Source organism: Aquabacterium sp. NJ1, assembly GCF_000768065.1.
GTDB lineage: Bacteria > Pseudomonadota > Gammaproteobacteria > Burkholderiales > Burkholderiaceae_C > Aquabacterium.
The window spans coordinates 2871170-2926406 of the sequence record NZ_JRKM01000001.1; the positions used below are offsets into that span (position 1 = coordinate 2871170).

The 55237-nt window shown below is 62.7% G+C and carries 55 protein-coding genes (2 of these 55 cut by a window edge); 33 read left to right on the forward strand and 22 right to left on the reverse strand.

Features of this window, described 5'->3' with window-relative positions:
* Together JY96_RS12245 and JY96_RS12250 are read right to left on the reverse strand one after the other, a co-directional pair.
* Positions 1-630 carry the 5' portion of a hypothetical protein gene (locus tag JY96_RS12245; protein ID WP_035037774.1) on the reverse strand. Its footprint begins 264 nt before the window's first position, so 630 of the gene's 894 nt are visible here — the first part of the coding sequence; its start codon is at positions 628-630; its stop codon lies beyond the left edge, outside the window.
* 84 nt (positions 631-714) lie between these two features.
* Positions 715-1974: a murein transglycosylase A gene (locus JY96_RS12250; RefSeq protein WP_052162461.1), complete on the reverse strand. Its 1260-nt coding sequence runs from the start codon at positions 1972-1974 to the stop codon at positions 715-717.
* Between JY96_RS12250 and JY96_RS23600 the strand changes: the two genes are divergently transcribed.
* Positions 1973-2122 (forward strand): hypothetical protein, encoded by a 150-nt coding sequence (locus tag JY96_RS23600; RefSeq protein WP_161784315.1) that lies wholly within the window; start codon positions 1973-1975, stop codon positions 2120-2122. The genes JY96_RS12250 and JY96_RS23600 overlap by 2 nt on opposite strands.
* Here the strand turns inward: JY96_RS23600 and JY96_RS12255 are convergent.
* Together JY96_RS12255 and apaG are read right to left on the reverse strand one after the other, a co-directional pair.
* The gene (locus tag JY96_RS12255; RefSeq protein WP_081961220.1) at positions 2080-4221 is read right to left on the reverse strand and encodes a site-specific recombinase; all 2142 of its coding nucleotides are present in this window, start codon (positions 4219-4221) and stop codon (positions 2080-2082) included. The genes JY96_RS23600 and JY96_RS12255 overlap by 43 nt on opposite strands.
* Entirely contained in the window at positions 4221-4595 is a 375-nt protein-coding gene (gene apaG / locus JY96_RS12260; protein ID WP_035042571.1) for a Co2+/Mg2+ efflux protein ApaG, read from the reverse strand. Before apaG ends, JY96_RS12255 begins: the two co-directional genes overlap by 1 nt.
* 145 nt (positions 4596-4740) lie before the next feature.
* On the opposite strand from apaG, the gene JY96_RS12265 reads away from it, so the two are divergent.
* The 9 genes from JY96_RS12265 to JY96_RS12295 all read left to right on the forward strand — a co-directional run bounded on the left by JY96_RS12265 (position 4741) and on the right by JY96_RS12295 (position 13056).
* Positions 4741-6501: an alkaline phosphatase gene (locus JY96_RS12265; protein ID WP_035037779.1), complete on the forward strand. Its 1761-nt coding sequence runs from the start codon at positions 4741-4743 to the stop codon at positions 6499-6501.
* A 246-nt stretch (positions 6502-6747) separates the two neighbouring features.
* The gene (locus JY96_RS12270) at positions 6748-7137 is read left to right on the forward strand and encodes a DUF6864 domain-containing function (protein ID WP_035037781.1); all 390 of its coding nucleotides are present in this window, start codon (positions 6748-6750) and stop codon (positions 7135-7137) included.
* The gene (locus JY96_RS23210) at positions 7134-7454 is read left to right on the forward strand and encodes a hypothetical protein (protein WP_152606481.1); all 321 of its coding nucleotides are present in this window, start codon (positions 7134-7136) and stop codon (positions 7452-7454) included. Before JY96_RS12270 ends, JY96_RS23210 begins: the two co-directional genes overlap by 4 nt.
* 151 nt (positions 7455-7605) lie before the next feature.
* A complete protein-coding gene (locus JY96_RS12275; RefSeq protein ID WP_152606482.1) occupies positions 7606-9354 on the forward strand; it encodes a hypothetical protein in 1749 nt (582 codons plus the stop codon).
* A 123-nt stretch (positions 9355-9477) separates the two neighbouring features.
* Positions 9478-10578 (forward strand): DUF262 domain-containing protein, encoded by a 1101-nt coding sequence (locus JY96_RS22855; protein ID WP_035037786.1) that lies wholly within the window; start codon positions 9478-9480, stop codon positions 10576-10578.
* Positions 10575-11234 (forward strand): MAE_28990/MAE_18760 family HEPN-like nuclease, encoded by a 660-nt coding sequence (locus JY96_RS23215; protein ID WP_152606483.1) that lies wholly within the window; start codon positions 10575-10577, stop codon positions 11232-11234. Before JY96_RS22855 ends, JY96_RS23215 begins: the two co-directional genes overlap by 4 nt.
* A 331-nt stretch (positions 11235-11565) precedes the next feature.
* Complete coding sequence (locus JY96_RS12285) at positions 11566-11844, forward strand: PH domain-containing protein (RefSeq protein ID WP_200883498.1); 279 nt, start codon at positions 11566-11568, stop codon at positions 11842-11844.
* A 58-nt stretch (positions 11845-11902) separates the two neighbouring features.
* Positions 11903-12397, forward strand: coding sequence for a hypothetical protein (locus JY96_RS12290; protein WP_035037789.1), 495 nt, complete (start codon positions 11903-11905; stop codon positions 12395-12397).
* Positions 12398-12408: 11 nt separating this feature from the next.
* Positions 12409-13056, forward strand: coding sequence for a hypothetical protein (locus tag JY96_RS12295; protein WP_152606484.1), 648 nt, complete (start codon positions 12409-12411; stop codon positions 13054-13056).
* A gap of 57 nt (positions 13057-13113) precedes the next feature.
* Here the strand turns inward: JY96_RS12295 and JY96_RS12300 are convergent, their stop codons facing one another.
* Together JY96_RS12300 and JY96_RS12305 are read right to left on the reverse strand one after the other, a co-directional pair.
* The gene (locus JY96_RS12300) at positions 13114-13392 is read right to left on the reverse strand and encodes a type II toxin-antitoxin system RelE/ParE family toxin (protein ID WP_035037791.1); all 279 of its coding nucleotides are present in this window, start codon (positions 13390-13392) and stop codon (positions 13114-13116) included.
* On the reverse strand, positions 13389-13658 hold the full coding sequence (locus JY96_RS12305) for a CopG family ribbon-helix-helix protein (RefSeq protein WP_035037792.1): 270 nt from the start codon (positions 13656-13658) through the stop codon (positions 13389-13391). Before JY96_RS12305 ends, JY96_RS12300 begins: the two co-directional genes overlap by 4 nt.
* 416 nt (positions 13659-14074) lie before the next feature.
* Between JY96_RS12305 and JY96_RS12310 the strand changes: the two genes are divergently transcribed.
* From JY96_RS12310 to JY96_RS12320, 3 genes are all read left to right on the forward strand, one after another.
* Positions 14075-14320, forward strand: coding sequence for a GlsB/YeaQ/YmgE family stress response membrane protein (locus JY96_RS12310; RefSeq protein WP_035037796.1), 246 nt, complete (start codon positions 14075-14077; stop codon positions 14318-14320).
* A gap of 95 nt (positions 14321-14415) precedes the next feature.
* On the forward strand, positions 14416-14637 hold the full coding sequence (locus JY96_RS12315) for a hypothetical protein (protein ID WP_035037798.1): 222 nt from the start codon (positions 14416-14418) through the stop codon (positions 14635-14637).
* Positions 14638-14798: 161 nt separating this feature from the next.
* On the forward strand, positions 14799-15536 hold the full coding sequence (locus JY96_RS12320; protein ID WP_035037801.1) for a hypothetical protein: 738 nt from the start codon (positions 14799-14801) through the stop codon (positions 15534-15536).
* Positions 15537-15539: 3 nt separating this feature from the next.
* Here JY96_RS12320 and JY96_RS12325 read toward each other — a convergent pair whose 3' ends face one another.
* On the reverse strand, positions 15540-17135 hold the full coding sequence (locus JY96_RS12325; protein ID WP_081961221.1) for a PAS domain-containing sensor histidine kinase: 1596 nt from the start codon (positions 17133-17135) through the stop codon (positions 15540-15542).
* Positions 17136-17293: 158 nt separating this feature from the next.
* Here JY96_RS12325 and JY96_RS12330 point away from each other — a divergent pair, with 158 nt between their 5' ends.
* The 4 genes from JY96_RS12330 to JY96_RS12345 are packed head-to-tail and all read left to right on the forward strand — an operon-like array spanning position 17294 to position 19558.
* Positions 17294-17635, forward strand: a complete 342-nt coding sequence (locus JY96_RS12330; protein WP_035042577.1) for a hypothetical protein — start codon at positions 17294-17296, stop codon at positions 17633-17635.
* Positions 17636-17647: 12 nt separating this feature from the next.
* Positions 17648-18259 (forward strand): transglutaminase family protein, encoded by a 612-nt coding sequence (locus tag JY96_RS12335; protein ID WP_035037806.1) that lies wholly within the window; start codon positions 17648-17650, stop codon positions 18257-18259.
* Between the two features lie 57 nt (positions 18260-18316).
* Positions 18317-19024 carry a hypothetical protein gene (locus JY96_RS12340; RefSeq protein WP_152606485.1) on the forward strand — a complete coding sequence of 236 codons (708 nt, stop codon included), beginning with the start codon at positions 18317-18319 and terminating at the stop codon, positions 19022-19024.
* A 30-nt stretch (positions 19025-19054) separates the two neighbouring features.
* Positions 19055-19558, forward strand: a complete 504-nt coding sequence (locus JY96_RS12345) for a hypothetical protein (protein WP_035037812.1) — start codon at positions 19055-19057, stop codon at positions 19556-19558.
* 25 nt (positions 19559-19583) lie between these two features.
* On the opposite strand, the gene JY96_RS12350 is transcribed toward JY96_RS12345, so the two are convergent.
* Complete coding sequence (locus JY96_RS12350) at positions 19584-19865, reverse strand: DUF427 domain-containing protein (protein WP_035042581.1); 282 nt, start codon at positions 19863-19865, stop codon at positions 19584-19586.
* Between the two features lie 131 nt (positions 19866-19996).
* Between JY96_RS12350 and JY96_RS12355 the strand changes: the two genes are divergently transcribed.
* Complete coding sequence (locus JY96_RS12355) at positions 19997-21001, forward strand: D-2-hydroxyacid dehydrogenase (RefSeq protein WP_052162944.1); 1005 nt, start codon at positions 19997-19999, stop codon at positions 20999-21001.
* Positions 20998-22299, forward strand: coding sequence for a glycerate kinase (locus JY96_RS12360; RefSeq protein WP_035037814.1), 1302 nt, complete (start codon positions 20998-21000; stop codon positions 22297-22299). Before JY96_RS12355 ends, JY96_RS12360 begins: the two co-directional genes overlap by 4 nt.
* 53 nt (positions 22300-22352) lie before the next feature.
* Here the strand turns inward: JY96_RS12360 and JY96_RS12365 are convergent, their stop codons facing one another.
* Positions 22353-23027, reverse strand: coding sequence for an START domain-containing protein (locus tag JY96_RS12365; RefSeq protein WP_035037817.1), 675 nt, complete (start codon positions 23025-23027; stop codon positions 22353-22355).
* Between the two features lie 278 nt (positions 23028-23305).
* Between JY96_RS12365 and rpe the strand changes: the two genes are divergently transcribed.
* Positions 23306-23989, forward strand: a complete 684-nt coding sequence (gene rpe, locus JY96_RS12370) for a ribulose-phosphate 3-epimerase (protein ID WP_035037820.1) — start codon at positions 23306-23308, stop codon at positions 23987-23989.
* Positions 23990-24045: 56 nt separating this feature from the next.
* Here rpe and JY96_RS12375 read toward each other — a convergent pair whose 3' ends face one another.
* Positions 24046-24693, reverse strand: a complete 648-nt coding sequence (locus JY96_RS12375; protein ID WP_035037823.1) for a PEP-CTERM sorting domain-containing protein — start codon at positions 24691-24693, stop codon at positions 24046-24048.
* 135 nt (positions 24694-24828) lie between these two features.
* Between JY96_RS12375 and JY96_RS12380 the strand changes: the two genes are divergently transcribed.
* The 3 genes from JY96_RS12380 (at position 24829) to JY96_RS12390 (ending at position 28389) form a co-directional block, all read left to right on the forward strand.
* The gene (locus JY96_RS12380; protein ID WP_035037826.1) at positions 24829-25986 is read left to right on the forward strand and encodes a pyridoxal phosphate-dependent aminotransferase; all 1158 of its coding nucleotides are present in this window, start codon (positions 24829-24831) and stop codon (positions 25984-25986) included.
* A 158-nt stretch (positions 25987-26144) separates the two neighbouring features.
* A complete protein-coding gene (locus JY96_RS12385) occupies positions 26145-27197 on the forward strand; it encodes a putative solute-binding protein (RefSeq protein WP_035037829.1) in 1053 nt (350 codons plus the stop codon).
* A gap of 145 nt (positions 27198-27342) precedes the next feature.
* Positions 27343-28389: a putative solute-binding protein gene (locus JY96_RS12390; protein ID WP_035037831.1), complete on the forward strand. Its 1047-nt coding sequence runs from the start codon at positions 27343-27345 to the stop codon at positions 28387-28389.
* Position 28390: 1 nt separating this feature from the next.
* Here the strand turns inward: JY96_RS12390 and JY96_RS12395 are convergent, their stop codons facing one another.
* Positions 28391-30064, reverse strand: coding sequence for a hypothetical protein (locus tag JY96_RS12395; protein WP_235333912.1), 1674 nt, complete (start codon positions 30062-30064; stop codon positions 28391-28393).
* Between the two features lie 365 nt (positions 30065-30429).
* Between JY96_RS12395 and JY96_RS12400 the strand changes: the two genes are divergently transcribed.
* Positions 30430-30651 carry a 2TM domain-containing protein gene (locus tag JY96_RS12400; protein ID WP_035037835.1) on the forward strand — a complete coding sequence of 74 codons (222 nt, stop codon included), beginning with the start codon at positions 30430-30432 and terminating at the stop codon, positions 30649-30651.
* A gap of 85 nt (positions 30652-30736) precedes the next feature.
* Here the strand turns inward: JY96_RS12400 and JY96_RS12405 are convergent, their stop codons facing one another.
* Both JY96_RS12405 and JY96_RS12410 read right to left on the reverse strand, forming a co-directional pair.
* Positions 30737-32077, reverse strand: coding sequence for an Hsp70 family protein (locus JY96_RS12405; RefSeq protein ID WP_035037837.1), 1341 nt, complete (start codon positions 32075-32077; stop codon positions 30737-30739).
* A gap of 67 nt (positions 32078-32144) precedes the next feature.
* Positions 32145-33146, reverse strand: a complete 1002-nt coding sequence (locus JY96_RS12410) for an AraC family transcriptional regulator (protein ID WP_035037838.1) — start codon at positions 33144-33146, stop codon at positions 32145-32147.
* Between the two features lie 178 nt (positions 33147-33324).
* Between JY96_RS12410 and JY96_RS12415 the strand changes: the two genes are divergently transcribed.
* The 3 genes from JY96_RS12415 (at position 33325) to JY96_RS12425 (ending at position 38296) form a co-directional block, all read left to right on the forward strand.
* Positions 33325-34917 (forward strand): NAD(P)/FAD-dependent oxidoreductase, encoded by a 1593-nt coding sequence (locus JY96_RS12415; protein WP_052162464.1) that lies wholly within the window; start codon positions 33325-33327, stop codon positions 34915-34917.
* A gap of 191 nt (positions 34918-35108) precedes the next feature.
* Positions 35109-36695 (forward strand): NAD(P)/FAD-dependent oxidoreductase, encoded by a 1587-nt coding sequence (locus JY96_RS12420; RefSeq protein ID WP_081961224.1) that lies wholly within the window; start codon positions 35109-35111, stop codon positions 36693-36695.
* 158 nt (positions 36696-36853) lie between these two features.
* On the forward strand, positions 36854-38296 hold the full coding sequence (locus JY96_RS12425; protein ID WP_152606486.1) for a carboxypeptidase-like regulatory domain-containing protein: 1443 nt from the start codon (positions 36854-36856) through the stop codon (positions 38294-38296).
* Positions 38297-38368: 72 nt separating this feature from the next.
* Here JY96_RS12425 and alaC read toward each other — a convergent pair whose 3' ends face one another.
* From alaC to JY96_RS12450, 5 genes are all read right to left on the reverse strand, one after another.
* Entirely contained in the window at positions 38369-39580 is a 1212-nt protein-coding gene (gene alaC, locus JY96_RS12430) for an alanine transaminase (RefSeq protein ID WP_035037842.1), read from the reverse strand.
* Between the two features lie 109 nt (positions 39581-39689).
* Positions 39690-40538 (reverse strand): PA4780 family RIO1-like protein kinase, encoded by an 849-nt coding sequence (locus JY96_RS12435; RefSeq protein WP_035037844.1) that lies wholly within the window; start codon positions 40536-40538, stop codon positions 39690-39692.
* A 371-nt stretch (positions 40539-40909) separates the two neighbouring features.
* Positions 40910-41623: a TetR/AcrR family transcriptional regulator gene (locus tag JY96_RS12440; protein ID WP_035037846.1), complete on the reverse strand. Its 714-nt coding sequence runs from the start codon at positions 41621-41623 to the stop codon at positions 40910-40912.
* A gap of 208 nt (positions 41624-41831) precedes the next feature.
* The gene (locus JY96_RS12445; protein ID WP_035037848.1) at positions 41832-42353 is read right to left on the reverse strand and encodes a GNAT family N-acetyltransferase; all 522 of its coding nucleotides are present in this window, start codon (positions 42351-42353) and stop codon (positions 41832-41834) included.
* Between the two features lies 1 nt (position 42354).
* A complete protein-coding gene (locus JY96_RS12450; RefSeq protein WP_035037850.1) occupies positions 42355-43527 on the reverse strand; it encodes a class I SAM-dependent methyltransferase in 1173 nt (390 codons plus the stop codon).
* A gap of 154 nt (positions 43528-43681) precedes the next feature.
* On the opposite strand from JY96_RS12450, the gene gph reads away from it, so the two are divergent.
* Positions 43682-44386 (forward strand): phosphoglycolate phosphatase, encoded by a 705-nt coding sequence (gene gph / locus JY96_RS12455; protein ID WP_235333913.1) that lies wholly within the window; start codon positions 43682-43684, stop codon positions 44384-44386.
* Positions 44387-44427: 41 nt separating this feature from the next.
* On the opposite strand, the gene JY96_RS12460 is transcribed toward gph, so the two are convergent.
* Complete coding sequence (locus JY96_RS12460; protein WP_161784316.1) at positions 44428-45012, reverse strand: chalcone isomerase family protein; 585 nt, start codon at positions 45010-45012, stop codon at positions 44428-44430.
* A gap of 532 nt (positions 45013-45544) precedes the next feature.
* On the opposite strand from JY96_RS12460, the gene trpE reads away from it, so the two are divergent.
* Complete coding sequence (gene trpE, locus JY96_RS12465; protein ID WP_035042592.1) at positions 45545-47023, forward strand: anthranilate synthase component I; 1479 nt, start codon at positions 45545-45547, stop codon at positions 47021-47023.
* A gap of 35 nt (positions 47024-47058) precedes the next feature.
* On the opposite strand, the gene JY96_RS12470 is transcribed toward trpE, so the two are convergent.
* Both JY96_RS12470 and JY96_RS12475 read right to left on the reverse strand, forming a co-directional pair.
* A complete protein-coding gene (locus JY96_RS12470; RefSeq protein ID WP_052162465.1) occupies positions 47059-48162 on the reverse strand; it encodes an acyltransferase in 1104 nt (367 codons plus the stop codon).
* A gap of 61 nt (positions 48163-48223) precedes the next feature.
* Complete coding sequence (locus JY96_RS12475) at positions 48224-49753, reverse strand: hypothetical protein (RefSeq protein ID WP_035037858.1); 1530 nt, start codon at positions 49751-49753, stop codon at positions 48224-48226.
* Positions 49754-50079: 326 nt separating this feature from the next.
* Between JY96_RS12475 and JY96_RS12480 the strand changes: the two genes are divergently transcribed.
* Together JY96_RS12480 and trpD are read left to right on the forward strand one after the other, a co-directional pair.
* Positions 50080-50664 carry an aminodeoxychorismate/anthranilate synthase component II gene (locus JY96_RS12480; protein WP_035042596.1) on the forward strand — a complete coding sequence of 195 codons (585 nt, stop codon included), beginning with the start codon at positions 50080-50082 and terminating at the stop codon, positions 50662-50664.
* A gap of 14 nt (positions 50665-50678) precedes the next feature.
* Positions 50679-51719, forward strand: coding sequence for an anthranilate phosphoribosyltransferase (trpD, locus tag JY96_RS12485; RefSeq protein WP_035037861.1), 1041 nt, complete (start codon positions 50679-50681; stop codon positions 51717-51719).
* On the opposite strand, the gene JY96_RS12490 is transcribed toward trpD, so the two are convergent.
* Positions 51682-53550, reverse strand: a complete 1869-nt coding sequence (locus tag JY96_RS12490; RefSeq protein ID WP_161784317.1) for a diguanylate cyclase — start codon at positions 53548-53550, stop codon at positions 51682-51684. The two genes, trpD and JY96_RS12490, sit on opposite strands and share 38 nt — an antisense overlap.
* Before the next feature lie 182 nt (positions 53551-53732).
* Here JY96_RS12490 and trpC point away from each other — a divergent pair, with 182 nt between their 5' ends.
* Both trpC and JY96_RS12500 read left to right on the forward strand, forming a co-directional pair.
* The gene (gene trpC, locus JY96_RS12495; protein WP_035037865.1) at positions 53733-54533 is read left to right on the forward strand and encodes an indole-3-glycerol phosphate synthase TrpC; all 801 of its coding nucleotides are present in this window, start codon (positions 53733-53735) and stop codon (positions 54531-54533) included.
* Between the two features lie 15 nt (positions 54534-54548).
* A protein-coding gene (locus JY96_RS12500) for a uracil-DNA glycosylase (protein ID WP_081961228.1) crosses the window boundary here: on the forward strand, positions 54549-55237 show its 5' portion. The gene runs 157 nt beyond the window's last position; only the first 689 of its 846 coding nucleotides appear in the window; it begins with the start codon at positions 54549-54551; its stop codon lies off the right edge, out of view.

The window sequence follows — 55237 nt, forward strand, 5'->3', positions numbered from 1 at the left end:
GTCCATGGCGCTGCCCTTGAACACCTTGTACAGCCAGGGGCCCAGCAGCTTGAAGGTGCCCACAAAGCGCGCGGGCGCGTCGCGGGGCGTGGGGTAATCGTAGGTGTGCACGAAGGCCGGGCGGCCCTTGCTCTGGCTGTTGCTGGCATCACGCAGGCCGATGATGGCCGCGTAGCCCTCCTGAATGGATGTGAGCAAGGCCTCCAGCTTCTTGCGGTTGATGTAGGCCTCGGGGTCGCGCTTGGCAGGCTTGTAGCCGCTCACGTCAATCAGGTCCTTGGCGGCATCGATCACATCGTTGCCACCACCACTGAGCAGCAGGGCATCAAACGGGTAGTTGAAGTTGCGCTTGGCCAAGAAGGCTTTGAGGTCCTTGTTGGCGGCCAGATCCGAGATGTGCAGGATGGTGTCGCCCGGGTAGGCCAGGTTCAGCACCCGCGTCCACTTGGCCAGCCGCAACTCGAACAGCAGGTTGGAGGATGGCACCGCGCCGATGGTGAACCACGAGTCCCCCTCGGCCAGAAAGTGCCAGTTGTAATTGGGGTCGGTGGGCGAAGGCGGCGCGTCGCCCTCCTTCAGATTGGCCGGGTAGATGACATCGACGCGCAGGCTGGGCTGGTTGCTGGGCATGGTGGGGTCCCTCTGTTGCGAATGATGAAATCATCTTAGGCAAACAGGTGGGCCGTGTCGATGGCCCGTACGGCCCCCATGTGCTCAGGGGTTGCCGTTCCTTGGCCACAGCACCCACAGCGCCAATTGCTGCTTGGTGCGCCCTGCCTGCGCCAGGGCCTCGTCACCCCAGCCCCAGAAGAAGTCCGCGCGCACCGCACCCAGGATGGCACCACCCGTGTCCTGCGCCATCACCAGGCGTTGCAGGGGTTGCGCCACTACCGGCGTGGCGGACCAGGCCTGCGGCTGCGTGGTGTCCAGCCACACCGGCGTGCCCAGGGGGATGCTGTCGCGGTCCACTGCCACGGAGCGGCCCGGGGTCAGGGGCACACCTTGCGCGCCCAGCGGGCCGGCTTCGGGGTCGGCCAGGGGCTCTTCCTTGAAGAAGACGACGCGGGGGTTGGCGCGCATCATCTCGGGCACGCGGGCCGGGTTGGCCTGCGCCCAGGCGCGGATGGCGGGCCACGAGGCCTGCTCCAGCGTGAAGGCGCCCTGGTCCACCAGCCAGCGCGCCACCGATTGGTAGGGCTGGTCATTGTGGCCCGCAAAGGCCAGGCGCACCACGCGAGGCTGGCCGCGTGCATCCAGCTCATCTTGCAGGCGGATGCGGCCCGAGCCCTGCACCTGGATCAGCAACACATCCAGCGGGTCAGCCAGGTAAACCAGCTCACGCCCGGCCACGGCGGCCTTGCCATCGGGCGAGGTCTCCAGCTCGTTGCGGCTGAAATAAGGCTTGCGCTGGCCCAGGTCCAGCGGCGCGCGGTACAGCGGGTACTGGAAGCGCGCATCCGGCTGGCGGCGGCCATCGAGCAGGGGCTCGAAGTAGCCCGTCATCAAGCCGGTGTTGCCGCCGTCCAGCGTGGTCACGCGCCAGGGCTTGAGCTGGCTTTGCACCCATTGGCGCACAAAGCCGTCGTCCACTTCCTGGCCCCAGCTGGCGCCCAGCTTCTTCACATCGGCGCACACGCTGGCCCAGCCCGTCGCAGGCTTGATGCAGCTCTTCCACAAGGCGGGCCACCACTCGCTGACGCGGTCGTCGTTCCAGCCGGGCAGCTCGCTCCATTGCGCGGGCATCCAGTGGGCCTTGGGCCGCAGCAGGCCGCCGCTGCCATCGGGTTGGGGCGTGATGGTGCCAGGCGCGGGCAGGCGGGCTGCGCTCACAATGGGCGCATTGCCGCCTTGGGTGTGAACCCAGGGCAGCATGCCGCAGGCGCTCAGGCTGCCTACAATGAAACCGGTGATCAGGACACGGGCACTGCGTGCCGCCAGATCGACACGCCAATTCGGAAACGGACAAAAACTCATGTGGCTGATTGTGCTGGAAGCGGTGGCGGCCCTGGCCGTCCTGATCTTCGTGGTGTGGTGGACGATGTTTTCAGGGCGTCGCGGTGGCGAGCTGCCGCCCGAGCTTCAGGATGCAGAGCGGGGCGGCAACAAGAAGCTCAAGGGTTGACGGCGCACACGGCGCCAGATGGCCGCGCGCAAGCGGGCGCGGTCTTTCACACGCACGCTGCGTGAACGCAAGGCCACCAGCAGGGCCAGCCCGAAGCTGACGCCCACATTGAGCAGGCCCGTCACCGGCAGGGCAGCGGCACACCACCAGAACACCGGGTCATGCAAGGCGCCAGGCCCCAGCGTGCCCAGGGCGGCCATCAACTGGCCGGTGGACAAGGTCACGTGGCGCACATCCAGCGGCAGCGCCATGAAGCCGGCGATCACCGGCACCAGGCCCAGCATCAGGCCCAGCGACACATTGGCCGCCAGCCCCGAGATGTTGGCGCGCCACCAGGTGGCCCAGCGCGCCGCACGCGCCACCCCCACCCAGGCGCGGATGTGCGGGTTCCAGCGCATGGCGCTGTCCAGCTTGTGCAGCACGAACCAGTTCTCCACCCAGCCCGCCATCAGGCTGGACACGAACAGCAGCACGCCCGTGAAGGCCGCGTACCAGGCCGTGGGGCCCAGCAGGGTCAAGGTCTCCAGCACATGGTGCGCCGAATGCTCGCCGATCAAGGGCTTGCCCAAGGCCAGCCAGGCCGCACCCTGCATCAACAGCACCAAGGGCGCCACCACCAGCAGGTTGCCCACGATGCCCGCCGTCTGGGATCGGATCAGGTGGGCCACTTCGTCCACAAAGGCTTCAATGGCCGCATCGTCCTTCGTGTTGGACAACTTCGCAGCCATGGCCGGTGCCGTCATGGCGGGCTGCTTGGTGGCCACCGTCCAGTGCAGCAGTTGCACGATCACGAAGCTGATCGCGTAGTTCACGCCCGCGCCCATGCCCGCCCAGAAAGGCGACAGGCCAATGGCCAGCACCACGAACTTCAAGAAGGTGGTGCCGGCCAGCACCGCCCCGCCACCAGCGGCACGCTTGAGCATGTCCACATACTCGGCCTTGCTGCGGGTGATGTAGTGCTCGCCCGTTTCGGCGCTGCGCTCGGCCACTTTGCGCGCCAGCAAGGCGTAATGCTGCGTGAACAAGGCGCGCACACTGCGGCGGCGCTGCCCGGTCTTGACCAGGCCCACCACCAGCTCGCGCATGCCCGGCGTGGCCTGCTCGGCCAGCACCACATCCAGCAACTGCGCGATGCGGTCGCAGCGCTCGCACAACTGGTCGATCTGGAAGACGAGGTCCACCGAGATGCCCTGCACCTCCAGGTGGCCATGCAGGCCGCGTGCGGCTTCGGCGCAATGGTCCAGCAACACGCGCAGGTACTGGGCTTCATGCAGCAAGGGGGCGGGCCAGGGCGCACCCGTGGCCCCACTGCGTGCATGCGCCAGCGCCAGCTCGTGCAGGCGCTCGATCACGCGCGTCAACTGCCTGAAGGCCAGGCGTGCGCTGCCCTTGCCGGCGTCGGCTTCAAGGGGGGCCTCAACCGCCGTGTCATCGGCGGCATCAAAGTCCACATCCACCCGCGTGCCCACGCGTGAGCGGAAGGCCGGCGAAAAGCCCGCTGCGCGCACCTGGGTGGCCAGGTAGTGCATGGCGTCATAAAAAGGCTCGCGCCAGGCCAGGGCCGAATGGTCGGCATGCGCACCATTGCCCGGGGCCTGCAAAGCCAGGGCCTCGGCCCACAAGCTGGCCACCCCTTCCAGCGTGGCGTCATCCAGCGCCTGCAGCCAGGCCGCGTCATCGGGGTCGTCAAACAGCAGGTTGAACAGCGCGGCCAGGTCCGCCGTGTCGGGGCTCATCGGCAAGGCCTGCCGGCGCAGCCGCTCACCAAATTCGTTCAAGAAAGACGAACGCGGCGAGAAGCCAAAGTCAGCCAGCAAGGCGGCCACGTCCATGTCGCGCCAGAAGGCGGCCAGCAAGGCCACCACCTTCGCGCGCCGTGCGGCATCCTGCTGCAACAGGCGCACCACGTTTTGCGTGCCGCTCACCGGCTCGCCGCGCCGTATCCAGTCCAGCAGGCGGATCAGCCAGATGTGCCGCTCCACCAAAGGGGCCTGGTCATCGGCCTGGTCCAGCAGCTCGCTCAGCTCGAAACCATTACCGGGCCGTGGCCACCAGGTCTGCCGCTTGAGCGGATGAAAGCGTCTTGAAATCAATGGCATCAATGCAGCGACTGCGACCTCGCCAAAGTGAAGGCGGGGATCGGGGCCTCAAACCAATGGGCGTCCTCAGTCATGCAGAAGTAAGTGCCTTGCATGATGCCATGCGGTGTGTCCAGCCGCGTCCAGGAGGTGTATTCAAACCTTTCACCCGGTTTCAACATGGGCTGGTTGCCCACCACGCCCAGGCCGCGCACCTCTTCGGTCTTGCCGGTTGCATCGGTGATCACCCAATGGCGGCCAATCAACTGCGCAGGCACCGTGCCCGAGTTGACGATGGTGACGGTGTACGCGAACACGTACTCGTGCCGCGCGGGGTTGCTCTGGTCTTCCAGGTACTGCGGCGCCACGGCGCACGTGAATTGGGCTTGGCTCATGCGGCCCATTCTAGGCAAATGGCGCCAGATAGCCCTTTGCATACCCCAGCAAGTCATGGGGATGTCACCACTTGGCGGCACCATGCGGCGTCCTGTTTACTGACGCATTGCGTCGTCATCAAGTTGCTGTAAGGGAGTTCATTTCATGGATCGTCGTCGTTTCTTGTCGGCACTGGGTGCCATGGGTGGTGGCTTGCTGGTGACCTGGCAAGCCCAGGCCACAGACTGGCTCAACCTGGGCACGGCCCCGCTGGACACATCCGGCATGCGCACCGACTCGGCCCGCGTGTTCGACCTCTCTGTGTCTTCTGCAGACCCGACGCTGACCGGCGTGATCCTGTGGACGCACATCAACCCCGACGCCATCAAAGCCAACGAGCCGCTCTACCTGCAAGTGGCGCTGGATGCCAACTTCCAGACCATGCTGATGCAGGCCCAGATCGCGCCGCAAGACATCACGCCCGAGCGCGACCACACCATCAAGATCGACCTCGATGGGCAATTACCCGCCACCAACTCAGGGGGGCCTTACTTCTACCGCTTCATTTATGACCGCACGCTCAGCCGCACCGGCCGCTGCCGCACGCTGTCATCTGCCGGCAATGGCTTGAAGCACCTGAAGTTCGGCCTGCTGACCTGCCAGGACTACACCAACGGCTACTACGGTGCCCTGAGCCACGTGGCCAAGGACGACAGCCTGGACTTCGTGCTGCACCTGGGTGACTTCATTTATGAATCCGCCGGTGACCCACGCTTCCAGAGCCTGCCCTTTGCCGACCGCATGCTGGTGCTGCCATCAGGTGGCATCGTCGCCATGGACCTGGCCGACTACCGCACCATCTACCGCAAGTACCGCAGCGACCCCAACCTGCAAGCCGCGATGGAGCGCCACACCTTCATCTGCGTGCCCGACGACCACGAAACCGCCAACGACAGCTACTGGGACTACGCCCGCGACACCCTGGGCGCGCCCGACCACCCCTACACCACCGACCCGAAATACGGCAACAGCCCGGCCTTGCTCAAGCAACTCAAGCTGGACTCGCAACGCGCCTGGACCGAATACGTGCCCGCCCGCGTGGCCTACAACCCGCTGGCCACGCACCCGTTCGAGGCCCTCAAGGTGTACCGCCGCTTTGCGTTTGGCAGCTTCCTTGATCTGTTCATGATCGAGAACCGCACCTACCGCAGCCCCCACCCCTGCGGCGAGAAAGACGCTCTGGGCCGTTACCTGCCCATTGGCTGCACCAAGTACAACAGCCCCGAGCAGACCCTGCTGGGCGCCACCCAGCACAACTGGCTGGTGGAGGGGCTGACCCAATCGCGCGCCACCTGGAAGCTCATGGGCAACCAGACCTTCTTCGGCCGCCTGGCCGTGACCTTCCTGGGCGCCGAGCTGGCGCCGCTGGACGTGGACGCCTGGGACGGCTTCAACGCCGAACGCCGCGCCCTGACCGGCGCCCTGCGCGACGCCAAGGTGCGCAACTACCTCGTGGTGACGGGCGACCTGCACACCTTCATGGCCAGCAACACCAAGCACGACTACGGCAACCTCAACCCGCTGGACTTTGACAACTTCGTGGGCGCCGAATTCATGACCCCCTCGGTGACCTCGGCCAACCTGGGCGAAATGATCGGCAGCAAACTCACCGCCCAGCAACGCACCCTGCTGATGCAAGGCCTGGCCGCCCCGGCCGTGCGCCTGAATAACCCGCATATTCAATACTTCAACAGCAACCAGCAGGGTTACTCCACCCTGGAGCTGACCGACAGTTATGCCGAATGGGTGGCCTACGCCGTGGACAAGAGCGTGAACGACCCGGCCGTGGCGCGTAAATGCGTGGCACGGCAGCGCAAGTACATGTCGCTGCCCTGGTTGATGGCGCAGAGTACGAGCGGGTATTGATGGAGGATAAGGAATAAGGACGCGGCGAATAAATTCGTGGCGAGGAGGCAAAGGGCCGGGTTGATCCCCGGCCTTTTTAGTTTTTATTAAGGATTTGTTGATGGTGGGTGGATATGCTTGGGCGTTTATTGGGGTGCGGTTGTGCGTGCTGGCAGATGTGGGAGATACTTTTGGCGTCTAACGGAATTCGCGACATTTGTGCTCTCTAAATTGCAGTTAGGCTTCCAAATCTACTAAGGGAAATTGATGTCCTTCATCCTAAACGGAGGCCCAGCTATTGGGCATCCATATGCGCCCCTTCGCATCAAGACGGGGGGGCGAGATGTAGTTGTATCTGGTACTGCGATCACGGCAGACAACAAGAGCTTAGAGTTCTATTTGGCAGACCTGATTGTCGTTCTCAAATTCGAGACCGACGGCGAATCACCTAGATTCGGCTCAGTTTTTGCGGAAGGATCGTCTCTAACTCTTCCGCTATATAACTTTAACAACTCGCTTGGTTCTGGCACCACGATACCGATTGAAATTGGAACGCTTAACCAAAGAAAGCTGTTCCTGTCGTTCATGATTTACGCCCTTACCCCTCAGAGCTCAAAGGTTGTGCATTACACCTTTATGGTTGGAGATGCGGCATGAACGATCCTATATCTCAGGGAGATGTCGAGGGCGTGATCAAGGTTCCTACAGGGGACATTGGGGACAGATCAATCTCCACAGCCATACCAGGAACACTTACGCAGCAAATTGGATCAGGTGAACATGCCCAAAACTCGATCGTTTACCGCACAATTTTGTGGTCATTCATCGCCGGTGGGGCGCTCTCGGTTGCGGTCGTCGTGATCGCTCTTGCAAAGGGAGGCTCTACTGCTCTTGCAGATATTAAAGATGTTTGGTCCGTCTTCGCGCCAATAATCACCCTTTCTCTCGGCTATCTTTTTGGGAAGAGCAAGTGAAGCATTCTTTTCGAATGCGAGCATGTTTGCGCCAAGTCGTTGCTTCAATTTCCAAAGCCGCGCCTTTGCGCCACAGCCTAACTGTAGGTTCAACGCGGACAAAAATGCGCCGCATTTTTTCAGGTTAACCTGAGCGTTAGACATACAGAAAATGACAATATGCCGCATCAAAGTCGAAAATGTTAAGGGCGCCAAGTGCCATGACATCGTCGCAAACATCATTCCGAATAAACCATCACTGCTGGTTGCGCCTAACGGATTCGGGAAAAGTTCTATTACAGCCGCATTCAGCAGCCTAATTCCTTCAAGGTTAAAGCTGGAGGACGACCACCTACATTGTGGTAGCGCAAACAATCGTCCTAAGTTAACCATTGAATTGCAGAATCCGGCGGGCGGCATCATTACCCTTGTTGCGGATGACGGTAAAAATGAGTTGGCCGGCAAAATTGACGTTTTCGTCATAAACAGCAGACTAGAGGCAAAAGCCATAAAGCGAAATATGGGTCGCTTTACGACAGCCTCTGCCTCATTAAAAATCGGCGAAGTGGTTTTGGTTGAAAAAATACCAAAAACTGCATATTTCAACTACAGAGTCGCGGATTTAAGAAGAACCTTTGGGGTAAACGGAAAGTGCCTAACAAACATCGAATTCATATTCAAGAATTCGGCGGCTCTGGCAGAGCTATTCGAAGAATGTCAGCTGCTGGCTAAAATTTCCGGCGCAAGAATACAAGAAAAGCTCAAAGCAATCATTCATTCAATCAATCAGCAAAACGGCGACGCTGCAGCAATTAAACAATGGATTGAGATAAATTGCCTCGCGGAGCTAAGGCAAATCCAGTGCTTGGAAATAGTGGCCCGCATTTTTCTAGAGCACACCCGGGAAATAAAGTCCCAAGTAGAGGCAGTGCTGTGTGCATATCAAATGTGCGTGCTCTATTCATTGAATCCAGCGGAATTCAAAAGTGCGTGCATATACGCGCAATACAGCGCCGACAAAGAAACGTATAAGCAAGTCATATCCTCTTTCGATACAACATGGAAAGACGTAAAACCCAAAGAGCAAAAGGGGCAACTTGTAGTTGATTTTCCAGGCGCGATGCATATCTCTAACGGGCAGAGAGACTCGCTAACATTTGCCGCAATGACCCAACGCATTAAAGGCAGAGTTGGGAAGCGAGATGCAATTCTTATAATAGATGAGGTCTTCGACTACTTGGATGACGCAAACCTAACGGCGGTGCAATATTACATCTCCAACCTCATAGAGTCGATGAAGGTGAGCGGCAATAGAATATACCCCCTAATATTTACGCACCTCAACCCAATATATTTCAAGAATTACGCATTTAACGATCAAAAAGTGTACTTTATTGACAAGCGAACGCAGTCAATAAATGAGCACTTCAAAAAAATAATCCTCAAACGCGAGGATCCAGCCATCAAGGCTGACGTAGAGCGCCACTTTATTCACTACCACCCGGACGATGTGGATTTGCAGGCCGAGTTCTTGGCCTTAGGGTTAAAGCAGTCGCTGGGGAAATCCCAGAATTTTCGTGCATATACATTGGGAGAATGGGAGAAGTACAAGCGAAATGAGCCGGAATATGATCCGTTCGCCATCTGCTGCTTTGTTCGGGTCAAATTGGAAGAAATCGCATACAACAAAATCGCGGACCCGGCACACCAAACCGAATTCATTAACACGAACAAAACTCGCAATAAACTAGAGTATGCGAGGTCAATTGGAGTGAAAGTTCCGGAAACAGCCTTCTTGCTGGTCATCATTTATAACGAAGGACTGCACGTGCGCAACAATGTAGACAACAGTTCACCAGTGGTGGCAAAGTTAGAAAATCTTGTTATCCGAAAGATGGCAATAGAGGCCACTGATGGCTAACTGGTCGGTCAAGCGGTCGCCAACACTGGCCATGGCTAGTGTCGGTAGCGCCCTCCGCCCTGACGGCCTGCGGCACCGCTTACCTTGGGCGTTAGACCTCACAATTCAAAGCAATAATCACATATGAGCAAAATCGAACAGGAACTATCAATCGCCGAGCAGAGCTTGTCCACAGACTCCTACTCAATGTCGATCGGAGAGTTGATCTCTTCTTACAAGAATGGTGAGGTCGAAATTAATCCGGCCTTTCAAAGAGTCTTTCGATGGAGTGATTTTGCAAAATCACGACTGATAGAATCATTCCTTCTTGGCTTGCCTGTCCCTCCAATTTTCGTCTACCAGAAACCATCAGGCACCTGGGAGTTAATCGACGGACTTCAGCGCATTTCGACCGTTCTTCAGTTTGTTGGAGAATTGAAAGATAAGCAAGGTAATCTTGTCACCCCTCTCACTCTAACTTCAACAAAGTACCTTCCCTCTCTTTTGGGTACTTATTGGAAGCCAAGCCAAGAAAATGACCCATTGGCTTTTCCTGAAAACCTTAAACTAAAATTCCGCAAGTCGCGAATCGATGTAAAAATTATTCTACCCAAAAGTAATGAGTTGAGCAAATATGAGCTATTTGATCGACTGAATACGGGCGGTAGCCCAGCCACACCTGCAGAAGTTCGCAATTGCTTGATTTTAATGAAGGATACAAGGCTGTTCGAGTGGCTGGAGCACCTTGTTAACTATCCCGCTTTCATCGATACCACTCCGCTAACCGACCGTCAAATCGAAGAGCAGTACAGATTCGAATTGTTAACTCGATTCCTAGTATTGCAATCCACATCACCGGAAGAAGCTCGCAATATTGATGATCTTGAGACATATTTAAATGATAAAATATTGAGAATCGCTGATGATGCCACTTTCGATCGCCTCGTCGAAGAGCAGAAGTTTAAAGATGTTTTTGACCGCCTTTCACGGATTTTTGAAGACAATATATTCCGTAGATTCAATGTAGAAAAGAATCGATTTATTGGGCCATTCCTTCTTGCCGCTTTTGAAGTAATAGCGATTGGGGTGGCAATAAATATCGAAAACGTGCGTCAGCACGATGATGATTGGCTCACCCAAAGGGTCCGGAATCTTTGGGCAAACAATCTAATTCGCAGCATTGGAATGAGATCTTCTCAACGAATGGCTCAAACGCTCCCAATAGCACGGGAGCACTTTAGATGAAGTTGCGGTCGCTCAGTGAATTCAGTGAGGCATTAGCAAGCCTGATTTCTTGGCGGAAGCACGAACTCAAAAATCTGCAGAGCTTTTTTCGAGATCAAAAAGCACCACTTGTTCCCCTGGTTAAATCTTCATTGCTTTTAACTTACGCTCACTGGGAGGGCGGTATTAAGGACATGGCTGAAACATATCTTCGATATGTTGAGCGGCAACGCCACCTGCGCAAAGATTTGCACGTCTCATTTCTCGCGTTGGCATCGCTTTCCGCCATTCGCTCTTGCTCTGGCTCAAAGCAACTATTGCCTTATGTCCAAACAGTTGATTACATAATTCATCATCATGATGATCGGTATCGCTTGCCAAATATTCAATTGATTGATACCGAAAGCAATTTGTCATCATCCGTTTTGCGCAACATATTGCTTTGTATTGGTCAGCCAGAGGCTTGGGAGGACTTTGAAGATAAGCAGCGCACGATAGACACCGCGCTTTTGGCAACGAGAAACTCTATTGCTCACACCGGCCGCACTGACCGCGAAGACGTTCCAATAGAAGAACTGCTACAAGACGTGCTTGACCTGTTGGAACGCTTCAAAACTCTCTTAGAAAACTCTGCAGCAACAAAAAAATATCTTCACCAAGCCACCAGTGATGCCTAACTCGTCGTTCAACGCGGGCACCGACACTGGCCATGAAAATGCCGAAAGCATGGCCTGTGTTGGCGCCCTCCGCGCTTCACACTACGGCGCGGGTTAACTAGGGCATTAGGTTTTCTGCAAACAAGCACCCTGAATATTCGTTATGCACTAACATACCAAACAGCATCACATCAAATCGGGAGCACGGCATGGGGAGTTATATCCAAAAGCCCCTGACTGCTGACGAGAAGGTCATCTACGAAGCGAAGATCAGCGTTTGGTCTCTCACGCCCTTGATCGTCCTTGGCCTTCTGCTTGTGCCCGCTGGGGTTTGGGGTTGATCGTTCTGCTCATGGCATTGATTCGATACAAGAAGACTGAATTGGCGTTCACGAACAAGCGTGTGATCGCGAAATTTGGTTTCATCAGCCGCCATACCGTTGAAATCTACCTTTCGAAGGTAGAAAGCCTTCAAGTCAGCCAAGGCATATTCGGGCGGATCTTTGACTTCGGCACCTTGATCATCTCCGGCGCAGGCAATCCACGAGCCCCCATTCCGGGTATCGATAGTCCGATGCTGCTTCGTCGGTTGCTCATGGAGTTTCAAGATCGCTCGGGAAAAGCATTGTGATCATGCTACCCACGTCATTACCACCCGCTCGCCCCTCATCAATCCAGTCCAGTTCAAAATGAAGAAGCTCCTCCTATCCCTCGCCATCGCAACCCTCGCCGGCTGCGCAACCTACAAGCCCATCCCCGAGAACTACGCCGGCCCGATTGCCACGGTCGCCGACAGCGGCCAATCTGAAGATTCCACCAAGGCCCAAATCTTCGCCCTCACTGAAATCGATGGCCATGGCATTCGCGACAGCTTCGGCACCAGCCACCAGGCCAGTTATGGCCAAGGTGCCACGTTGCGCTTGGAAATCACCGAACGGCAAGTTCCCGCGCATGCGATGAAGGTGAAGATTCGCGGCAGCCATGCCACCGACGCCCCCATTCACGAGCTGGCGAGCCGAGCCGCAGGCACCTTCTTCGAAGTGGAAGGCGTGGTCGATTTCAACCCGCAAGCCGACAAGCGCTACAAGGTGGTCGGCAGGCTGTCCCAACACGATTCGACCGTGTGGATCGAGGATGAGGCCACGCATCAGCCTGTGACCCAAAAGGTCGTGAACCAGCGCTGATGGACACACCCATGCGCGCCTTTCGACTCATCACCGCCACGCTGCTCCTTGCGTTCTTGTCCTTTCCAGCCCTGGCTGACCCCGTTGCCGCATCCGCACCGGCCCAGCTCACCGCAGAGTGGTGGCAATGGGCCATGTCCACCAGCGAAGAAGACAGCCCGGTGGCCGACACAACCGGTGCCCGCTGCGCCGTGAACCAGCAGGGCGATACATGGTTCCTGGCGGGCGGTTTCGGTTCGTCCAAGATCCAGCGAACCTGTTCGGTCCCCGCAGGCAAGCAGCTGTTCTTCCCGCTCATCAACATGGTGTACTGGCCTGCCCGGGGCGCACGCGCCATCACCTGCGCTGGCACCAAGGCATCCGCCGCGCTCAACAACGACACGGCCCTTGACCTGTTCGCGGAGCTGGACGGCACGCCCATCAACGATCTCAAGCGCTACCGCATCACGTCCAGCGAGTGCTTCGACGTGTTTGCGCGCGTGCCCGCCGCCTTGCACCCGTACAAGGCCTTCCCTTCGGCCACCGATGGCTTCTGGCTGCTGTTGAACCCCTTGCCGCCCGGCCGGCACACGCTCAAGTTCGGTGGCCGGTACAACCGCGAATCGGCGGACTATGGGCGCATGGTGCAAGACATCGAATACGTCTTGAACGTGCAGTGAGCATGGGCAACAGCAAGCTCAAGTAGCGACGCGCCGAAACCATGCAAAACGTTGGCATCAACGAAGCGCTCGCGTGTGCCACAAGCGCAAGATCCAGATATCCCCGTTGGCAGATATTTCGTACCGCATTTCATAGTCGCCAACGAGGATATACCGCACCTCCCGAGGTTCGAATTCCGTCAGCCTCGTGCCGATCCTTGGTTGGGAAAGCAGCAGGTCTGGCCCCTCGGTCAACCTGCGTACCACTCGCGCTGCTGCTTGCTGGTTCACCGGGCGCAAGAATTCATACAACCGCACCAGATCCCCGTGGGCTGCGCTGGTCCAGTTGATCGTCATTCAGGCAATGGCCCCTGCTCGTCAGTACCCAACGTTGCGGCCCACGCCTTCACGTCTTGGTGGCTTAACCCACGCTTGGCATCCACGTCATCCATGGCCTCCAAGGTCATGCGGTAGCGCTCTGCCTCGCGGTCCACGAAGGCGGCCAGCGCTTGCTTGAGCACCCAACCCCTGGAACGATCCAGCCTGGTAGCAAGCTGGTCGACTTGTTCTGCCAGTGGCAGTGGCACGTGGGCCGTCATTACGCGGGTGTCCGGCGAGGGCATGAATCACTCCTAATCACTTTCAATCATTCTAGCGAAACTCGCGAGTCTTGCCCACCCAACGCGGATGTCAGAATGGCCTTGTCTTTGGCATGCTCATGGCCTGCCGCGGTGCCCTTCGTGCTTCGGCGTCGGGTATCGCCAATCAGCCGAAGCGGGCTACGCCTCAGCCCGATACAACCTGGGTTGCATCTATGCCCCTCAGGCCTGCACTGCACCAAACGGGTTGAACACCTCCAGGCCCGGCGCATTGAAGTTCACCACATTCCGTGTGGCCGCGGACCCCGCAAATTGTCGGGAAACAGATCCTGATCGAAGGATCTGCCAAACTGGGCTTCTTTGAAAAGTGACCACGGGTTGGCGTTGCGTCTGGCCTCACGCCAAAGCACGCGCCTAACCCCTCAACTTTGGAGGTTCCCATGAGTCTGCTCTGGTTTCTTATCGTCGGCGTGGTCGCTGGCTGGTTGGCTGGCAAATTGGTCAGGGGTGGCGGTTTTGGGCTGGTGGGCGACCTGGCCGTGGGTGTCGTTGGCGCCTTCATCGGCGGGTTCCTCTTCAACGCGCTGGGGGCCTCGGCCGGCGGGGGGCTGATCGGCAGCATCGTCGTGGCGACGATCGGTGCCGTGGTGCTGCTGGTGGTGGTGCGCCTGATCAAGCAGGCCTGATTGTCGCGAAATGGATCCTGCCCGTTAAATCTGTCAAAATGTTCAGCGTGAACATTGATTCACCTCCGCATAAGTCAACCAGGGTCCCCAGCCGCATGAAATCGACCCCCAGGCGCTACATCGAGCTGACGCACATCGGCCCCTATCCCACGGGGCCGCACATTGCCTATGAGTGCGGCAGCTGTGGCGAGGTGGTGCCTTCGGCGCCGGTGGCATCGGCCTCCTGCCAATGCGGCAACATCATCGTGGACCCGGCTGAAAGCTGCGTCACCGTGGGTGAGTTGGCCACCATCAAGGCCTTCCGCACGCAGCCCTGAGGGCTCGCCATCTGTTGACGTGGGCCTGCTATGCGGCCCGGTGCCCATCGAGTCGGTTTAGGCATTCGGTTGAGTAGACAGCGCCCAAGTGGCTTGCATATGCTGGTTTCGGGGTCATTGCACCCCCATTGAATTCAAACCCATGCATGCAAGGAGCGGTCATGCTGCGCACCACCACCACCGTTGTCATTCCACTCGTCTCGGCGGGTGTTTTGCTTTCAGCTTGTTCCACGATCGGGGACAAGATCGATACCAGTCTGGCGACCGCAACGGAGTCGCTCAAGACCACCCGTTCCACGACGTATCAGACCTTTTTGCTGAACAAGTCGGGTGCTGGCAGTGACGTCAAGCGCCAGCTGAACACCGATCTGCAAGAGCAGTTTGTCAGGTCGCTTTCTTATTGCCGCCAGCGTTTCGCCAAGGATGAGTACGACATTTCTCATCTCAAGGTGCAGAAGAACCAGTCATCCACCTGGGGCGCCTTGTCCGTGCTGATAGGCAGCGTGGCGGCCTACACGCCGGCGAAGGTCGTGTTGACGGGCTTTGGCGCATCTTCAACCAGTGGCGGTTCGCTGGTGGCCCCGTGGACCGAAACCTTCACGGATGACTCCACCCGCAAGGTCACCGAGTTGCAGGAACGCAAGGCCAGCTTGTGGAAGCTGCAAAGCCTTTATGGCGTGGGTGACTACGCGCAAGACAAGGACCCCGATGGGGACAAGCGCCTTTGGTTGATCAACCAATTGCCATTTGTGTGCGACGGGACCTTGGCTCAGCCCGCCAATGGGGATGCGGCCGCGGCCGCCAACTCGGCTGCTGTGGCAGCCAGCGCCGCTGTCAGTGCGGCCTCCGCAGCGGAAAAGGCCGCATCGGCCGTGATGGCCTCACCAGCCGGGCAATAGGCTTCAGTGGTTGGTGGCCGCGCTGCGTGCCAGCCTGAGCGTGAAGGCCGAGCCCTTGCCGGGCTGGCTTTCCACCAGCAGCTCGCCGCCCATCAAGTCCACCAGCACCTTGCTCAGGGCCAGGCCCACGCCGGTGCCTTCCACGCTCGTGGCTTCGGCGCCCAGGCGGTCAAACGGGGTGAACAGCCGTGCTAGCTGCTGGGCGGTCAGCCCGACGCCGGTGTCTTCCACGCGGATGTCGATGTGCGTGTCGCTGCGGTGGGCTGACACGGTCACGCGGCCTTCGGGGCGGTTGTACTTGATGGCGTTGGACACCAGGTGGTTGATGACCTGCTGGGCCCTCATCGGGTCAGCCATGGCATGAAAGGCTTCATGCGGCACCAGGCGGTTGACCAGTTCCACCCGCATGGCATCGGCCAGGGGGCCGAAGTGCAGCAGGCTGGCTTCCACAAGTGGCGCCAGGTCCAGGGCCGCGCGTTGAACGGTGATGCGCCCCAGCTCCGCACCGGACAAGTCCAGCATGTCGTCCACCAGTTCGACCATGTGCTGGCCGCATTGCAGGATGATCTCGTTGCGTTGCCGCTGCGTGGCGTCCAGGCCGGGTTGCATCAGGTTGAGCTGGGCATAACCCATGATGCCGTTGAGCGGTGTGCGCAATTCGTGGCTCACGCGTGAGAGCAGCATCGTCTTGTTGCGGTTGGCGGCGAGGGCCACGTCGCGTTGCACACGCGCCTCTTCCACGTGGTGCCGCTCGGTGACCTCCATCAGGGTGCCGGCCAGTTTGAAGATGTGGCCTTGCGGGTTGCGCACAGCCATGCCGCGAGCTTCGACCCACCCGATGCCGCCGCCAGGCTTGAAGTACGCCAGCTCGATCAGGTAGGGCTCACCAGTCCGGGTGGTGTGCTCGATCTGCCGGGTCAGGCGTGCCCAGCTCTCGGGGGGGTAGAGGTGTGCGCGTTCGGTGTAGGGGGGCAGCGGCTGGGAGGGGTCAAGGCCGAAGATGCGGTACATCTCGTCAGACCACCTCGGCGCATTGGTGTCGAGATCCAGCTCCCAGCTGCCGATCTGGCCCAGTTGCTGCGCCTCACGCAGGGCGGTTTCGCTCTGGCGCAGGCATTCGTAGGCGTGCTCGCGTTCGGCGACCTGGGCGCGCAAGGCGGCTTCGGCCTCTTTCAGTTTGGTGACCTCGGTGACGTGGCTCATGAAGCCGACAGCCTTGCCGTCGACCATGTCGGGGATGTAGGTGGCCAGGCTGTGGCGCTGCACGCCGTCCTTCCCCGGTACGACCCGCTCGAAGAGCTGCTCCTCGCCACGCAAGGCGCCCCGGATGTAGGGCTCGTTGAGCGCGAACAGTTCAGGGCCAAGCAGGTCTTTGATGTGGGTGCCGATCAGGCCTGCCGGGTCCACGCCAAACCATGTCTTGTAGGCCTTGTTGGCAAAGCGGCAGCGCAGGTCGGCGCCCCAGTAGGCCAGCATGGCGGGCACGTGGTCCACCAGCATGTGCATGAAATCGGGGACCTGGTGGCTGTGCCGTACATCACTGGGGGGCGATGGCGGCGCCGCTTCGGTCATCGATCTGAAGGGCTCCGCATTCGGCATGTCGATACTCCCTGGGGCATGGCCTCATCATGCATTGTGCACAAGCTGGGTGCATTGCACCATCCCGTCAAGCTGTCCGCAATCCCAAATCTGGTCTTTGGTGGCCGCTTGCGTTGCGTTGGCGCAAAATGGGTTCTCAGCAGCCACAGGAGCCCGCCATGGCCATCCCGCACGTCGCTTCGGGTCAAGTCGTTCCGCTCATCCCCTCGCCGGGCGACACCACATCGGCCCAGACGGTGGCCCTGTTCAAGACCGAGCACCTGGAGGTGATTCGCCTGGTGCTGCCCACGGCCAAGGCCTTCCCGCCGCACAAGGTGGCGGGCGACATCACGGTGCAATGCCTGCGGGGCGCGATCAGTTTCACCATGGGGGATGAGGGCAGCGAGCGTGAGCAGGTGCTGTCTGCCGGCGAGATGCTGTACCTGGCTGGCGGTGTGCGCCATGGGCTGGTCGGGCTGGAGGACGCCACGGCGCTGGTTACCATCGTGCTCCACACCTAGAACAAGTCAGGCATGCAACCCTATCTGGCCCCCAGCACCTACATCGACTTTGATCACCCCACCGTGGCCGCCCAGGCTGCGGCCTTGGCCGAGGGCCTGCAGCGCGCGCCACTGGCCCTGGTCAAACGCTGCTTCGAGTTCGTGCGCGACGAGATTCAGCACAGCGGGGACGCCATGCGCAACCCGGTGACCTGCAAAGCCTCGGATGTGCTCCAGCACCGCACCGGCTATTGCTACGCCAAGAGCCATTTGCTGGCCGCCCTGTTGCGCGCCAATGGCATCCCCACGGGCCTGTGTTACCAGCGCCTGTCTGTGGGCGACCAGGGCGCGCCGTATTGCCTGCATGGCCTCAATGCCGTTTACCTGCCCAAGTTCGGCTGGTACCGGGTGGATGCGCGTGGCAACAAACCCGGCGTCAACGCGCAGTTCACGCCCCCGCAGGAGGCCCTGGCTTTTACCCTGCAAGACCCGATGGAGCGCGACCTGCCCGAGATCTGGGCCGAGCCCTTGCCTGTGGTGGTGCAGGCGCTGCTCGCACACGACGATGTGGGCGAGTTGTCGCGCAAGCTGCCTGATGTGCCCTTGCTGGCTGCATCCCAGACTAGGGATAGCCGGCACACCTGATTTCGATTGCAATTGGCCGCACCTCAGCGAGGTGGGATGAACAACAGGAGCGACATCGTGAACACAGACACGTCCCCTCCGGGTAAATCCAAGTCCCACACCAAGGTCTGGCTGGCGGTCGTGGGCGTGGCCGGCTCCCTCATCGGGATCGTGCCACCGGTGATCACCGCGTTGCGTTCCATTCCCACGGTGAGCCAGCCTGGCAATGGCAACACGGCCATGGTGGGCAGCACCGTCAACTCGAACAACCAGACGCAGAACACGTATGTGTCGATGTGGGTCGAAGGGGCGCGCACGATCTTCGGCGCCGCGCCCAAAAGCGCGCAGGTGGCGGCCCGATCCGGCGTGATCCCCGAGCCGCTGGAACCGCCAGCCGCAGGGGTGCCCCAGGCCAAGCTGGAGCCTGAGCCCGGTGCGCTGGGCACCATCGTGGTGAACGCCTCGCTGATGAACGATGCCACCTGGGGCCCGGAGCCCTCACGCGTGGGGCGGCTGCTGAACTTCAGGTTTCACGTCGAGGCCTCCGAGGTGGCCGACAAGGTGGGCACGCTGGACGTCACCTTGAGCCGCGAGGGCAAGGACGTCTGCACGATCTCGCTCAACACCAAGACCTCGGCACTCGCCCGTGGCGTGCGGTGGGGCAATTCGGATTGCCTTGACACCCTGGCGCCCAACGCGGTGGTGGCTTATCGCGCCCGGGTCAAGGCCGCAGACATGGTGCCCATGGCGGTGCGCCTGGATGCGGTGCATGCCGTACGCAAATAGATGGCAACACGGCCATCCGCAGGAGGCCCCATGTGCGACGTCTTTGGCCATTTTGCAATTGACAAGGACAAGCTGGAGCTGGTGAAGCTGGTGGTCAGCATCATCAGCCTGATGAGCTTGATCGGGATCTTCGCGGCCATGCTGTCCATGCGGGTCACGGTCTGCAACCAGCTGTATGCGCGCTGGCAATCACTGCTGTTCAAGTTTGCCGATGTGCAGGACGCGCATGAAGAGCTGAAACTCGCCTATGCCAAGGCGCAGACCAATCGCACCAAGGCCCATTTCATTGCGGTGGCCTACGTCAACCTGTTTGAGGAGGCCTACCGCTACAGGCATGCGCGTTTCGCCTGCATCTGGCCCATCCTGCCCGAACCCTTCTGGGACTCGATCGTCAAGTCGATGACCAAACAGTTCTCGAACTACCTGTACCTCAGAACCTTCTGGGCGACCGAGCAAGACAGCTTCTCGGATGACTTCAACGCCTTCGTGCAAAGCGACATCATCCCCAAGTGCCCGCGGTTCAATGAGGCGTGAGCGTTGACGCGTCTGGCGAGCCCGTTCACTCCACGATCTGCACGCCGGGGCCGAAGGCCACGCGGCCTTTGATCTCCTGCGCGGCCTCGGTGGGCTCGGGGTAGTGCCAGATGGCGTCGGGCTTCATGTCGCCGTTGACCAGCAGGCTCATGTAATGCGCCTGGCCCTTCCACACGCAGCTGGTGCGGTGGTTGCTGAAGGTGGTGTATTCCTTTTTGAGCGCATGCTCGGGGAAGTAGTGGTTGCCTTCCACGGTGACGATGTCATCGCTTTCGGCCACGGTCACGCCGTTCCAGATGGCTTTCATGTCGGGTCCTTTGATGGGGGTCTGGCTGGTGGTGATGCTTGCGTGCTGCTTGCGCGCTGGATGCCGAATCATCGCACCACCGCGCAGGCATGGCCATGGTGAAATACGTTTCCATCTGGAGACGCCCCACCATGCCTCGCCCCTCCGTACCAGCCTGCCAGGTCGTGTTCCTGGACGCCGGCACCTTGCCCTGCGGCTTGCCTTTTGACCAGTACCTGGACGCGCCGCTGTTGAGCCAGCTGGCCTACCAGGCCCATGAGCGTACGGCCCCGGCCGAGGTGGCCGCGCGCGTGGCCCAGGCCGAGGTGGTGGTGACCAACAAGGTGCGCCTGGGTGCCGAGTTGCTGGCACAGGCGCCCAGGCTCAAGCGCATCTGCATTGCGGCGGCCGGCATGGACAACGTGGACCTGCAGGCCGCACGCAGCCTGGGCATCACGGTGCACAACGTGCCGGACTATGGCAGCGACTCGGTGGCCGAGCATGTGCTGGCCACGCTGCTGGCCTTGTGCCGGCACCTGGCCACGTACAGCGCGGCGGCCACGGATGGGCGTTGGTCGGCCTCGCCGCACTTTTGCTGGCATGGGCCGCGCATCCTGCCGGTGGGCGGCTCGACGCTGGGCATCGTCGGGCGCGGGCGCATCGGGCAGGCCACGGCGCGGCTGGCGCAAGGCCTGGGCATGCGGGTGCTGTTTGCGCAGCGCCCTGGTCGCGAGGCCGCTGAAGACGAGCGCCCGCTGGATGACTTGCTGGCGCAGTGCGATGCCATCAGCCTGCATGTGCCACTCACACCCGATACACGTGGCTTGATCGACACCCGCCGCCTGGCCTTGATGAAGCCCGATGCCGTGTTGATCAACACCGGCCGTGGTGCCCTGGTGGACCCGCATGCGCTGGTGGCCGCCTTGCGCGCACAGCGCCTGGCCGGTGCCGCCATCGACGTGCTGGAGGTTGAGCCCCCGCCACCCGATCACCCTTTGCTGGCGCCAGGCACGCCCAACCTCTTGCTGACGCCGCATGTGGCCTGGGCCAGCGAGCAAGCGCAGCAGCGCCTGGCAGCGCGCCTGGCCGAGCAGGTGGCGCAGCATCTGCGTGAACGCGCCACGCAGGTGCAGGCCCAGCAGCCGGGGGCGGCATGAGCTCGCCCGGCAAGAACCCGCCCGACTTGCTGCGGCATCTCTACAGCGTGGCCGTGGCCCGCGCGCACCCGGCGGTGGTGCTGCCCGCGCATTTGCCCTCGCCGCCCAAGGGCCGCACGGTGGTGATCGGGGCGGGCAAGGCCAGTGGGGCCATGGCGCGTGCGCTTGATGCGGCCTGGCCTGCAGACCGGTCGCTGAGTGGCGTGGTGGTCACGCGGTATGGGCATGTGCCGCCCAACGAAGGGGCACCAGCCCGCATCACCGTGCTGGAGGCCGCCCACCCCGTGCCGGACGAGGCCGGCTTGCACGCCACACACGCCATCGTGGCCGCCTTGCAAGGCCTCACGGCCGATGACCTGGTGATCGCCTTGATGTCCGGTGGTGGTTCGGCCCTGCTCACGCTGCCGCTGCCCGGCTGGGCCTTGATGGACGAGCAGGACCTGCACCGCCAGCTCTTGCGTTGCGGTGCGCCCATCGCCGACATGAACACGGTGCGCCGCCACTTGTCGGCCATCAAGGGTGGGCGTCTGGCCGCGCTGTGCGGGCCCGCACCCATGCTGACCCTGGCCATCTCGGATGTGCCGGGCGACCGCCTGGCGGACATCGCCAGCGGCCCTACCGTGCCCGATCCTTCCACCTGTGCCGATGCCCTCGCGGTGATCGACCGTTATGGCCTGGCCCTGCCCGCCGCCCTCATCGGTCAATTACGGCGTGGTGAGCTGGAAACGCCCAAGCCGGGTGACACCCTGTTTGCGCACCACCGTGCCCGTTTGATTGCCACCCCCCAGGACATGCTGGAAGCCGCCGCGCAAGCTGCGCGTGAGGCCGGTTTGCAGGCCCACATCCTGAGCGACCGCATGGAAGGCGAGGCCCGCGCCGTGGGCCAGGTGCACGCCGCCCTGGCCATGCAGGTGGCGCGCCATCAACAGCCCTTCAAGCCGCCTTGCGTGCTGCTCTCGGGTGGTGAGGCCACGGTCACGCTGGACGCCATCGCGCAGCAAACCGGCAGTGGCGGGCGGTGCTCGGAGCTGATGCTCAGTGCCGCGCTGGCTTTGCAAGGTGAGTCGGGCGTCTTCATGCTGGCGGCCGACACCGATGGCATCGACGGCCACAGCGAGGCCGCCGGCGCTTTCATCACCCCGGACACCTTGGCGCGCGCACAAGCACAAGGCCTGGATGCCCGCGCCATGCTGCAAACGCATGATTCCGGCCGCTTCTTCGAGGTGCTGGGCGACCGCGTGCTGCCCGGCCCCACGTTCACCAACGTGAACGACTTTCGCGCCGTGTTGATCACCTGAGCGCGTCACCTGAACGCGTCACCTGAGGGCACGCATCGCCCCCGGCGCAGACGTCAGGACGGGAACACCAGGCGCTTGCCCAGCTGGCGCAGCGGCGGGCTCTGGGCGTACAGCTTTTCAGGGTCCACGTAATGCGCCTTCATCACGTACTGGCGCATCTTGTCCATGGACTGGCGCGGCACCGTGGTCACCACCATATTGGCCAGCCCCGTGGGGATGGCGCCACCCGGGTCACCATGGCCTTCCAGCTCGACAGCCGTGCGCGTGGGCGACAAGGGGCGCAGCGTCCATGAGGACTTCAGGTTGGGCATGCGCACATGCTCGGCCTGAGGCGGCAGGATGCCGTCCTTGCTTTCAACGTCCACGTAGATGGCCAGGGTGTCGGGGTCTTGCCGAACCTTCACGTGCGCCACCACATCGCGCGAGCGCACCGGCCAGATGCCGTTGATGGCCATGTACACATAGGCATCATTGGGCCCCTGGCCCTGCAGGAAGCGGGCCTCGCGCAGCAGGAAGAACCACTCGTGCATGGTGGACACGTCGGCCAGTGTGGCCACCACCTGCTTGATGGGCGCGTTGATCTCCATCACGCCCTTGAAGTCCTTGAGCGGGTTGCCGGGCAACTGGCGGGTGTAGATCGCAATGCCATTGCTGTCGCCGTCCAGCGTCCACACGCTCTGGTCCGCCCGGGCCATGAAGGGCGTCAGCAGCATGCAGGCCAGCAGCATGTGAAAAAACGCCCTGCAAGAATGGGTGAAACGGTGTGCGCGTGTCATGCCCTCATTAACGCCTGGGGTGCCAGGTCAGGTTGCGCGTGTTTTCCCCCGGTTCGGCCCTGCGGCCATGCAGATGGCGCGATTCGCCACACTTTGCAGCTGGCGCAAACCGGGGGGATCCCTACGGTTCGCGATAAACGTGGGGCTGACCCCATGTGGGCAGGGGCGGGCCGGTGTCAATAGAATCACGGTCTGGCTTTTGCCCACCAACTGACACAAGGCACCTCTCCATGTCGCGCACCTTCCGCATCGCCCCCAGCATCCTGTCCGCCGACTTTGCCCGCCTGGGCGAGGAGGTTCGCAACGTGATCGACGCCGGCGCGGACTGGATCCACTTCGACGTGATGGACAACCACTATGTGCCCAACCTGACCTTCGGGCCCATGGTGTGCCAGGCGCTGCGCAAGCACTCGGTCAAGGCCGACGGCACCAAGGTGCCCATCGACGTGCACCTGATGGTGCAGCCGGTGGACGCCCTGGCCCAGGCCTTTGCCAAGTCCGGCGCGGACATCATCACCTTCCACCCCGACGCCAGCGCCCACGTGGACCGCACGCTGCAGCTGATCAAGGCCGAAGGCTGCCAGGCCGGCCTGGTGTTCAACCCCGCCATGCCCATCGACGTGCTGGAGTGGGTGATCGACAAGGTGGACGTGGTGCTCTTGATGAGCGTGAACCCCGGCTTTGGCGGCCAGAGCTTCATCGACAGCGCGCTGCGCAAGGCCGAGAAGGTGCGCAAGCTCATTGATGCCTCGGGCCGCGACATCCGCCTAGAGATCGACGGTGGCATCAAGGTGGACAACATCCGCCGCGTGGCCGATGCCGGTGTGGACACCTTCGTGGCCGGCAGCGCCATCTTCGGCCAGCCCAGCTACAAGGGCGTGATCGACGCGATGCGCGAAGAGCTGGCCAAATAAAAACGGGCCCCGCGGGGCCCGTTCGGATCCAGACGGATCAAGGGCAGACTGAGGTCTCAGCCCCGACGCTGACGGCGACGGGCCGCGGCCACCAGTGCCGCCACGCCCAGGCCCATCAAGGCCATGGATGAAGGCTCGGGCACCACGCTCACGGACAGCACCTCGAAGCCCAGGATGGCCCCGGTCTGCGAGCCATCGCGCTGCATGAAGCCATAGGTCAGCGACGAGTGGCCATCAAAGGCGCTGACATCAACGCTGCCGGGCAGGCCCATGCCGTTGATCACACCGGTGTTGCCGGGCTTGGTGGTCAGGTTGAAGCCAAAAGCCCCCGAGTCATAGGTCACGCCATCCACAGACATGGTGTAGCCACTGCTCATGCTGAAGCCGTCTTCCACATTGCCGCCCATGTTGTCGTAGATGCGGACAGACGGGTTCTGTGCGCTCACGCTGTGGCCACCAATGTTGGCCGTGACGCCGCCCGAGCCGAATGCGTATTCGGCCATCATGGTGTCGTAGGGCGCGGGCAAGCCCCCGTAGTCATTGACCGGGTCGTTGCCCAGAAAGTGGCCGCTGAACACGGTGCCACTGCTGACGCCACTGAGGCTGCCGTCCGTGTAGGTGACGCGGGCTGTGAAATCGAATTCGTAAGCTTGAGCCGAAAGGCTGACGATGGCCATGACGGCGCCTGCGACGATGGTGCGCATGGGTTTCTCCCTTTGGTTTATTGGAGTGGAGATGCTAGCGCCTGCCTGAACGTTAATCGGAAACCGGTTGTTTCGACGCGCGGCGCCACGGCGGGAAGCGGGCTGGGTCAGCCGCATTGACGCTATCCTTTGCGGATGCCTGCCAGTCCCATCCAGTTCACCTCCCGCCTGCCCCAGGTCGGCACCACCATCTTCACGGTGATGTCGGCCCTGGCGCAGCAGCACGGCGCCATCAACCTGTCGCAAGGCTTCCCGGACTTCGACGCGCCCGCCGACCTGCTGGCCCTGTTGAACGAGGCGACCAAGGCCGGCCACAACCAGTACGCGCCCATGGCCGGTGTGCCGGTGCTGCGCGAGGCGATCGCGGCCAAGGTCAACGCGTTGTACGGCGCCAGCTACGACGTGGCCGACGAGATCACGGTCACGGCCGGTGCCACGCAGGCCATCTTCACGGCTGTGGCCGCCATGGTGCACCCGGGTGACGAGGTCATCGTGTTCACGCCCGTGTACGACAGCTATGGCCCCGCCATCGAGCTGCAAGGTGGCAAGGTGGTCTATGCCGATCTGAGCCTGCCCGATTACCAGCCTGACTGGGCCCAGGTCCAGGCACTGATCACGCCGCGCACGCGCATGATCATCATCAACTCGCCGCACAACCCCACCGGCGCGGTGTGGTCGGCCGATGACATGGCCGCGCTCGAAGCCCTGGTCAAGGGCACCGACATCGTTATCGTCAGCGACGAGGTCTACGAGCACATGGTGTTCGACAACGCACGGCATGAGAGCGTGTTGCGCTACCCCGGCCTGGCCGAGCGCAGCTTCGTGGTCTCCAGCTTCGGCAAGACCTATCACATCACCGGCTGGAAGGTGGCCTACTGCCTGGCCCCGCGCGAGCTCATGGCCGAGTTCCGCAAGGCGCACCAGTTCATCGTGTTCACGGTGCATGCGCCCTCGCAGTACGCGCTGGCCGAGTTCATGAAGCGCCCGGGCTGGTACGAGCAGCTCAAGGCCCTGTACCAGGGCAAACGCGACATCTTCCGGCAGGCGCTGGGCGGCTCGCGTTTCGAGCTGTTGCCTTGCCAGGGCACCTACTTCCAGTGCGTGAAGTACAGCGCCATCAGCAACGAGGGCGACCGTGCCTTTGTCGAGCGCCTCACGCGTGAGCATGGCGTGGCGGCGATCCCCGTGTCGGCCTTCTACCCGAATGGCGACGACCATGGCGTGATCCGCTTCTGCTTTGCCAAGTCGGCGGCCACGCTGGAGCAGGCGCTGGAGCGGCTGATCAAGCTGTGAGCCCGTTGTGGCCCCGAGGCGACGTACCAGCTTGACGCACAACATGAATCTGCACGTGGGACGCAATCCGTTACATCCCTTGCGCTGATCGGGGTGAGGCCAGGGGCGTGTGCCCTGAGAATGCCTGACTCCGGTCATTTCAGGGACGCATCCAAGCCATGAAAGCTGTTCTTCGTTTTGCCGCCTCGGCCTGCATGCTGGCCACCCTGGCGCAGCCTGCCCATGCCGCCGCCCAGAAGTTCTGCGTGTTCGACTTCCTGGGCGCCTCGGGGGACATGTTCAACCTGGCCAAGGACTACGCCGTGGCCATGCAGCGTTATGGGGTGGACTTCGAGCTGCGCGGCTTCAACAACGAAGCGTTGGCTACCGAAGAGTTCCGCAAGGGCAGCTGTGATGCCTTGGTGGCCACGGCCTTTCGCACGCGCCAGTTCAACTCGGTGGCGGCTTCGGTCGATTCGCTGGGCTCGACCACCATCTTGCGCAATGGCAAGGTGGACATGGCCGGCACCTACGAGGTGCTGCGCAAGCTGATCCAGACGTATGCGGCGCCCTCGCCCCAGGTCACCAAGCTGATGACCAATGGCGAGTATGAAGTTGGTGGCATTGCCCCTGCCGGTGCAGCCTACCCCTTTGTCAATGACCGCAGGCTCAGCTCGGTCGAGGCCCTGGCTGGCAAGCGCATCTCGGCCTTCGATTACGACAAGGCCCAGGCGGCGATGATCCAGCGCATCCACGCGGTGCCCGTGTCCACGGACATCTCCAACTTCCACCTCAAGTTCAATGCCGGCCAACTCGACATGATGGCCGCGCCCACCATGGCCTACAAGCCGCTGGAGCTGCAAAAGGGCATGGGCAACAAGGGTGGGGTCACGCGCTTCCCGCTGCTGATCGTGTCCTACCAGATGGTCTTCAAGCGCGACAAGTTCCCCGAAGGCTTCGGCGAGAAGTCGCGCGAATTCTGGATGAGCCAGTTCGACCGCGTGCTGCAGATCATCCGCACGGCCGACTCCACCATCCCGCCCATGGCCTGGATCGACATCGAGCCCGAGGACGCCGTCAAGTACACGCTGTTGTTGCGCGAGTCCCGCATCCAGCTGGCCCAGCAGGGCCTGTATGACAAGCGTGGCCTCAAGGTGATCAAGCGCATCCGCTGCCATGTGAACCCGGCAGACCCGGAGTGCGCGACCAAGTCGGAAGAGGACTGGAAGTAAGCCACCGAGGCGGTGCCCCCAAGACGAGCCCCCTGCATCCAGAGGGGATCAGAGGGTTTCTGGTGAGTCGCCGGCATTTAACGAGCATCAATAATTCGGGCTTCCTCTGCTGCCTGGGTGCAGCGTGTTTGACAGGGAGCCCGATATGAACCGACCCGCGCGTTTGCTGACCGCGTCAACGTTGGCCCTGGCGGCCGCGTCGGCCATGGCCGCGCAGAAGCTGTGTGTTTTTGATTTCCTGGGGACCTCGGGGGATGCCTACGGCATGTCCAAGGACTACGCCGTGGCCATGCAGCGCATGGGTGTGGACTTCGAACTCAAGGCCTATACCAGCGAGGCCGTGGCCACCGAGGACTTTCGCGCCGGGGTGTGTGACGCCGTCATGGCCACCGCGTTTCGCACGCGCCAGTTCAACCCGGTGGCCGCCTCCAGCGATTCGCTGGGCGCCACCACCATCTTGCGCAAGGGCACCATCGACATGGCCGGCACCTACGAGGTGCTGCGCAAGCTGATCCAGACCTACGCCACGCCCTCCCCGCTGGTCACCAAGCTGATGGTGCAGGGCGACTACGAGGTCGGTGGCATCCTGCCCATCGGGCCGGCCTACCCCTTCGTCAATGACCGCAAGCTGAGCTCGGTCGAGGCTTTGGCCGGCAAGCGCATCGCCGCCTTCGACTACGACAAGGCACAAGCGGTGATGATCCAGCGCATTGGCGCGCACCCCGTGTCAGCCGATGTGAGCAACCTGCACACCAAGTTCAACAACGGCCTGGTGGACATGATTGCCGTGCCCACGCTGGCCTACAAGCCGCTGGAGCTGCAAAAGGGGCTGGGCACCAGGGGCGGCGTGGCGCGCTTCCCCATCATGGTGGTGACCTACCAGGCCATCTTCCGGCGCAGCCGCTTCCCCGAAGGTTTTGGCGACGCCTCACGCGCCTACTGGCTGGCCCAGTTCGACCGGGTGCTGCAACTGGTCAAGACGGGGGACGCGTCCATCCCGCCCGCCCAGTGGATCGACATCGGCCCCGAGGAGGCCGTCAAGTACACGCTCATGCTGCGCGAGGCCCGCATCGAACTGGCGCAGCAAGGCCTGTATGACAAGCGGGGCTTGCGCGTCATCAAACGCATCCGCTGCCATGTGAACCCTTCCGACCAGGAGTGCAGCACCAGGTCGGAAGAGGATTGGAAGTAACTCAGTTGGCGCCGACGGCCTTGGCGGCATTGAACAGCCACAGGGTCTCGGCGTTGGGTGTGGTGGTGGTGAGGCCACGCAGCAGGCCCACGGTGAGGTTCGAGACCGCCGCACTCAAGGTGCCACCATTCCAACCTGCCAGCGTGCTGCTGTTGGCGATGATCTGGGTCTTGTCGCCCGCCAGGTTGTGGCTGCGCACGGTACCGCTCTCGTTCCACAGCAGGTAGCTGCTGGGCACTTCGCCGCCGATGGTGGTGCTGGTGTCATTGATGACGGTGACCAGGCTGGCCGAGTTGCTCAGCGTGGCCAGGCTGTCGCTGTTACCCAGGTCCACGCGGGTCAAGGCCGAGGTGTCTGCACTGGTGTCGAGTTGTTGGCTGATCACCAGCACTTCGCCGGCATGGGCCTGGATGCCCACGCGTGAGGTCGGGCCGCTCAAGGCCACCTCACGTTTTGCGCCATCCTTCTTGACGATGGTCAGGGTGTCGCCGCTGTCACGGCGGACCACCATGGCCAGCGAGCTCGGGGTCATGGCACTGGTCGCAACTTGGGGCAGTTGTTCGGCGGTTGGCACGATGTCCAGGCTTGCGACTTTTTCCGCGCTGCTTTGTGCGGGTTTCATGCGCCACAGGGCCAGTTCAAACTGGGCGCTTTCGGCAGCGTTGGCAGGCGGTACCTTCGCCGCATCCACGAAGTACGTGGCCGTCTCATCCGTGTGCACCAGTGGCACCTGATCGAGGTTGAGCGTGGCCACCGGGCTGGTAGCCAGCGTGGCCGTGGCCCAATCCAGCACGCGCACGTCAGCGCCTACGCGCAGGTAGAGCTTGCTGGTGGTGCCCGCGACCTTGCTGAACACCGAAACGGTGGGGTAGCTGGTGGTGGACGGGCCCGTGGTGGTATCGGTGCTGGTCGAACCTGTGAGTGCACCGTTCACCACATCGGTGGTTTCAATTTTGCCGGCGTCCAGCTGGGCCGCATTGACGATCACCAGCTTGTGGTTGTCGATGTCGTTGCCGAGGAGGCCGGTGACCGAGCCACTGCCGTCACGTTGGACGTCCAGCAAGGCCGGGGTAGAGGCCGTGACAGCGGCCTGCACCGACGAGAGCGTGGTCTTGGGGGCGTCATCCGGTGTGTTGCACTTGCCATCGGCGCCGGCCGTTGTGTAGCTCAAGTAGCTGGTCTCGGCGTTGCCGTCACGTTCCACAACCCGGCGCACCTCGCAGGCATTGGCCTCGGCGGACACCTGGCGCGCCACTGGCTTGCTCAGCACATTGCTGGCGTGCTCCAGCGAGATTTCATAGAGCTTGTGCTGGTAGACGTAATAGGCCTTGGTCTGGCGGCCAGCCACATAGCTCTTGCCGTCGGCGGACACGGTGAAGGCTTGCGCCAGCTTGGGGCTGCCGTAGGCGTCAACGGGGGTGGTGGTGACTTCGGTGCCCGTGGTGTCGTCGACCAGGCTCAGTACCGAGGTCACGGTGTCTTCGCCGCCGCCATTGCCTGGCGTGGTGGTGTTGCGCACAGCAGCCAGGTAACTGGCCGTGGTGGCGGTGCCGGGCGTTTCGCTGCTGGGCGAGGCGTTGGTGCTCGCAGGGGTGTTGTCATCGCCGCAGCCACTCAGCAAGGTGCTGGTGGCCGCCAGGGCCAGCATGCTGGACGCGATGAAAAGGCGCTTCATGGCCATGATGGGGTCTCCTCGGTATCGGTATGGGTTGCAATGACAAAGTCACCGTGACGCCGGTGAGGCGTGCCATGGGGAGCCCGCCTCATTGTTCCGAAGAGGAGCACCGAAAAAATCGTGATGGAAGTCACAAATATGGCCTGGGCCATTCTGGCCAAGCCTGTCCGAATCGCCTCTTCGGGCTTGCCCTGATACGAGGCGCGATCCTGTAACCAGATGCGATAACAAGGCCGTCAGGTGGAACGGGATGTAAACGCGACAGCCTGGGGTGCCGGGTCAAGTCTTGGCGCACACGGGCAAGTCTTGTTGGCCACAGCTTGTCAAGATCGCGGCTCGTAGTTCACAGCATTCGGAGACAAGACATGGCCGCAGGCAGCAAAGGTTTGCAACTGAGTTTCGCGATCCACGCGATGGTGTACGTGATGGTGATGGTGGGCTTGTGGCGCATCAATGCCACCACCAGCAGCCAGTACGACTGGGCCGGCATCGTGGCCTGGGGCTGGGGCATCGGCCTGGCTGCCCACGGCATGGTGTGGCTGGTGTTCGGGCGTGGTGGCAAAAGCCGGGCCCGTACCGCGCGCTGATCAAAGGCGCGATGATCCGCGGAGGCTGGTGCGAGATCGGGCTGGCGAGATCAGTGGATCAGACCAGCCTGATCACACCAGTCTTTCAGGCCTGGCTGCCATACAGGCGCGCCGCATGCAGGCCCAGGCCCGTGGCTACCGAGGCCAGGCGGTCGCCGCGCACGGCCTTGGCCTCAGGGAAGGCCGCTTCCAGTTGATCCGTCAGCAGCTTCAGGCCGGTTGAACCGCCGGTGAAGTACAGGGCGTGGATGTCGCCAGGCTGCACGCCCGCTTGCGCCACCGTGTCGCGCGCGCAGGCCACGATGCGGCCCAGGTCGGGGTTGAGCGCCTTGTCCACCTGTGCGGCATTCAAGGGGCTGTGCAGGCCCTTTTCAATCAAGGTGAGGTCGATGTCCGTGTCGCCACCTTGCGCCACCGCGATCTTGGCGGCTTCGGCGCGGCCCACCAGGGCGTGGCCCAGGCGCTCCATCACGACCTTGATCAGGCGCTGGTGCTGCACCGGGTCGCCATAGAAATCCGCCATGGCGCGCAGCTCGGCCACGCGCTGGGGCTGGTACACCGTGTTGATCAGGTGCCAGGTGGTCAGGTCGAAGTAGACGCGGCTGGGCACGGGGCGCGGGTCGGCGCCCTTGATGCTGGGCCCGAAGCCGCCATAGCCCAAGGGCGGCATCACGCTGGCCAGCGAGATGTGGCGGTCGAAGTCGGTACCGGCGATGTGCACGCCGTGGTTGGCCAGGATGTCTTCGCGGCGGTCCAGCCGCTTGGCGCGCTGCGGGCCCACGCGCACCACGGAGAAGTCGGACGTACCGCCGCCGATGTCGGCCACCAGCACCAGCTCTTCCTTGCTGATGTGCTGCTCATAGTCGAAGGCCGCGGCAATCGGTTCGAACTGGAAGGACACGTCCTTGAAGCCCACGGCGCGCGCGGCGGCTTCCAGTGAGGCTTGCGCGGCCTTGTCGCGCTCGGGCTCGTCGTCCACGAAGAACACGGGGCGGCCCATGACCACGCTGTCCAGGTTCTGGCCGCCTGCCTTCTCGGCTTGCGTGCGCAGGTGGCGCAGGTAGCCGGTGATCACATCCAGGTACTTCACGCCAAAGCCGTGGCCGACCTCGGTGGTCTGGTCCACCAGGGCGGTGCCCAGGATGCTTTTCATGGAGCGCATCAGGCGGCCTTCGTAGCCGTCGATGTAGGCCTGCACGGCAGCACGCCCGAAGGTGCGTGGCAGGTTGTCATCGAAGCTGCTGCCGCGCCAGGTGCCGGGTGGCAGGTCATCGGCGTCCGTGCAGTAGAAGACGGCCGTGGGCATGGTCAGGTGCTCGCCTTCCAGCGGCACCAGGCGCATGCCGGGGCCCGCGCTGTCGGTGGCGGCGCGCGCGATGGCAATGGCCGAGTTGGAGGTGCCGAAGTCGATGGCGCAATAGCTCATGGGCGGGGAGGCGGTATCAGGGTAATGCGGGGCAGGGGCGCGATTGTAGGCGTGGACAAGCCGCTGTTCATTGCTCGCGGAACTCGCCCGGCGTCATGCCGGCCCAGCGCCGAAACGCGTGGATGAAGGCGGCGGACTCGGCATAGCCGATCTGCGCGGCGATGTCTTCGATTGGCAGCCTGGTGTTCTTGAGCAGATAACGTGCCTTGGCATAACGTGCGTCGGCCAGCAGGTCGCGGAAGCTGCGGCCGTCTTCGCTGAGCTGGCGGCGCAGGCTGCGCTCGGACATGTCAAAGGACTTGGCCACATCCTCTGCGGAAGGAAAGTGGCCATTGAACATGCCCAGGTGGTTGAGCACGCGGTCAGCCAGCGAATCACTGGTGGCTTCCTGCTGCTTGAGCTGCTGGTCGCACATGGTGCGGTACATGGCGTGCGCGTTGGCGTCGGCCGTGGGCAGCTTGATCTGCAGGTACTCGTTGCGCAGCCAGAAGCGCACCTCGTGCTCGCCCCAGCGCACAGGGCAGCCGAAGTGTTCTTCATAAGCCAGGGCTTCAGGCGGCTTGGGGTAGGGCATGTCCAGCCGCTCGGGGCGCAGGTTCAGGCCCATGGTGGCCTGCATGTCGCGTAGCATCTTGTAGGTGCCCGAGGCCTCGCCATCGACCCGGAAGCGGAAGGCCTTGGTTGGCATCATCATGGGGTCGAGGATCAGGGCGCTCAGGCGTTCGCCAGGCTCCAGCCGCAAGGTGCCATACAGGTAGGTCAGGCGCTGGTAGCGGATGCCCGTCTGGATGGCCTCGTAGGCGGTCGGGCAGGTCATCAACAGCATGACCAGTGGCCCATAACCCGCCAGACCAAAGAAGCTGCCCATCTTCAGCCCGATCAGCGGGTCGTGCAGGGTTTCGGCCCATTCCGCATAGATGCGCAACTCGCGCGCCCGCTCGATGCGCGTCGTCGGGTCCAGCTTGTCGCCGGACAAGCCATGGCGTTGCAGCACGGGCTCCGGGTCCTCGCCCAGTTGCTTGAGGCCCTGGACCATGTAGATCAAACCCAGGATAGAGCGGGTGGTCATGCGGTGTTGATGTGGATCAGGCGGTGACCGACATGGCCAGGGAGACAGGCAGCCTGGCCGAAAAAATCAATCGAGTGCCGAATTTAGCATGGCCCGCAGGGCCGCGCATGCGCACCATCCGACACGACGCGTCAGACGTCACAAGGACCACGAGACACAACGAGACAAAAGGTGTTGCATGCCCGCTTCCTCTCCATCCCTTCCTTCGTCGCTTTCATCTTCCGCGCAGAAGTTCGTTCGCCAGGTCGACGTGCTCATCACTGGCGCGGGCTTTGGTGGCCTGTGCATGGCTGCGCAACTGCGCAAGGCCGGCATCCAGGATGTCGTGATCCTGGAGAAAGCCGCCGAGCCCGGCGGTGCCTGGCGCGACAACCACTACCCCGGTGCAGCCTGCGATGTGCAGTCGCACATGTACTCCTACTCTTTCGCCACCAAGCCTGACTGGTCACAGCGCTATGCGCCCTGGCATGAAATCAAGCAGTACATCTTCGATGTCATCGCCAGGTTCAAGCTGGCGCCTTTGATTCGCTGCAATCAGGAGGTGGTGGGCGCGGCCTTCGACGAGACCACTGGCCGCTGGATGATCAAGACCGCGTCCGGTGAAACCTACCGCGCGCGTTACTGGGTGCTGGCCACAGGCCCCTTGCACGTGCCTGCCATCCCTGACATCAAAGGCCTGGCCGACTTCAAAGGCAAGGTCATGCACTCCGCCCAATGGGATCACGGCTACGACCTGACGGGCAAGACGGTGGTGTCCATCGGCACGGGCGGCAGCGCCATCCAGTACGCACCCGAGATCGCCAGGCAGGTCAAGCAGCTCTACATCTACCAGCGTTCGCCCGCCTGGGTGGTACCGCGTGACGAGCGCACCTATACGGACTTCAACAAGACGGTGTTCAAGCTGCTGCCCTTTGTGCGCACCCTGCACCGCTGGCAGCACTACTGGACCAACGAGGTGCGCGTGTGGCCCATCTTCCAGCCCAGGCTGGGCGCGCGCGTCGAGCACCTGCTGACCACCAGGTTCATTGGCCGCGCCGTGAAAGACCCGGCCGTGCAAAAGAAGCTCACACCCGACTACCGCCTGGGTTGCAAACGCATCCTGATCTCCAACAAGTGGTACCCGATGTTCAACCGGCCCAATGTGGAGCTGGTGACCGATGCGATCCAGGAGATCACGCCTACCGGCATCGTCACGAAAGACGGCAAGGAGCGCCAGGCCGACTGCATCATCCTGGGCACCGGCTTCGTGGTGGACCCACGCATCTACATGAAGCACTTCGAGCTCAAGGGCCGCGGCGGCCACACCCTGGCCGAGGACTGGAAGACCAGCCCGACCAGCTACTACGGCGTCACCACGGCCAACTACCCGAATCTGTTCCAGCTGGTGGGGCCGCACACGGGCCTGGGCCACAACTCCATCATCTTCATGATCGAGGCCCAGGTGAACTACATCATCAAGTGCATGAAGCTGGTCAAGGCCAAGGGCGCCGATTACATCGATGTGAAGCCACAGGCCATGCAGCGCTTCCTGGGCGAGATGACCGAGGCGCTCAAGGGCACGGTGTGGACCTCGGGTTGCAAGAGCTGGTACCAGACGGCGGACGGCATCAATTTCGCCATCTGGCCCAAGTCCACCTGGAAGTACTGGCTGGAGACGCTGCGTGTGCGTGAGTCCGACTATGAGTTCGTGACATGCCGCAAGCCAGCACGCGAAGCGGCCGCTGCGCCCGAATCCGGTCTGGGTGGCGCGCAGCCTCAAGCGGGGCGGTGACCCCCGGGTAAACCCTTTTGACCTGAATCAAGCAAACCGCGGCGCTGGGCACTCTGCCACATGGGCTGGCCGAAACGATCAATTTCTCGTTGAAGTTGAGCATGGCGTGAGCGGACACCGCCCGCCAACATGGCAACACGTTCGGAGACAAACCGTTCCATCACAGACCCACACACCCACAGAGGGCCGCCATGACAGATCAAACCGTTTCTTCTTCCCCCGTCCGCGAAGTGGAGGTCGCCATTGCCGGTGCCGGCTTCGGTGGCATCTGCATGGCCATCCAGCTGCAAAAGAACGGCATCAACGATTTCCTGATCCTGGAAAAGAAGAGCGAAGTGGGCGGCGCCTGGCGCGACAACCACTACCCCGGTGCCGCATGCGATGTGCAATCGCACATGTACTCGTACTCGTTCGAGACCAAGGCCGACTGGACCAAGCGCTACGCGCCCTGGAACGAGATCCAGCAGTACATCCTGGACACCGTCAAGAAGTACAACCTGCGCCCGCACATCCACTTCAACCAGGAAGTGGTCAGCGCCGTGTTCAACGAAGGCACGGGCAAGTGGGTCATCAAGACGGTCGGCGGCGAAACCATCATGGCGCGCCACTGGGTGCTGGCTTCCGGCCCGCTGCACGTGCCTGCCATCCCCGACATCAAGGGCTTGAAGGATTTCAAGGGCAAGGTGATGCACTCGGCCGATTGGGACCACAGCTACGACCTGAGCGGCAAGAAGGTCGCCTCCATCGGCACCGGCGGTTCGGCCATCCAGTACGTGCCCGAAATCGCGCCCAAGGTCGGCAAGATGCACGTGTTCCAGCGCACACCGGCGTGGGTGATCCCGCGTGACGAGCGCAGCTACTCGGCCTTCCGCAAGTGGACCTTCAAGGCCTTGCCCTTCACCCGCACGCTGCACCGCTGGCGCTGCTACTGGACCAACGAATCACGCGTGTGGCCCATCCTGAACCCCTGGATGGCCCGCATCGGTGAAGGCCTGCTCAAGAAGTTCATCTCCTACCAGGTGAAGGACCCCGCCCTGGTCAAGAAGCTCACGCCGGACTACACCCTGGGCTGCAAGCGCATCCTGATCTCCAACAAGTGGTACCCGACCTTCAACCGCCCCAATGTGGAGCTGGTCACCGACGGCATCCGCGAGATCACGCCCGACGGCATCATCACCAGCGATGGCAAGGAGCGCAAGCTGGACTGCATCATCCTGGGCACCGGCTTCATCGTGGACCCTCGCATCTACATGAAGAGCTTCGAGATGCGCGGCCTGGGCGGCCACACCGTGCAGGAAGACTGGAAGGTCAGCCCGACGTCCTACCTGGGCATCACCACGTCCAACTACCCGAACATGTACCAGCTGGTCGGCCCGCACACCGGCCTGGGTCACAACTCCATCATCTTCATGATCGAGGCACAGGCCGAGTACATCATCCAGTGCATGAAGAAGGTCAAGGAAAAGGGCGTGGACTACATCGACGTCAAGCCCCAGGCCATGACCCGTTTCCTCGGCGAGATGACGCAAGCCCTGCAAGGCACCGTGTGGAGCTCGGGCTGCAAGAGCTGGTACCAGACGGCAGACGGCATCAACTTCGCCATCTGGCCCAAGTCCACCTGGCGCTACTGGCTGGAGACCCGCACCGTCAATGAAGGCGACTACAACTTCGTGAAGTGCGGCGGGGCCAAGACATCGGGCAAGACAACGGGTGCAGGCACGACCGGCATCGGTGGGCTGGCGGGTGACCAGGCCATGGCACGGGTGGCGCAGCGCTGATCACGCGCCTGTTGATGGTTTGAAGCGCCGCGCTTGTCGCGGCGCTTTTGTTTTGGCGCGGCACGTGATGCCTCTGTGCTCCCCCCATGCCGGGGAAGTGCGGGGGCGTGGGAAACGCCTACACTCGCGCCCACAAACATCAACAGGAAGGATCTGCCATGAAATGGCGTGCAGCTGCATTGGTATTGTTCTCGTGTGTCCTGGCCGCTTGTGGCGGTGGGGGCAACTCGAATGACGCGAAGCCCCAGTCGACCCAGGTCGAACAGCAGGCGGTGGTATTTGGCCTGGTTCGAGATGAGGCTGGGCAGCCCGTTCAAGGTGTGAAGGTCACGTCTGCCGGCTTGCAGGCGAGCACCGACGCCAAAGGCAACTACCAGTTGAACGTGCCCCTGAGCGGCAACCGCACCGTGGTGCAGTTCGAGCGGGATGGTTATGCGCTGCAAACCGGCGTGTCGGATTTCCCTGCTGGTGGCAACGGCGTGCGTGTGAACGCCACGCTGCAAAAGCTGGGCTTGAACGTGGCGATCGCCAACCTGGCCACGGCGCAGTCCTTCAGCCTGCCGACTTCGGTCAAACCCATTGTCGAGTTTGGTGGTGATGCACTGGTGCGTGCCGATGGCGCCGCGCCCACAGGCCCCGTCACGGCGCGCCTGACCGTCATCGACCCCAAGGCCGATCTGGGCTTGATGCCCGGCAACTATCTGGCGAAAACGGCATCGGGCACGCAGCCCATCGAGTCGTATGGCGCGATCCAGTTCACCCTGCGTGACGCCGATGGCAGCGTGGTCAACCTCAAGGCAGGTCAGACGGCTGTGATCCGCATTCCGGCCGTCAAGGCCAGCCTTTCCGCCACGATGCCGGCTTCCGTGCCGCTCTACCACTTCAACGAGCAGACGGGTTATTGGCAAGACGAGGGTGTTGCTACCTTGAAGCCAGATGGGTCCGGCGCGCCGTCTTACTACGAAGCCACGGTGCAGCACTTCAGCACCTGGAACGCCGACAAGCCCTATGACACCGTGACCCTGACGGGTTGCGTGCAAGACCTCAGCGGCGCTCGGGTGGGGGCCGGCCTGACCGTGGTCAGCGTGGGTGGCGATTACCTGGGTAGCGGCACGGCGATGACCAACGCATCGGGCCAGTTCAGCATCCAGGTCAAGCGCAATGCGCTGAGCCAGTTGACCGCCTTCAGCTACGCGCCAGCGGCCGTCAGCGACCAGGTTGTGGTGCAGGCCACTGCGCAGGATGGCGCGTCATCGCAGTGCCTGCGCATTGACTTGCAGGGCGCTGCACTGGCCTCTTACCAGGGCACCTATGTGGGCACCTATACGGGGCTGGACAAGGGCAACTTCACCGTGGCGATTGGGAGCAACGGGATGATTGCCGGCTCGGGTGTGTCCACGCAGGGGAATGGCTCATTCGGCGTGAGCGGCCAGGTCAGTGCAGCGGGTGCGGTGTCCTTGAACGCGGCCCAGGGCCAGGCTGGCATCGCCACCTTCAGTGGCACCGTCAATGGACAGACAGGTGCACTCAGCGGCACCTGGACCTACCTGCCGCAAACCGGCCTCACAGGCGGCGGCACCTACCAGGGCCAGCGCCAGTGAGCCATTGAATCTGGCTTGGCAGCTGGCCGCAGCGCGATGCCTGCTGCCAGCTTGGGCCCTTCAGTTGGGTCTTCAGGCGGGGGGCATCACCCCATCCGCCTTGAACATCGCCTTGATGCCCCGCACCGCCTGCCGGATGCGGGGCTCGTTTTCGATCAGGGCAAAGCGCACGTGGTCATCCCCATGGTCGCCAAAGCCGATGCCGGGTGACACGCACACCTTGGCTTTCTCCATCAACTGCTTCGCGAACTCCAGCGAGCCCAGGTCCTTGTAGTGATCGGGGATCCTGGCCCAGATGTACATGGAGGCCTTGGGGCACTCCACCATCCAGCCGGCCTCGCGCAGGCCCTTGACCAGCACGTCGCGCCGGCTCTGGTACTTGGCGGCAATCTCTTGCACGCATTGTTGATCGCCCTCCAGCGCCGCGATGGCGGCCACCTGCAGCGGCGTGAAGGTGCCGTAATCGTGGTAACTCTTGATGCGGGCCAGCGCGGCCACCAGATCTGGGTTACCCACCATGAAGCCCACGCGCCAGCCGGCCATGTTGTAGCTCTTGCTGAGCGTGAAGAACTCGACCGCGATGTCCTTGGCGCCCGGCACCTGCATGATGGACGGTGCCTTCCAGCCATCGAACACGATGTCGGCGTAAGCCAGGTCATGCACCACGAAGATGTCGTGCTTCTTGGCCAGCGCCACCACACGCTCGAAGAAGTCCAGCTCCACGCATTGGGCCGTGGGGTTGGAGGGGAAGCCCAGCACCATCATCTTGGGCTTGGGGTAGCTGCCGCGGATGGCCTTTTCCAGCTCGGCAAAGAAGTCCACGCCCGGCACCAGCGGCACGGAGCGGATGTCCGCGCCCGCGATCACCGCACCATAGATGTGGATCGGATACGAAGGGTCCGGCACCAGCACGGTGTCACCACGGTCCAGCGTGGCCAGCATCAGGTGGGCCAGGCCCTCTTTCGAACCGATGGTGACGATGGCTTCCTTGTCCGGGTCGATGTCGACCTGGTAGCGGTCCTTGTACCAATGCGAGATCGCCCGGCGCAGGCGCGGGATGCCCTTGGAAGCCGAGTAGCCGTGGGTATCAGGCCGTTGCGCAACTTCGGTGAGCTTGGCGACGATGTGCGGCGGCGTGGCCCCGTCGGGGTTGCCCATGCTCATGTCGATGATGTCTTCCCCGCGGCGGCGGGCGGCCAGCTTGAGTTCGGCCGTGATGTTGAAGACGTAGGGGGGGAGGCGATCGATGCGCGCAAAGCGGCGCTTGCCTGCAGATGAGGACATGCTGAGAGTCTTTCACGTGAGCGCCCGGAACCGTCCGAGCGACGTGACCGCACGATGGGGTGCGGCCCGCAGCCATCCTAACTGGTTTTGGTGGATCAGTGCGGCTGCTTCACGAGCCTTGCTGCATCCGAAGGCGGCGGGCGTGTTCTTCGTCCACGGCATCATCGATCTCGCGGATCACGCCCTCCAGGTCCACGGCCTTGTGCTGGCGCTTGAACTGGCCTGTGAGCACCGTGTCGTTGCTCAGCAGGCCTTGCTCGTACAGTGACCAGATCTCGGGGCCATATTGGCTGTTCAGCAGATCAGGTGCAAAGCCGCCAAAGAAGTTGCGCAGGTTCTCGACATCACGCAGCAACATGCGTTGCGCATGGTTGTTGCCGGCTGCATCGACCGCCTGAGGCAGATCGATGATCACGGGGCCATCGGCCGCCATCAGGATGTTGAACTCCGACAGGTCGCCATGCACGATGCCGGCGCACAGCATGCGCACCACTTCCTTCAGCAGCGTCTGGTGGTGGGTGCGAGCTTCTTCGGCCGTGAAGAGCACATCGTTGAGGCGCGGCGCCGCATCACCGTGTTCGTCGGCCACCAGCTCCATCAGCAAGACGCCATCGAGGAAGTTGTAGGGCTTGGGCACCCGCACACCGGCTGCGGCCAGCCGGTACAAGGCATCCACCTCGGCGCTTTGCCAGGCCGCTTCCTGGGCTTGCCGGCCAAACTTGGTGCCCTTGGCCATGGCGCGGGCTTCACGCGAGTTCTTGGTCTTGCGGTTCTCGGTGTAGTCCACCGCCTGGCGGAAGCTGCGTTGGGTGGCTTCCTTGTAGATCTTGGCGCAGCGGGTTTCATCGCCAATGCGCACGACGAACACCATGGCCTCCTTGCCGCTCATGAGCTGGCGCACGACCGAGTCGATCAGGCCCTCTTCCAGCAGGGGGAGCAGTCTTGGTGGTGTTTTCAATGGTGCACTCGGTGAAGGTTGCCCTGGATGAGGGTCATGTCACGCCTTGTTGATTCAGCCGCCCATGCTAGCCCATGGCTTGCTTTTGCTTACATAGAGCCCTCTTCAGGGGGGACGGCCTTGCCAGACAGAGTCCGTATAGTCCTCCCCATCGACGGCGGATTTGCAGATCGCGCCGAGATAGAGAACAAAAACCAAAGGGTGGATAGAACAACAAGGGTTACAGGGAAAAACGCTGTCATCACCGCAAGCACTTAGACATGGCGGGATTGCAGGGAGGAGAAGCTGCGGGCAACGTATCCGTGGTGATCAAACCGATCGGTTTTGGCCGGTCGGTTTTTTTTTTGCCTTGCTTTGCTTGCAGGGCGTGGTCAGCGCGCCGAATGGCCCAAGGGCGCCAGGCGATGGGTTTCGATCTCGCTGCGGAACCACCGGTCCAGGCCTTCCCACGCGTACATCAGGTGGGACACGATCAGTTCGGCGGGTTGCCTGAAATCGCTCTGGGCCCAGGTCAGGCAGGCTTGCAGCGAGGCTCCCACCAGCGAGGCCCCGATGATGTCCAGATCAATGTGGTCCGGCAGGTCCGGGTAGATGCGCTTGCAGAAAAAACGCATGGCCTGCGCATGCCGCTTGAGCTCGTTGTTGTTCTTGCTCGTTGCATTGCGCCAGTAGCTGGAGGCGTCCACCAGCAGGATTTGCGCACGGCGGGGGTCTTCCTGCACAAAGCCCAGGAAGGCCTGCAGGCCGGCTCGGGCCAGCTCCAGGGTGTCCAGCCGGGCTTGCAACATGGCGCGGCCGGTGGCCAGCAAGGCCTGCTCGCTGATCAGTTTGAAGGCGGCCTCATAGGCATCCGAGATGCTGGCGAAGTGCTCGGAGAAGTAGCGCTCGGTGATGCGCGCCTCGTTGCAGATGTCGCGGATCGTGGCGCGGCGCAGGCCCAGGGTGCCAAAGACATGCACCGCCGCATCCAGCAGCTTGCGGCGCCGCAGGTCGCGTCGCTCCTGGGCGGACAGGCCACCATAGCGCCGCGCGGGCATGACCTGCGGCGGTGCGGGGCGGGTGAGCTCGTCCTGAGGGCTGTGCATGGTGGTGGTGGGTGGCCTGGTGCGAATTGATTATCGTGATCGGCCACCGGCTGACATGGGGCGTTGTTGCGTCAACGGCCGTGGCAGAGGGTGCAAAAGCGTCAGAAATACGCCAAACCCCTTGCCCGAGGGAGCGCCTGGGTAAGGGGTTTTGCTGGTTTGTCAGGCGCCTGACGATTGGCTGATGAGCTGGCTGGCGTGCCGCGTTTCAGCCATCCACCGGCTCAAGCGGCGTGTCGAGGATGAGCTGGTAGAAGTCGATGTCCAGCCAGCGGCCGAACTTGAAGCCCGCTTGCCTGAGCGTGCCGCCATGCACGAAACCCAGCTCGGCGTGCAGCTGCTTGCTGCCCGCATTGGCGCTGTCGATCACACCGACCAGCATGTGCAGGCCTTGCGCGCACGCCGCCTCGATGAGGGCCTGCATCAGCGCGCGGCCAATGCCCTGGCCACGGTGGGCCTGGTGCACATAGACCGAATGCTCCACGCTGTATTTGTAGGCCGGGAAGTTGCGAAAGCTGCCGTAGCTCGCAAAGCCCAGCAAGGTGCCGGCCTCGTCTTCCATGCCGATGACAGGCCAGCCGTGCTGCTGCTTGGTGTCGAACCAGGTGGCCATCTGGGCCATGCTGCGCGGCTGGTAGTCGTACAGCGCGGTCGAATGCATGATGGCCTCGTTGAGGATGGCCAGGATCGCCTCGGCATGGCGCTCGGGTGTGCAGGCGACCAGCTTCATGTCATGCCGCAGCCAGTCGCCACAAGGACGTCACCTCGGCCGCGCGGGCCTGATGCAGCGGGTCTGAGGCGTCCTGCGTTTTAGGGTGGTGGGGCCGGGCATCGAGCTTGCCCACGATCTGCAAGCCCGCTTCCTTGATCCAGCCTTGCAGCTCATCGGGGCCACGCAAGCCCAGGTGCTCGGCCAGGTCGGACATGATCAGCCAGCCTTCGCCTTGAGGCGAAAGGTGGGCGCGCAAGCCTGCCAGGAAGCCGCGCAGCATGCGGCTGTCCGGGTCGTACACCGCGTACTCGATGGGTGAACTTGGGCGTGCGGGCAGCCACGGCGGGTTGCACACGATCAGCGGCGCTTGCCCCGGCGGGAACAGGTCGGCCTCGATCACTTGCACCTGCTTGTCGAGCTTGAGCTGGCGCAGGTTGTCGTGGGCGCAGGCCAGGGCGCGTGGGTCCTGATCCGTGGCGATCACCTGGGCGATGCCGCGCCGTGCCAGCACCGCGGCCAGCACGCCCGAGCCGGTGCCGATGTCGAACGCCAGCTGCGCGCCTGGGGGCAGCGGCGCCTTGGCCACCAGGTCCACATACTCACCACGCACGGGTGAGAACACGCCGTAGTGCGCATGGATGCGGCCGCGGATCGCCGGGACTTCCACGCCCTTCTTGCGCCACTCGTGCGCGCCGATCAGGCCCAGCAGCTCGCGCAGCGAGGCCACATAAGGTTCCGTGCCGGCCCCATAGGCTTCTTCGCAGGCCTGCTTCACATCGGGGGCGCGGCGCAAGGGGATGGTGTGGTCGGCCTCGAAAGGGATCAACAACATGCCCAGGATGCGGGCGCGGTGGGCCAGCTTCTGGCGGTGCTGGTTGAAGGCCTGGCCGGCACTGTTGGCTTCTTGATGCTTGGGGCGCTTGCCTTGCCCCTTGCCGCCCGCACGGCCCGCCGCAGGCTCCAGCCGCCGGGTCAAGGCCTGCAGCAGGTGGCGCGCGTTCTGGAAGTCGCCTTGCCAAAGCAGGGCTGTGCCTTCGCAAGCCAGCTTGTAGGCGGTGTTGGCTGGCATCGTGTCATCGGCCAGCACCACCTTCTGATGCGCGGCCACACCGGCTTCGGAGCGCCACAGGGCGCTGGCGGCTTGGCCATCGGGGCCGGTCCAGTGAATCCGGTGAAGTGGGGCTGCGCACATGGCGAGGTCAAGGTAAAGCGGGCAGTGGCGCAGTGTAAGGCGCAGAGATCGCCTACCCCGTATGGGGGCTCAGAGAAACACGCGTGGCGGCTTGGCGGCAGCCCGGTCAGAATAGGCGGCGCGATTTTGCGGTCACCTTTTTCTGATGCACCACATGCCCTTCCAAGCCGCCATCATTGATCTTGACGGCACCATGGTCGACACCATCGGTGACTTTGTCGTTGTCCTGCAGCACACGCTGGCCGATCTGGGTTGCCACCCGGTCGAGATCGCGCGCGTGGACCGCGCTTTCATCTCGCTGACCGTGGGCAAGGGCACCGAGGACCTGCTGCGGCGCAGCCTGGCGCAAGCCTGGGGCCTCACGCCCGAAGCCGCCGAGGTGGCCGAGGCCATGCCTGAGGCGCTGCACCACTATCACGAACATTACCCGCGCCTCAATGGCGAGGCTTCGGATGTCTTTCCCGGTGTGGCCGAAGGCCTGCGCCAGTTGCGCGAGCTGGGTGTTCAGCTCGCCTGCCTGACCAACAAGCCCACGGCCTTTGCCAGGCAACTGCTTGAGCGCAAGGGCCTGCTGCCTTATTTCGACCAGGTGTTTGGCGGTGATGCCTTCGAGCGCAAGAAGCCCGACCCGCTGCCCTTGATCAAGACCTGCGAGGCCCTGGGTGCGAGCACGGCTCAGACGCTGATGGTCGGGGACTCCAGCAACGATGCACAGGCCGCGCGTGCCGCGGGTTGCGAAGTCCTGCTGGTGACCTATGGCTACAACCATGGCCACCCGATCCAGGAGGTGCCGGCCGTGGCCCACGTGCCGCGTCTGGATCAAGTGAATTGGCCTGCCGTGTTAGGGCAGGCCAATTGAGTGTGATCGGTTGCTGGCGGTGAGTCGCCAGGTGTGGCGGCTTACTGCAGCGCGTCCAGCACCGGCGGTGCCTTGTAATCCAGCAGGGCATCCTTCAGGTCCTGCGTGACGGGGCGGTTGCCCAGCCAGGTGCGCAGCACGGCCGGGAAGAAGCCTGCATCTTCCAGCGGCAGGCCGGCAGGCTGGCCGTTGACGAAGAACATGGTGCCGCGCTTGGGCACGAACTCGATGGTGAAGACGTCACCGGCGTTCATGCGTCTGATGCGCGAGAACTCCTCGCCCATCATGCGGATGGAGGGGATCAGCTTGAAGAACTCTTCGCGGCTGCTGTTGTTCTCGATGCCCTTGGTGATGACCTTGCCCAGTTCGTCCACGCGCATGCCTTGCAGCATCACGAAGCGCAGTTGCTTGGGGCCGCCCGTGGCGAAGATGGCGTCCGACTTGCTGGCCTTTTGCGGCACGTACAGGCCGACCGTGTAGAGCTTGGCCACCGCACGGTAGCTGATGCCGCTGCCGTTGAGCGTCAGGTTGTTGCCTTCCACCTTGATGGTGGGAGGGTAGTGCACGCCCACCACATCGGCGCTTTGAGCGTGTGCCAGGTGTGGCAAACCGATCAACAGCGTCATGCCTGCGCTAATCAGGGCGTTGCGCCCGATGCGGGCCATTCCAGCGAGAGTCAACAACATACGAATACTTTGGGTGTGTCCTGTGTGGCCAAACCAGCCTCAATCAAGGCCGATTCAAGCCAGACATGAACTGTACTGGTAAGAGATTGTTACCCGCTCAACGCGAATCGCAATCTGGGTTTGCCCTTGCCGCCATGGCTCACTCAAGGGGGGTGTTTTCTGGTCATGGGGCGCCAAGCTTTGTAAAGACTGCCCTGCTACACTGTTTTGATGTTCATCTCGCGCAAACAGACCAAAGGTTCGCACGACCGGGGGGCATGGCCCTGGCGACGCTGACTCCCTTTTTTATCTTGCCGCTCAGTGCGACGCGATCATAGCGGCGCGCTCCGGCGGCAAGCATCCGTTGACGTCACAACGGTAAGCGGGCGTTAACGGTCGGGTCTGTTCCACCCCTCAGGGGGTGTTTCACAGGATGACATATGTGGCGCAAACCAGACTGCAGGTTGCGCCATCGGGCTCGGAGGCCCCCACCATGATCACTGAACAAGCATTCAATGCCCTGGCCGCAGAAGGCCACAACCGCATCCCCCTGGTCGCGCAGGCGCTGGCCGATCTGGACACCCCCCTGTCGCTCTACCTCAAGCTGACCAAGGGCCAGCCGCTGAGCTTCCTGCTGGAGTCCGTCGTGGGCGGCGAACGCTTCGGGCGTTACTCCTTCGTGGGCCTGCCGGCGCACACGCTGGTGCGCTCGACGGGCCGCCATGTCGAGGTCGTGACCGACGGCGCAGTGGTCGAAACGTTCGAGGGCAACCCGCTGGACTTCATCGCCAGCTACCAGCAGCGCTTCAAGGTGGCCGTGCCGCAAGGCCTGCCGCGTTTCTGTGGCGGCCTGGCGGGCTACTTTGGTTACGACACGGTGCGCCACATCGAGCACCGCCTGGCCAAGACACACAAACCCGGTGGCATCGGCACGCCCGACATCCTGCTGCTGCAGTGCGAAGAGCTGGCCGTGATCGACAACCTGGCCGATCGCCTCTTCCTGATCGTGTATGCCGACCCATCGCAGCCAGGCGCTTATGCCAAGGCGGCCACGCGCATCGCGCAACTGCAGGCACAGCTCAACGAGGTCGTGCCGGTGCCGCCGATCACGCCCAGCGAGTCCTACCCGGTGGAGCGCCATTTCGCCAAGGCCGACTTCGAAGCAGCGGTGCTCAAGTGCAAGGACTACATCGCTGCGGGTGACTGCATGCAGATCGTGATCGGCCAGCGCCTGCAAAAACGCTATACCGCGTCGCCCCTGAACCTGTACCGTGCGCTGCGCTCGCTCAACCCGAGCCCCTACATGTATTACTACGACATGGGCGATCACCATGTCGTGGGCTCTTCGCCCGAGATCCTGGTGCGCCAGGAAAAGAACAAGGACGGTGGCGAGACGGTCACCATCCGCCCGATTGCCGGCACGCGCCCACGAGGCACCACGCCCGAACTGGATGCGGCCAACGAGCGCGAGCTGCTGGCCGACCCGAAGGAGCGCGCCGAGCACGTCATGCTGATCGATCTGGCCCGCAACGACATCGGCCGCATCGCCAAGACCGGTTCGGTCAAGGTGACCGAGCAGTTCGGCATCGAGCGCTACTCGCACGTGATGCACATCGTCAGCAATGTCGAAGGTGCCTTGAAGGACGGGATGACCGGGCTGGACGTGCTGCGTGCCAGCTTCCCGGCCGGTACGCTCAGCGGTGCACCCAAGATCCGCGCGATGGAGATCATCGACGAGCTGGAGCCCGTGCAGCGTGGCGTCTACGGCGGTGCCGTGGGCTACCTGAGCTTTGCTGGTGACATGGACGTGGCCATTGCCATCCGCACCGGCGTCATCAAGGACCAGACCTTGTATGTGCAGGCGGGTGCCGGCGTGGTGGCTGACTCCGTGCCCGAGCTGGAATGGAAGGAGACCGAGGCCAAGGCCCGCGCCGTGGTGCGTGCGGCCGAGATGGTCGAGCAGGGTTTGTGATGGGCTGGTGACGGCCTTGTGAGGGGCCGGGCGGCTCAGCGCGGGCCCAGGCGCTGGCGCAGCCAGGTCTGGGCGGGTACCTCCACCGCCTGGTACACCAGCGAGGCCAGGCCGAACACGGTCAGCAGATAGGCCAGCAGCCATGCAGGCTCATGCAGCGGCAAGTGCCAGCCCAGCGCACTGCTCAGGCAGGCCAGCAGCAATTGCAGCGGGAAGTGCAGCAAGTAGCTCGCATAAGTCGTGTTGCCGAGTGTGTTGATCCAGCGCACTGCGGCCTTTGAGGTGGGCTGCACCCAGTCCAGCAGGGCCAGCAAGGCCACCGGGGTCAGCAAGGCCACGTAGAACATGGGGCGTAACTTGCCGCTGGCCACCAGGGCCGTGCCCGCCGCCACCGCCAGCAGGCCAATGATGTGCACCGCGCGTTGTGGCCCACGTGGCTGCTTGAGCAAGGCCTCGTGCGCGAGGTGTGTGAGCGCACCCAGGTAGAAGAAGAACACGCACAGCACGATGGGGTGGGGCGTGAGCTTCAACGCATAGACCACGGCGGCCGCACCGATGATGCCCAGCGCCTGCCACCAGCGCGTCAGGCCCAGCCTGCACAGCACGAAGAACAGCGCATAGACCAGCACCTCGATGGAGATGCTCCAGATGGGGCCGTTGAACGACCACTCGCTGCGCCCCGGCCAGTCACTGGCCATGGCCAGTTGCAAGGCGAAGTGATACCAGTCGTTGTGCGCGTAGACATAGTCGACACCGTGCAACTGCCGGTACCACCATGCCAGCCCCGCCACGATCAGCAAGGTCAGCACATGCAGCGGGTACAGGCGCGAAAAGCGCAGCACGGCGAAGCGCTGCGCGCTCACCTGACCTTGCGCCACCGGCCGGGCGTATTTCCAGAAGAAGATGAAGCCCGACAGCGCCCAGAAGGCCTGCACGCCCAGCCAGCCGGCTTCATAAAAGGGCTTGAGCAGGGCATACAGCGGTTGCTGTGACGGCACGAAACCGACGGGCGCCGCCCCCACGAAATAGAAGTGCTGGTAATGCCAGACCAGCACCGACACCGCGCAGGCAAACCGCAGCAACTCCAGGCCGAGCAGATTGTGTGTAGTTTGACGGGAAAGAGTGGACGGTATGGGCATTGGCCCACATCTTGGCATGACCGGGTGCGGTGGCTACCCCCTTGATCATGGCGTATCCAGGTCAGAAGCGAACGGCGAAAACACGACGGTAAGGTGCCTCGTTGGCCGTATAGCCGTAGCCGTTGGGTGCTCGCCCATTTTGCCTGGGTACATCCAGGGCTGAATAAGCCAACAAGGCCGTGCCTTTGCTATTGATGGCCACAGCGGGGGCCAAGGGTTCGAATTTGTTGGCGGCGGTGAACCAGGATTGCCAGCCGCCGTCAAAGTCGAACCGAGCCACCATGATGCGGGGGTTGTACGTTGTGTCAGCTGAACTGACCTTGATGGCCGTGACAGCCTGGCCCTTTGCATTCATGGCCAGCACGGGGCCGAAGTAAGAGCTGTACTTGGTCGGCGGATCCTGGCTTGTGACCAGATTGGCTGGTGTCGACCAGTTTTGTCCGGGTAAGGACTTAGACCATTTGCATTGGGGATTGGCAGGGTAGCCATAGACATCACGCGTGGATTCGCACCAAACGGCAAGAGCCCGTCCCTGATCATCAATGGCCACTTGAGGCTCACTGTCGAAGATCGTTTGTGGTGCGTTGGCCTCCATAGGCGTGATGGTAAAAGTGCCCAGGGCATCCACGCGGATGAGGTTCAGCCGGGGAGCGCGGCATGTGCCTCCAGCTTCATCTGTTAGCACTGCCGCGACGGCTGAGACCGATTTGCTCGCCGCGGCGTGCAAGCCGCTGATCCTGTAGTAGTCGCTGCAGATGGTCTTGTTCTGCAGCAAGGGCACGCCCGCGAATTGAGCGCCCGCCACAGGGGATTCATGTCGAACCCAAAGGTTCGAGCCTGTCGGCGTGCTGGTGCTGTAGAAATTGAATACGCCATCACTCTGCGGATCAAGGCGAGCGAAGGTCGTGTCGCCTGCATTGATGCCGGTGGGGCGGAAGGTTTCATGTCCTTGCACATCCATCAGCCAGATGCCCGTCTGGTAAGGGGTGGAGTTCTTGGCTGTCGCGCTCGACATGATGGTCAGATCGTTGTTCAAGGCCAAATCCCAGCCGTGGTCGTGCCCGTTCGCCAACGCGCCTGTGCTGAAGTCGCTGGGTGTGGGGTCCCAGTTTTGGGTTGTGTGTTGCCATCTGAGCGTGCGACCCCAATTGCCGGTTGCTGTGTCGACCCATCCAAGCACCGCATCACCCATACTGTTGCGGCGCAGGTGCAGTGTCGATGCCGTGGGTGAGACACTGACTTGCTGCAGCTTGCTTGGTGTCTGCCAAGTGCCGTTGGGCGACAGCCTGGCTGTCAGCGCTTCACTGTGCTGGGCGTCCGCTGCGACTAACCATGCGATCAACCCCGAGTCATCATCGTGCAAGGTAATGGCAACTGATGAGGCTGCCATCAGCGCATCATTGGCGCGGGCTTCGTTGCCCACAATCACCGTACCAGATATATGGCCTTCGTTACCTAGGCCATCTGCCATGTTTAAGGCGTCAACCTTGGTGTCTGGTGGCGTGCTGCCACCGCCACCGCCACCGCCACAAGCTTGCAGGATCAGGCAAGCTATCAGGCCGATCGCCGTCGCTTTGTACAAATTGGCCATGCGCCATCTCCCTGTGAGTGTGTTCTTGGGTGGCCGGCATCTTAGGCGGCAAACGTTGAAGAGCCCACCCCGTTGCCAGGGGGGCGGGTGTGTGGTCAAGTGGGAAAAGTCAAATGACAGCCATGTAGAATCGATGCGATGCAGCAACCCTCGGACTTCTCTCGCCTTGACGTACGCTGGTGGCGGTGACGCCAGCCAGACACTGCTCGACCCTGCGCGCGCACAAGCCCCTGTGCGCCCTTGCTCCAAAGGGTCTCCGAGGGGGAATCTTCTGAGGGATGGTGCAAGACCATCCCATGCCTCACATCCCGAATCAGGATAGTGCCATGCTGCTCATGATCGACAACTACGACAGTTTCACCTTCAACCTGGTGCAGTACTTCTGCGAGCTGGGTGAAGAGGTCAAGGTCTACCGCAACGACGAGATCACCCTCGACCAGATCGCCGCGCTCAAGCCCGATCGCCTGGTGCTGTCGCCCGGCCCTTGCTCGCCTGCCGAAGCCGGCATCTGTGTGCCCGCCCTGCAGCGCTTCACCGGCCAGCTGCCCATCCTGGGTGTGTGCCTGGGCCACCAGAGCATTGGCGCGGCCCTGGGTGGCAAGGTCATTCGGGCGCACGAGCAGATGCACGGCAAGACCAGCATCATCACCACCGATGAGCAGGGTGTGTACGCCGGCCTGCCGCGCCAGTTCACCGTGATCCGCTACCACTCGCTGGCCATCGAGCGCGAGAGCCTGCCTGATTGCCTGGAGATCACCTCCTGGACGGACGACGGCGAGATCATGGGCGTGCGCCACAAGGGCCCGCAGACGGACAAGAGCTTCGCGCCACTCGAAGGCGTGCAGTTCCATCCTGAGTCCATCCTGACCGAGCATGGCCATGCCATGCTGGCCAACTTCCTGAAGATGTAATCGAGGTCGTCGACATGTCCCAGCTGAGCGATCAACAGGCCCTGCAGCGCGTCATCGAGCACCGCGAGATCTTCCACGACGAGATGCTGGGCCTCATGCGCCGCATCATGCGTGGCGAGATGTCGCCGGTCACCATGGCGGCCTTCATCACGGGCTTGCGCGTCAAGAAGGAGACGGTCGGCGAGATCACGGCAGCGGCCCAGGTGATGCGCGAGTTTGCCACGCCGGTGCACGTCTCCAACAGGCTGCACCTGGTGGACCTCTGCGGCACGGGCGGTGATGGCCAGCACACCTTCAACATCTCGACCACGGCGATGTTCGTGGCGGCGGCTGCAGGTGCCCGTGTGGCCAAGCATGGCGGGCGCAGCGTGTCGTCGAGCACGGGCAGTGCCGATGCGCTGGAAGCCCTGGGGGCGGCCATCAACCTCACGCCCGAGCAGGTGGCGCAGAGCCTGGCGGCCAGCAATGTGGGCTTCATGTTCGCGCCCAATCACCATGGCGCCATGAAACACGCCGCGCCGGTGCGCAAGGAGCTGGGTGTGCGCACCCTGTTCAATATCCTGGGCCCGCTGACCAACCCGGCTGGCGCGCCCAACCAGCTGATGGGCGTGTTCCATGCCGATCTGGTGGGCATCATGGCCCGCGTGCTGCAGCGCCTGGGCTCGGATCACGTGCTGGTCGTGCACGGTTGCGACGGGCTCGATGAGATCACCTTGGCCGGCGACACGCTGGTGGCCGAGCTGAAAGACGGCGACGTGCGCGAGTACCGAATCAACCCCGGCCAGTTCGGCCTGGCCGAGCACGACGGCGCCATGTTGAAGGCGCCCAACCGCGAGATGTCCGTGGCCATCATGCGCCGCGTGTTCGACAACGAACCCGGCCCGGCGCGCGACATCGTGCTGCTCAATGCCGGTGCGGCGCTTTATGCGGCCAGCGTGGCCGATTCATTGGGCGATGGCATCGAGCGTGCCCGTGACGCCATCGCCAGCGGCAAGGCCGGCGAGGCGCTGTTCAACTTCATTCAGACGACGCAGGGCTTGGCTGCCCAGGCTTGAGCGGCTTGTCGGCGGAGCCCGACTTGGCCTTGCGCGGTAGCGTGGCCAGGGCCTCGGGGATGAGGGCGCAGCGGTTGCGCCCTTCCTGCTTGGCCTGGTAGAGCAGGCGGTCTGCGGCATTGAGCAGGGCCTGCGGCGGCAGGTCCACGGTGGGCACCACACTGGCCAGGCCGATGCTGACGGTCAGCGGGATCTGCTGCTCACCCCAACGGAACACGAGTGACTGCACGCCCAGGCGGATGGTCTCGGCAATGTGGGCGGCACCCACGGTGTTGGTCTGCGGCAGGATCACCAGGAACTCTTCGCCACCGTAGCGCACGGCGTGGTCGCCGGGCCGCTGCACGGTGTGGGCGATGACGTTGGCCACCTGTTTCAGCGCCTCGTCACCGGCCAGGTGGCCATGGCGGTCGTTGACCTGCTTGAAGTAATCCACGTCGATCATCAAGACCGAGATGGGTGTGTGCCAGCGCTGGGCCTGGCGCCACATCTCGGGCATGCGCTCGCTCAGGAACATGCGGTTCTTCAGGCCGGTCAGCGCGTCCTGCTCAGTCAGGGTGTGCAGGCGCTCGTTGGCCTGCGTCAGCTCGCTCATGGCCTTGTCGAGCTGCTGGGTGCGCGCCAGCACGCGGGCTTCCAGCTCGGCGGCATGCGCTTGTTGCAGGCGTTCGTTTTCTTCGCGCGCCAGCTTGACACGGTGGGCCAGCGCGAACGAGAGCAGCGAGAACTCCAGCATCGAGCCGATCTGCATGCTGTACTCGGTCAGGAAGTTGCGTTGCACGATGCCGAACATGTGCAGGGCGGTCAGCAACACGCCCAGCAGCAGCACGGTGAAAGCGGCCAGGAAGTAGCTGGCTTGGCGCACACCCTTGCGCAACAGGCCGATGGTGATGACCAGCAGCAAGACGGGTGTGACGACGGTGGCCAGGGTCACGATCTTGATCGGTATCCCATATGGCAGCACATAGGTCTCGGGTACGGCAGCCAGGAACAACCATTGCAGCACCCGCATGGCCAGGTCGGCACGTGGCCAGTGCTTGTCCAGGCCCAGGAATTGGCGGCTGAACAACACCAGCGACCAGCCCGTCAGGCCCATGAACACGGGCGCCGCTTCATTGCCCCAGTTCGGGTGGTTGGGCCACAGGTGCTCGAACGCCAGGCCACTGAGCGTGAGCTGCGTCATGCCGAACGCGCCGATGTAGATCACATAGTCGACATAGGCCTTGTCGCGCAGCGAGATGCACAGCAGCAGGTTGTAGAGCAGCATGGCCAGCAGGGCGCCGCTGTAGATGCCCAGCAGCAGTTGCTCCTGGCGTGACTGCTGCGCATAGGCGCGGGGTGTGGTGATCTCCAGCGGGGCCTGCAGTGAACCTTGGCCGGCAATGCGCGCATACAGCTGGACGCGCTCGCCCGGTTGCAGCTTGAGCTTGAAGTAGAAGTTGCGATCGTCCAGGTCGCGCGTGTTGAAGGGGCGGCGGTCACCGCTGGCGTGGTGCTGAACGCGCCCGTCCGGCCACACCACGTAGATGTCGACGTAGTCCAGCAAGGGGTAGCGCATGCCCAGCAGCCAGTCTGTTTGCTGGCTCTGGTTGAGCAGCTCGCCATGCAGCCACAGCGCCGATTTGCTGTAGCCGAAGTTCAGGTTCTCGCTGCGGCGATCTTCCCAGTGGCTGCTTTGGGTGGTGGCTGCCACCTCCTGCAGGCCCATGCGCCCGCTGCGGTCTTCCAGCACACGCAGGTGGCGACCGATGGCGTCGCTGCTGAAGCGGTCGTTCAGCGTGATCGTGTCGGCGAGCACGCCGGTGGCCAGCCCGCTCAGCAAGGTGAGGGCCAACAAGCGAATCAGGAAACGGTGAACAGTGGCCCAGGCCAAAACGCAAACTCCCGAACGGGGCATCATGGTTTATCGGCGCGTGCCGGCACAATTGCAGGCATCAAGGTGCGCCAAACGGTCGCCTTTCACGCGGGGCGTGCCAAACGCGGATAATCCGGGTCTGACCGAAACCAGGCTCGCCCATGTCCGACATCCTCAACAAGATCGTTGCCGTCAAGCACGAAGAAATCGCCGCCGCTCTTCAGCACACATCATTGAGCCAGGTGCGGGCACAAGCCGAGGCGCGCAACCGCGATCTGGCCGATGTGCGTGACTTTGTTGGCGCCTTGCGCACCAAGATCGCGGCGGGCCGGGCCGGTGTCATCGCTGAAGTCAAGAAGGCCAGCCCCAGCAAGGGCGTGCTGCGCGAGCACTTCGTGCCCGCCGAGATCGCGGCGAGCTACGCCAGCCACGGTGCCGCCTGCCTGAGCGTGTTGACCGATGCGCAGTTCTTCCAGGGCTGCGAGCGCTACCTGCAGGAGGCCCGCGCTGCCTGCACCTTGCCCGTGCTGCGCAAGGACTTCATGGTGGACGCCTACCAAGTCTACGAAGCCCGTGCCATGGGCGCCGACTGCATCTTGCTGATCGCAGCCTGCCTGGACGACGCGCAGATGGCCGATCTCGAAGCCTGCGCGATGGACCTGGGCATGGCCGTGCTGGTCGAGGTGCATGACGGCGCCGAGCTGGACCGCGCGCTCAAGCTCAAGACGCCGCTGGTGGGCATCAACAACCGCAACCTGCGCACCTTCGAGGTCACGCTGGATACCACGCTGGGCTTGCTGCCACGCGTGCCGGCTGACCGCCTGCTGGTGACCGAGTCGGGCATCCTGGGCGCCGCCGATGTGCAGCGCATGCGCGATGCCAACGTGCATGCCTTCCTGGTGGGCGAGGCCTTCATGCGCCAGCCTGACCCGGGTGTGGCGCTGGCCACGCTGTTCGCCTGATCAGGCGGGGCACGCATGGGCAGCCAGCAAGCCTTGTTTGATGATGGGGCAACCGCAGCGACCGGCTCGATGGCCGGAACGCAGGGCCTGCAAGTTGATGCCCCACTTGACGCCCCACTTGGCGCATTGGGGGGCCACCAACTCGACCGCCCCTTGGGGCAATTGTTCGATGAGGTGCCGCCCGACTGGCAGCCGCTCACGGCGGCCTTTCGCGCCAGCCCGCTGGGCGCAGCGCTGGTCACCAGGGTCGAGGCCGCTCGCCAGGCGGGTGAGGCCCTCTTTCCGCAAGATGTGTTTGCCGCCCTGCGCCTGACGCGTCGTGCGCAGATCAAGGTGGTCATCCTCGGGCAAGACCCGTATCACGGGCCGGGCCAGGCTCACGGCCTGGCGTTTTCGGTGCGTCCTGGCGTGGCCATCCCGCCCAGCCTGCGCAACATCCGCAAAGAGATCCTGCGTGATCTGGGTTTGACGCCACCGGTGCACGGTTGCCTGCAAGCCTGGGCCGAGCGGGGCGTGCTGCTGCTCAACACGGTGCTGACGGTCAAATCCGGCGAGGCCGCCAGCCATGCGGGTTGGGGCTGGGAAGCCTTGACCGATGCGCTCATCGCCGCGGTGGCGGCCGATGCCGGGCCCAAGGTTTTCATGCTCTGGGGCGCGCATGCGCAACGCAAGGCACCCTTGATCGCGCAGGCCGCTGCGCAGCC

Excerpts from the sequence above, each read along its gene's own strand:
- JY96_RS12380 (WP_035037826.1), top strand. The coding sequence starts at position 24,829 with ATGCCTGCCAGTCCCATCCAGTTCACCTCCCGCCTGCCCCAGGTCGGC.
- JY96_RS12425 (WP_152606486.1), top strand. The coding sequence starts at position 36,854 with ATGAAATGGCGTGCAGCTGCATTGGTATTGTTCTCGTGTGTCCTGGCC.
- apaG (WP_035042571.1), bottom strand. The coding sequence starts at position 4,595 with ATGAGCCAAGCCCAATTCACGTGCGCCGTGGCGCCGCAGTACCTGGAA.
- JY96_RS12480 (WP_035042596.1), top strand. The coding sequence starts at position 50,080 with ATGCTGCTCATGATCGACAACTACGACAGTTTCACCTTCAACCTGGTG.
- JY96_RS12290 (WP_035037789.1), top strand. The coding sequence starts at position 11,903 with ATGAAGAAGCTCCTCCTATCCCTCGCCATCGCAACCCTCGCCGGCTGC.
- JY96_RS12445 (WP_035037848.1), bottom strand. The coding sequence starts at position 42,353 with ATGAAGCTGGTCGCCTGCACACCCGAGCGCCATGCCGAGGCGATCCTG.
- JY96_RS12295 (WP_152606484.1), top strand. The coding sequence starts at position 12,409 with ATGCGCGCCTTTCGACTCATCACCGCCACGCTGCTCCTTGCGTTCTTG.
- JY96_RS23210 (WP_152606481.1), top strand. The coding sequence starts at position 7,134 with ATGAACGATCCTATATCTCAGGGAGATGTCGAGGGCGTGATCAAGGTT.
- JY96_RS12310 (WP_035037796.1), top strand. The coding sequence starts at position 14,075 with ATGAGTCTGCTCTGGTTTCTTATCGTCGGCGTGGTCGCTGGCTGGTTG.
- JY96_RS12390 (WP_035037831.1), top strand. The coding sequence starts at position 27,343 with ATGAACCGACCCGCGCGTTTGCTGACCGCGTCAACGTTGGCCCTGGCG.
- JY96_RS12405 (WP_035037837.1), bottom strand. The coding sequence starts at position 32,077 with ATGAGCTATTGCGCCATCGACTTCGGCACCTCCAACTCGGCCATTGCC.
- JY96_RS12270 (WP_035037781.1), top strand. The coding sequence starts at position 6,748 with ATGTCCTTCATCCTAAACGGAGGCCCAGCTATTGGGCATCCATATGCG.
- JY96_RS12365 (WP_035037817.1), bottom strand. The coding sequence starts at position 23,027 with ATGCTGCTGGCCTGCATGCTGCTGACGCCCTTCATGGCCCGGGCGGAC.
- JY96_RS12255 (WP_081961220.1), bottom strand. The coding sequence starts at position 4,221 with ATGCCATTGATTTCAAGACGCTTTCATCCGCTCAAGCGGCAGACCTGG.
- JY96_RS12265 (WP_035037779.1), top strand. The coding sequence starts at position 4,741 with ATGGATCGTCGTCGTTTCTTGTCGGCACTGGGTGCCATGGGTGGTGGC.
- JY96_RS12335 (WP_035037806.1), top strand. The coding sequence starts at position 17,648 with ATGCAACCCTATCTGGCCCCCAGCACCTACATCGACTTTGATCACCCC.
- alaC (WP_035037842.1), bottom strand. The coding sequence starts at position 39,580 with ATGTCCTCATCTGCAGGCAAGCGCCGCTTTGCGCGCATCGATCGCCTC.
- JY96_RS12450 (WP_035037850.1), bottom strand. The coding sequence starts at position 43,527 with ATGTGCGCAGCCCCACTTCACCGGATTCACTGGACCGGCCCCGATGGC.
- trpD (WP_035037861.1), top strand. The coding sequence starts at position 50,679 with ATGTCCCAGCTGAGCGATCAACAGGCCCTGCAGCGCGTCATCGAGCAC.
- JY96_RS12345 (WP_035037812.1), top strand. The coding sequence starts at position 19,055 with ATGTGCGACGTCTTTGGCCATTTTGCAATTGACAAGGACAAGCTGGAG.
- rpe (WP_035037820.1), top strand. The coding sequence starts at position 23,306 with ATGTCGCGCACCTTCCGCATCGCCCCCAGCATCCTGTCCGCCGACTTT.
- JY96_RS12375 (WP_035037823.1), bottom strand. The coding sequence starts at position 24,693 with ATGCGCACCATCGTCGCAGGCGCCGTCATGGCCATCGTCAGCCTTTCG.
- JY96_RS12440 (WP_035037846.1), bottom strand. The coding sequence starts at position 41,623 with ATGCACAGCCCTCAGGACGAGCTCACCCGCCCCGCACCGCCGCAGGTC.
- JY96_RS12415 (WP_052162464.1), top strand. The coding sequence starts at position 33,325 with ATGCCCGCTTCCTCTCCATCCCTTCCTTCGTCGCTTTCATCTTCCGCG.
- JY96_RS12460 (WP_161784316.1), bottom strand. The coding sequence starts at position 45,012 with ATGACGCTGTTGATCGGTTTGCCACACCTGGCACACGCTCAAAGCGCC.
- JY96_RS12315 (WP_035037798.1), top strand. The coding sequence starts at position 14,416 with ATGAAATCGACCCCCAGGCGCTACATCGAGCTGACGCACATCGGCCCC.
- JY96_RS23600 (WP_161784315.1), top strand. The coding sequence starts at position 1,973 with ATGTGGCTGATTGTGCTGGAAGCGGTGGCGGCCCTGGCCGTCCTGATC.
- JY96_RS12410 (WP_035037838.1), bottom strand. The coding sequence starts at position 33,146 with ATGACCACCCGCTCTATCCTGGGTTTGATCTACATGGTCCAGGGCCTC.
- JY96_RS12420 (WP_081961224.1), top strand. The coding sequence starts at position 35,109 with ATGACAGATCAAACCGTTTCTTCTTCCCCCGTCCGCGAAGTGGAGGTC.
- JY96_RS12300 (WP_035037791.1), bottom strand. The coding sequence starts at position 13,392 with ATGACGATCAACTGGACCAGCGCAGCCCACGGGGATCTGGTGCGGTTG.
- JY96_RS12285 (WP_200883498.1), top strand. The coding sequence starts at position 11,566 with ATGGCATTGATTCGATACAAGAAGACTGAATTGGCGTTCACGAACAAG.
- JY96_RS12275 (WP_152606482.1), top strand. The coding sequence starts at position 7,606 with ATGACAATATGCCGCATCAAAGTCGAAAATGTTAAGGGCGCCAAGTGC.
- JY96_RS12325 (WP_081961221.1), bottom strand. The coding sequence starts at position 17,135 with ATGCCGAATGCGGAGCCCTTCAGATCGATGACCGAAGCGGCGCCGCCA.
- JY96_RS12250 (WP_052162461.1), bottom strand. The coding sequence starts at position 1,974 with ATGAGTTTTTGTCCGTTTCCGAATTGGCGTGTCGATCTGGCGGCACGC.
- JY96_RS12355 (WP_052162944.1), top strand. The coding sequence starts at position 19,997 with ATGCCTCGCCCCTCCGTACCAGCCTGCCAGGTCGTGTTCCTGGACGCC.
- JY96_RS12330 (WP_035042577.1), top strand. The coding sequence starts at position 17,294 with ATGGCCATCCCGCACGTCGCTTCGGGTCAAGTCGTTCCGCTCATCCCC.
- trpC (WP_035037865.1), top strand. The coding sequence starts at position 53,733 with ATGTCCGACATCCTCAACAAGATCGTTGCCGTCAAGCACGAAGAAATC.
- JY96_RS12395 (WP_235333912.1), bottom strand. The coding sequence starts at position 30,064 with ATGAAGCGCCTTTTCATCGCGTCCAGCATGCTGGCCCTGGCGGCCACC.
- JY96_RS12360 (WP_035037814.1), top strand. The coding sequence starts at position 20,998 with ATGAGCTCGCCCGGCAAGAACCCGCCCGACTTGCTGCGGCATCTCTAC.
- JY96_RS12320 (WP_035037801.1), top strand. The coding sequence starts at position 14,799 with ATGCTGCGCACCACCACCACCGTTGTCATTCCACTCGTCTCGGCGGGT.
- JY96_RS12470 (WP_052162465.1), bottom strand. The coding sequence starts at position 48,162 with ATGCCCATACCGTCCACTCTTTCCCGTCAAACTACACACAATCTGCTC.
- JY96_RS12385 (WP_035037829.1), top strand. The coding sequence starts at position 26,145 with ATGAAAGCTGTTCTTCGTTTTGCCGCCTCGGCCTGCATGCTGGCCACC.
- trpE (WP_035042592.1), top strand. The coding sequence starts at position 45,545 with ATGATCACTGAACAAGCATTCAATGCCCTGGCCGCAGAAGGCCACAAC.
- JY96_RS12350 (WP_035042581.1), bottom strand. The coding sequence starts at position 19,865 with ATGAAAGCCATCTGGAACGGCGTGACCGTGGCCGAAAGCGATGACATC.
- JY96_RS22855 (WP_035037786.1), top strand. The coding sequence starts at position 9,478 with ATGAGCAAAATCGAACAGGAACTATCAATCGCCGAGCAGAGCTTGTCC.
- JY96_RS12475 (WP_035037858.1), bottom strand. The coding sequence starts at position 49,753 with ATGGCCAATTTGTACAAAGCGACGGCGATCGGCCTGATAGCTTGCCTG.
- gph (WP_235333913.1), top strand. The coding sequence starts at position 43,682 with ATGCCCTTCCAAGCCGCCATCATTGATCTTGACGGCACCATGGTCGAC.
- JY96_RS23215 (WP_152606483.1), top strand. The coding sequence starts at position 10,575 with ATGAAGTTGCGGTCGCTCAGTGAATTCAGTGAGGCATTAGCAAGCCTG.
- JY96_RS12400 (WP_035037835.1), top strand. The coding sequence starts at position 30,430 with ATGGCCGCAGGCAGCAAAGGTTTGCAACTGAGTTTCGCGATCCACGCG.
- JY96_RS12305 (WP_035037792.1), bottom strand. The coding sequence starts at position 13,658 with ATGCCCTCGCCGGACACCCGCGTAATGACGGCCCACGTGCCACTGCCA.